Origin of the sequence: Acidovorax sp. SUPP2539 (assembly GCF_030158975.1) — a bacterium.
GTDB lineage: Bacteria > Pseudomonadota > Gammaproteobacteria > Burkholderiales > Burkholderiaceae_C > Paracidovorax.
Genome location: NZ_BQXJ01000001.1, coordinates 1,183,188 through 1,239,737 on the forward strand (window position 1 = coordinate 1,183,188; position 56,550 = coordinate 1,239,737).

The window sequence follows — 56,550 nt, forward strand, 5'->3', positions numbered from 1 at the left end:
CCTCCACGGGCGCAAAGTACGGTAAGAAAGCCGCTGACGCTGCAGTTGAGGCAGTAGGCAAGAAAACTGCCCGCGAGGCGGAAGAGGCCTTGGCCAAGCGGGAGGCCAAGGAGGCGGAAGAAGCTGCTGCGAAGAAGGCGGAGGGCAATGCAGGCGGTAAGGACACGGGAAAGCCCAAGAGGCACAAGGATTGCGGCAAGAAGGTGCCTTATAACGACAGAAAGTCACTGAAGGGCAGTGGCCTGGAAAAGGACCACACGCCTTCGGGTGCCGCGCTAGAGCATGCTGCGGAGCTAAAAATCCTGGAGTTGCGCGAGAGCGGAATGAGAATAAATGAAATTCAGGCGAAGAAAATTCTAAACGCAGTTAGAAATCAGGCTCCGACCATCGCCATTCCGCCTGATATACATTCTGACGGAGACACTTGGAGGCACAAAAATACTCCTGAGAAGATCAAGAAAGACGCATCAGACTTGAAGGGCGCGGTGAAAAGAAATACTGAGAAAATATCAAAAGCTATGGAGGGTAAAGATCACGGGTGCAAAGATGCTTATGACAAAGCGGCTGAAGAGTTGAGGAATATGGATTGGGATAAATACATTCAGGATGCGATTGATAGCGCAATAAAGGCTAAATAATGAATGCGATTGAAATGATCGGTTTTTTAGGGCACGGCAGTATCTATAAGCCTTTCGATGCTTACCTGACGGCGTCAGGGGTCAAAAAACGGCCAAAAATAGGAAAGTCGCTTGATACCATTATTCCGATAAAAGGTACTGGGCTTACCATGTCTTTCCAAATCAGCGTGGAAAGCTTGGGCATTACGCCCAAAAGTGAAGGTACTTTTGTATTTTATCAATTAGAGATCATGCTGCTGGATGAGGGGCAGGATCACGGAATTTATACTGGCCCTTTGCCTTATAGCCTTAATGCCACAGATTCGCGTAGCGAAATTGAGAGCAAACTTAAAAATCTGAAAAGGCGCCTACCAGACAATGACAGTTACTTCCTTGATGGACTCGTGTGGACAGTGGCCTTCGAAGGGGAAAAGCTGCAGTTCTTCCAGATTGGCGTGCCAACTAATGGAAAGCGTAAATACGGACTTTGTGATTGAAGGCAAGGCGCAGAGATTTAGGGGTTGTGATGGCTGATTTTATCGGTGACGTCTTGGCTTTGATCGAATTATTAGGTTGCTCTTCCGAAGCCCATCGCTTGGAGGCATATCTCGTCCAGAAATATATTCACGACCGCCCTATGACTCCCGACCAAGTAGAGAGTGAAGGTTTAGTCGAAGACAATGGCGATACGGATGTGGAATACGAGCTGATGCGTCGGTCCAAGGAGTCTATGGTCGTACAGTCTGAGCGGGACGGCTTCTGCCTGATCTTCCAGCCCCGCGAAGACTATGATCTGGTGCATCGATCCCCGTGTGGTGTTGAAGCAGCGTTCGTTTTAGAACAGATTGCGTTTTTCGCTAAAGGTGTTCAGATCTACCAGGGATTCGAAGGTCCGGTTTTCCGGGACGTGCGCATGACAACCCGACGATCAGATGCCGCATATGCGGCGTTAGGTGCGCCACTGGCCCGCCGAACCGTTTACGAAACCTCCACGGACCTCTTTGTCGTCGACGACTTCGTTCTGAACTTTGGCTTTCAGAATGATGGGCAGGACTCTCCTCTGGCTCACGTTCATATCCGGCGCAAGAACGTTTTCGACGACGTCATGCTAGACCCGCAGTTACTGGATATTCCTCTCAACGCCCCTTACACCATGCCGGGCTTGGCTCAACTCGGGCATTCCTCGGATTCGCTGGAGGTGCAGGATTTCCTTGCGAGCCTGGGACTGAGCAACGAAATCGATGAGGACATCGGTTGCCCCGAGGAAATGAGTGGCCGAGCCCGATCACATGGCATTGTCATTTACTTCAAGGAAATCACTGGGGCAGCAAACCGTCCTCACGAGCTGCCTGACAAGATCGTATCGGCCATTACCTACAAGCGACGGGGCGACCTCGGTTCCTCGGGATATCTCGGTGACCTGCCTTTCGGTATGCACTTTGGTGACCGCCCTGACGTGGCGATTGCCAAGGCAGAACATCCACCCGTAAAAGTAGCTGAGAGCGAACAACTGCTGTCTTATTATTGGCACGTAAGCTCAGGAATAGTTGTGCAAGCCGTATTCAGCCTCATCGATTGGCAGTTAGCCAGAGTCACACTTCACGCTCCAGTACGCGCTGCTTCTGTTTTGAAAGAGCCACTTCGTACAGTGATTTAAAATAATTTTAGAAAACATTTGTGAAATGGTTTATCAGGCGAGCCTAAGTGGTCGTTAGGTTGGAAAGTGTGAAGTCGGTCGGCTAGGTTGACTGACGGCAGCATCGGGAGGATTATCGCTTTTCCATTGACAAGGATGACATGATGAGCATTCACAGCATAACCTTGAAAATTACGAACTCCTCTAATCATTCTTTAACCTTGACCAATTACGGGCACAATGGCGCTGGAGCGCATTGGGATAACCGTCCTACTGACCTGCCGCAAACTTCAAGTTGCAGTTGCCACGTTTATAGTAATGATGTCGATATATTAATGATTTGGTTTGAATACACGTCAGACGATGGCTCTGCTCTTTATTTTACAGCAACAGTCAACATTCCGGGGGGTTTTGAATTTGATGTATCGGGGGTGAATTCGCCGTATTGGACGGAATCAAACTATTCGTACGTCAATGCGGATGTCAACCACATTCAGGCCGAGCTTACGTTAGAGACACAACCTTAGTTCCTATAGGTATGCACCTCCTCTAGTCATATTCATCCTATATATGACGATGCTCACTTACCGCGACGGTCGGAATGCTAATCCTAAAAACTTAGATAAGTAAATGGCGACGGCGCGCTCAATTACCTGGCGTCGCAGCAGAAGCATTGCTGCGGGTCAGTTTTAAAGCCGCATCTCCCCTCGCAGGCCTGCGCCCGGCAGGTATTTTTTCATCCGATTTACTAGGCATAACAGTATGGTATTTGGCATCATCAGCGCCCCTTTGCACAACAGAGATGTTGAACAGCGGATTGGTGAAGGCGCCAAAGATCATCCTTTTGTACAACTTAACGCTTGGCTGGGGTTGACCGCCCAGACAAAACGTTATGGAATTAGCATGCGCACTGTCAACTCAGTCCCGTCCGCTTGGCGTGTAAGCATTCGCCGTCGTGGAAGCGTCATTGGGCGTCAATTCAGCGCGAAGGCATTTGGCAGCATGGAAGAAGCGTTAAAAGCTGCACTGGCTTTTAGGGCTGAGGTCAATGAACGTTTCCCGCCGTTGACAAAGCAAGAGGCACACGCCATTCGCCGATCAACGAATACCAGCGGTGTGCCTGGTGTGTTTCGCACGAAAATGGGCGAATGGAAAGCCTCTATCCACTTTGAAGACGGCACATGCAAGACGCGGCAGTTCGCAGTGCGCGTATATGGCGAGGAAAAAGCAAGACAACTGGCAATTGGGGCACGCGTTGAATTGCTCAAGCAGGTTCATGGGCACGTCATTTACCACGACGAAAAGCTCGACCTCCGGTCGTCGCGCGGCAATGATGAGCCTGCTGTTTGCATCATTCCCAACAAGGAGGAGCCCGCGCCCAATCCGTATCGCCTGCAGACCGATAGAGTTCCAGGTGTAGGTACTGTCAATGTCAAAACGGTTCTGCGCAACGGACAGGTGCGGAGGGTGACGTATCGAGTGGCTCAGTTCACCAAACCAGAGGGATTACCCAAGCGAAGGTACTTCTCTGTGCTTCGTTATGGTGAAAAAGAAGCCGAGCGCTTGGCCATCGCGCAACGCCAAGCCTGGGAGCGCGAGGCGCACGATGCCCTAGGGCGCTAGCAAGGTTGCTAATGCTGTGGCAAGCAACGGACTGCGTAGGTGAAGGCCGACTCGGCTTGGCCGCACATGGCGGCAAAGTTTCTATTCGGATAAAAGAGTCTTGCGCCGAAGAAGGTCAGCAGCCCGCCGGTCAACCGGTCGATGATCTGTTTGGTGGTGGCGTAGCGCTTGCGAGCCGCGTCGGCGGAAATCGCATTGGCGATCAGGGTGTTCAAGGTGAGCGAGATCGCCGCGACAACCAGTGCCGCGGCTGCCTTGGCCCAGAAGGCCAAGTCTGGGGTTGAAGAGTGTCGCGAAGGCGCTGCTGGAAAACACCAGTGCCTTGGGGTTCGTCAGATTGGCTGCCAAACCGTCGCGGTAGGCCTGCCATGGACCTCCCATTGCGGGCGCCTGATCACTCTGGGTGAGCGGCGGGCTTGGCTGGCAAGCCCGCTAGGCACAGCAGAACTCGGTTTACTAGAAGCAGTAGGTGCGTTTTCGGTAGGGAAAATCACAGGCTGCAACCCCATCCTGCTGAAGCGCAGTTACTTGCGTACCATAAGCTCAAGGGGGTGGACGTTGATACGGTCGTGCGGGCAGACCTCAGCGGAAAAATACCCATCGATTTCTCAAAGATCGGTCCAGGAAAAACATCGCAAGGAGGCCCGCTGCGATAGCGGGTTAAGACAATGAACGCAGTCGCCATCACTTTCAGCCGTTGCACCGCCATCGAAAGCGACTATTACATGATCGCATCGAAACCTGATGCCCTCGACACCAGCGAAGAGTTCACTCGGCTTTTCTATTTTGATGCTCAGGCCCCCAACACCTGGCGTCACACCGACATGCCGTATTTCACTGCCGTTGACATGTGCGTCGTGCACCGGGCGCTCGGCAGCCAGCGCCGCTATGCCGTGCTCTCCAGGCAGGGGCAAGTCCTCTATTACTGGCCCGGTGACCAGCTGGCCGAAAAGATAGAAGGCGCGGGATTGGCAGAGCCGGAGGGACCTGTTTACGGATACCTCAACGCGCTCAAGGAAATCGACGGTTCGTTGTATGTTTGTGGAGGTGGTGGTCAGATCTACCGGCGGAACGGCCGGGGCTGGAGCGACATGGCAGGCACATTGCGCAAGCCAGCACCGCTTTTGAAGGCAGACCTCGCGCTGCATTCCCCTATTGTGGGGGACGATCTGTCGGACATCGATGGCTACCGCGCCGACGACCTGTATGTTGCCGGCGGGCAGGGGATCTACCACTACGGCGGCCACGACTGGATAGCTTGTGAAACCTCTACCGATGAAACCCTCATGGCGGTGATGTGCATGCCGGGCGGTGTAGTGTGGGCCTGTGGATTCAATGGAGCGGTAATGCGTGGTAACGCCGCTGAAGGCTTTCGAGACGTCAGTCATTACGATGACAACATGCTCCTGACAAACATGGCCTTCTTCGGCAGGCATTTGTATTTTTCATCCAACCAGGGCTTGTTCCGCTTGGATCCGCAGGCGCCGAAGAGTCGGTTGGAAAAGATCAACATGGTGCCTGAGTGCGAGGACGTGTCGGTGGTGGGCGATGTTCTGCTTTGCGTCGGTCCGAAGAGCATCCATATCTTGCAGTCGGGCGATTGGAGAGAACTGGTTCACCCGGACAATTAGCCAATCCGAGAAACAAGGGCATGATCGGCCAGATCGATGCGTTCATCATCTATACCGTCGACTATTGCAAGATGGTCTACGGCATCGCCTAACACGCAGCAGGTCAGGCCGAAGCCACTAAAAAAGAAGACTTGAGCACGTGGTTGGCCCGTTGCCTGAGGAAAGGCAACTACTGGCGATGTACGTCGATTCGGTGGCGGAGATGGTCGTGGTTCGGGGGCTTTCCCAAGCGTGAGAAGAAGTCATCCAAAAACTCGGTAGCGGAGTTGATGGCCCAGGCCGCACAATCGATGCAGGCACTCCACGGATGTCCTTGCGTGGTCGGCCGTCGTTTTCGGAAAGCTCGTTGGCGGTAGCGTCGATGAAGGCGCCTGCGCAAATCACGGCGCCGGAGACGTGAGCGCTCATTGCACTTGCGTTTTCTTCAGAGCCATCGAGCTCAAGCGTCGCGGCTGTTCTGGCATGGTATGCCGCCATCTGTGCATGGTGCAGGGAGAAGTAGGTCCGCAGAAGCATGCCGGTCAACATGTATCAAGTCCGTTTCATTGAGAGAGTATTGCGTTGGAGCGGATGCAGGCGGAACATCATGGCGTAAGCCAGGACGATCTGGCAGCGAACATGGCTGCAGGGTTCCTATTTGGGTAGAAGAAGTCTTGCGCCGAAGAAGATCAGTAGCCCGCCGGTCAATCGGTCGATGATCGGTTTGGCGGTCGCGTAACGCTTGCGGGCCGCGTCGGCAGAAAACGCATTGGCGATCACGGTGTTCAAGGTGAGCGAGATCGCCGCGACCACCAGTACCGCGGCTGCCTTGGCCCATAAGGCCAGGTTCGGGGTGAAGAGTGTCGCGAAGGCACTGCTGAAAAACACCAGTGTCTTGGGGTTCGTCAGATTGGTTGCCAGGCCGTAGCGATATGCCTGCCATGAGCCTTGCATTGCGGGAGCTTGATCGCGCTGCGTGATCGGTCGATCCGCTCCATGGAACATCCTGATGCCGATGTAGACGAGATAGACACCGCCGATCGCGCGCAGGAGTTGTTGGGCCCAGTGGTACTGCCCAAGCACCACGCCCAGGCCCACCGCAGCGAGACTGGCCCACACCACACTGGCCGTGGAAACACCCAGCCCCACACACAATGCCTGGCGCCGGGACTGGCTGATGGCCGTTGCCGTGATCACCAGGAAATTGGGGCCTGGACTGATTGCCAGCATCAAGTAAAGGCTGGCGATGCTGCTCAGAAAGAGCATTTCATTGGCTGCCATCGAAGATCCATTTTCTCGAAGCAAGTGAAAGATTGCATAAAAGTGGGTGACAACGCTGGCGTCGACGTAGACATCAAGGTCACCGTACACACGACGTCACCTTGCCGAACTCAGCGCAACAAGCACCATCCCAACAATGATCAAGCTGGCAGAGAGCGTCCGTTCCCACGGCGAGCGGGTTCTAACGCCAAGGACCGCCTGCACCAGTGCCACGAGCGCAAACACAACTCCGGCTACGACGACGTGGTTGCCGGAGCCATGCTCGATGGCATGCGGGGGGATGGACGGGTCCATCTCGTAGATCAGGTCATCTTTCCGCCCGGTGAGTGCGATGACCATCAGGCCGAGAAGGGACGCAGCATGGAGAACGATGCGAATCAGCTTTTTCATGGCGAACAGGTTGCGTTGGATCAGGGGCGGATCGAAGATCATGGAGATACCAAGAAGTCGAGTCCTGTCAGATCGTCGTTGATCTGAGCCACAGCCTGTCCGCGGCCCGGATAGGCGCTGAATGCAATGGTCAACTTCCCATCCCTGACCGTGTAGGGACTCAGATCGTTGCCGCTACTGGCTGCCAGTTCAATGTTGTCCAGGCAGCTGGACACCGGAACATGTCCTTCGACCTTCGGCACGGGGCGCAGGTTCACCGCGGTCACGCTGATCTCGGCACCCGCGCCACAGTAGCCATGCCCATCGCCTGGTGATGAACGGCGTGCGGAGAAATAGAGCAGCTTGCCGTGTGCGAGATAAGGCTGCAGCTTCATTGGTAGCCAGCGGATGAGGTTCTCCGCGCCAACCCGTGCGGGGTCGTAAGGGTGGGGGATGGTCTCCAGCACGGTCTTTCGTGCAGTGGGCGCCTGCAGCACGATGCGGCCAGACGCGCGCTCATACGTGAGCTTCAGCAAGCCATGCTGCGCAGTGCACAACGCCGTGTCCCCTGTGAGGGCCGGTGCCTTGACGCACTCCGGTGACCGGTCATGGGTGACGGCGTATGCGGCGCCTACGCTGCACATCGCGGCACCGGCCAGCACGGTAAGCAGCACGTTCAGGGCGGGCAGCATGGGGCAGTCTGCATCGATTCGAAGGCGCCAGTGTGCCAGCGGCACGAGCGATGGTCGAATATGCGGCACGTCAGAAGGCGGGGTAGGGTACGGTCCTTCTCGCTCGTCTCCTTATCGAAGAAGAACTGTGCGGCGATTCGGGTTAATTTTTCCAAAGATTTCTAGATACCGTATGACAGCCGCAAGTTTGCCTGCCCATGTTTGTCAGGAAGAGATGACGTATGGGACTACTTACTACAGAGGCGAAGGCCGGGTGACTATGTTCTGGCCGAGCGCACGCATGACCCCATTCGCCGAGGACCACTGCTGATGTTCGCTGCACTGTTCGACATGCTATTCAACCGCAAACCCGGCCCTGACACTTTTGCCAAGCGATTCCTCGCCGCGTTGCGCGCGCAGGGCGCTGGAGAAGACATGGACTACGATCCGGACACGTTCCAACTGGTCGGTCGCAATGGTCGCACCATCAATCTCCACAACCTGTATCAAACCTACAGCAATTCCGACCACCGCCACCGGGACGAAGCGATCCGCAGCTATGTCGCCGCCTTCATGGAAGGGAACAACGGAGAAAGCCAGGCCATGACGTTCGAAAAGGTGCGGCCTACACTGATGCCGGTGCTGCGCCATCGCGCCATGCTAGAGGAAATGCGGCTGGTTCACCGCCGTGAGCACGGTCCCGACGCCGCGTTCACTGTCGTCTTCCGCGACATCGCCGACGACTGCGTCGAGTTGCTGGCCGTCGACCGCACTGAGTCCGTCTCCCCCCTGTTGCAGGGGCCGAATCAAGAATGGGGCATCACCCTGGAACAAGGTCTGGCCATCGCTCATGACAACCTGCGCGACGCCACCTCAGACCGCTTCGTAGAGGTGGCCCCGGGCGTATTCCGGGGCGCCTGGCAGGACGCCTACGATACCAGTCGCGTGCTGTTGCCCGACGTGATCGAGCGCGTAGCGGTCAGGGGACGCCCTGTGTTCATGCTGCCCACCCGCGACTGCCTGCTGGTCGTCGGCGACCGCGACGAAGCGCCGATGGCGGCCATGTTGGAACTGAGCATCGAAGCCGCCAGTCAAGGGCGCTGCATTTCCGCGCTAGCCTACACATACGAAGAGCGCCGCATCGTGCCCTTCGCGCTGTCGCAGCCCCAGCACCTGCGTCGCCAAGACGACTTGCGGCGCATGATGGACGCCTCCAGTTATGCCATGCAGAACGAGTTGCTGCAGGCGGTGCACAAGACCGAACAGCTGGACATCTTTGTCGCGTCCTACCGCTTGTACAAGGAAAACGACGGGAGCGGCCATCAATTCTCGCTCGCCACTTGGACCGAAGATGTAGACATCCTGCTGCCTAAGGCCGACCGCATCGCCTTCGTCACCTCTAACGAGGAAGGCGATGCCGACGTGGTGGTGGTGCGGTGGAACCAGGCGGTCGGCGTTGTCGGTGCATTGATGGAGCTGCAGCCAGATTTCTACCCGCCGCGCTATCGCGTGCGCAGCTTTCCCAGTTCAGTGCAATTGCAGCAATTGGTGCAGGCCGAGCTATGAGGGGTCACTTGATTGGAGTAGGAGTTCATCCGAATCGGTTTTGAGAGACTGATCTCGGACAGCCAGTCATGCTGATCGCTCCAGCAGCGTGTACAGGCCGTTTTATTTAATCTGCTGAGGGCCCATGCGATAGCCGAAAAAGACGGGGTAGGGCGTGGTCCTTCTCGCTCGTCTTCTTGAAGAAATGCATGTGCTTGCACGACACTGGTTTGGCTCGTGCGCAGCCGCTACCTGGTGCAAACCGTCATCGAAGGTCAACATGGATCCGACTGGTATTTTTGCTGCAATTTCGCTGTCCCCACTGTCATTCGAGCGTTTCTGCGACGACCACGGTAAAGCGCTGGTGCAGGATATCAACTACATCCTCGCTAACCGCGCGATTGATCGGGAGTATCAAGAGGCGCTGGCCGAGGCTCGAAGCCAGTCGGCGACGCTGACGTCGTTCTTGAATTTTCAGAAAAGCCATCCCTCTCCGGATTCACGCTACCGCAGAACGCTGGAGAACTATCTGCATCCGGGGTCGGACGAACTGATCATTCAGTACGATCTGGCCAGTCAGACAATGTTCTATTTCTACATTCTTGATCGCCGCAATCCCGATGAAATCGAGGACGTGCCATCCCTCAGGGTGCTGCGCGAGGTCGTCAAGTACAAGGACGAAGACGGCACGGACTACGTGGCCTTGTCCTCCAGCGCCACGAACTTCAATACCGATCCGATCTGGAGATCGTTCACCATCCAGAAGACCGGTTGGAGCCGGCAGCCCGACGGCACCCCGATTCCCCAGCATGTGATCTCCCGGCTGGATGGCTTGTCGCAAAAGTATTATTTCGATGCGATTGACCGTGATCTCGGTTTGGCATCGGCGGGCACGGAGGAAGAGGCACCCTGGATTTATCCGAAGGACCACCTGCATCCCTGCTTGCTCAGGCATGTCACCGAACAGCCGATGAACCTGGATTGATCCCTTTGCTGCTTGCGCGAGCGCTGCGAATGAAACGGGCGATAGCCCTTGCCGCTGCGGTGATGGTGACCGGTGCTTTGCATGCTGCCAACACCAGTGCTGCTGCCGACAACGCTGCTGGTGTGGTGCATGTCATCAACCCGGAACTGCTCTCGGCGCTGCAAAACCTCAAAGCAACCCTGCCGGCCGGGCGCACGCCGCTCGCGTTCGACAACGGCGCTTCGGCCAAGAACTGCCTGGAGTATTCGGATCTGTTGTCGACAAGCAAGCCAGCCGAATCGACTCGCAACTTCGAGATTCGAAGCGAGTACCGGTTGTGCGACAGCATTCGCATCATTGCGGGTAAGCCCTTCGTCGCGCAGAAGGCCGCAGCCTCCGGCGAACAGGGCAAAACCCTGTACGAAAAGCTGGACCTGCGCTCATTCCCTTCCTCGCTGCGTAATCGCACTGATGCCAGCAAGCGCACGCTCATTGCGTTGCTTCCCGGAGACGTTCGATCCGAAGGCAGCACCGTGCAAGTGGAAACACCGGGGCAGTTCTTCCGGTTGGAGGTGGTGGGCATCATCGACCATGGAACGGGCCAAGCACCCGAATGGATCGTCTGGGTGACCGACCAGCTCAAGACCGGCAGCTACCGCGGGTACAGCACCCTCGTCGTGCACCCGCCTCGTGTCGCATCGGATCTCTACACCGCAAGCCCTTCTCCCCGATGAGCGAAAGCCTGCCGATTTTCTGCTCGTGGGGTTGCCGTTGGTCGACGGATGCACCGCGCATCGCCTCGCGTATCGCATCCACTCGACGGCGGATGGGAGGACACGATGGTCTGCTTGATGGGGTCGGATGGCTCAAGCCAGGCAACTTCTCAGGCGCAAGGAGCTAGGTGGTGCAGGACTGCGTACGTCGATGGATTCGGCATAGGTTGTCTCCAGGCCAGTATGTTGGCAGGGCGATCGTGCCTGCGATGATGATGGGTGTGTTACCAGTGGTGGAGATGCTGGGATCCGTCGATGCGTGCGCTCCCGATGATCCGAGCCGCCAGGTGCTGGAGTCGCTTCCCGCGGACATCGGCGCGGATGGCGGACGCCGTTCGACCTACGAGCTCGCTCTTGTCCCATGCGACGACGCCGCATGTCCCTTTGAGGTGCGCTTGGTCGCGAGGACATCGCAAGCAGAGTCTGCAGAAGGCCACGCGAAGATGGGCGTTAACACGCATGGACCGGTCAGGTTGACGTGGTACGCGTCGGGCGCGCCGGCATGGGGAGCCGCTGCGCAGACGCACACCGCTGAACCCATCGCATTCTTCGGAGCGGCTTTGCCACGCGTCTGGACGACGGGCTTGGAGGAGGATCAGGTCGCCGTCTCCGCCGGCGCGGTGCCGCTTGAGCCGGGCAAGCAAACGGGTGCGTATGCACTGCTCGTGACGCAGACTGCGGGGTTCGAGCATCCGAAACGTCAGCACGCCCTGTTGACCGCGGTATCGGGTGATCTGAAAGTGGCGTGGTCCAAGGTCGAGCCGCAGGGCCCTCACGTATCCTGGGTCGCGATCCCCAAGCGCCATGCCCCGGTCTACGTCTCGCTGTTCTTCTCGCCTGACGATGATGCTGCAGATGACGTGCTTGCTCGTCAGCTGAAGTGGGATACCGAACAGCAGGTGTTTTCCGAGGAACCTCCGCCGCCGCAGGTGCAGGCCGTCGTCGCAGGTTCTTACCGCACCCTGAGCGCGGCAAGGGTAGCCAGGTCCGCCTCGGACTGCCTGACTGGATACAGCGCGATCGATACCGGTCCGAATCAATGGGCGGTGCCGCATCGGTACGCGTTGATCCGGGTGACCTGGGAGCCAGCCCAGGTCACCACGGAGACCGAGCGACTTCGCCAGTGCCGTCCAGGCGGCCCGGCGCACTCGCTTCCGCTCACGCATCTATTGTCGTCCTCGCCCTCCAACCCATAAGCCCAACGCATCAGGAGTCATCGCGTGTCATCCAAACGTTTTTCAACCGCTGCGATCGCGGCAATGTCGTTGGCTGGGGTGCTGCTATGCGGTGCAGCGTTTGCCAAGGACACGTTGAAGTGTCCAACGACACTGGCTGTTTCAGAGACGGTCCTGCAAACCCAGGATGTACCGGAAGGAACCCAGGCCATCCTCAAGGGAGACGGGTCTTTGCCATTCTTTTCCATGGGTGTCTTTTCAGGGCACCCTCGCGATTTGGCCTCGCTGATCCCTGACGGTGGCGATGAGCAGGAATCATCGGGGGTCTCAGAGGGCGTCTGGAAATTTGAGAGCAGAAATCCCTATGGAATCTACCTGGTGTGCGAATACGGCGCCCTTGGCGCGGTGCAGATCTACAAGCGCGTCGGCGACGACGTCAGGTCTTGCACGGCGACGACGCGCAAGGGCCGCGACCAGCATCTGATCGACATTGATTTCGAGTGCGAATGAGCGCTAGGCCCTTCGCTTTGATTTGTGTGACTGCAATCAGGCGTGCGTGCGATCCACCCTACAAAGCAGTCAGTGACTTCTTACAAGCCGGTCAGGGGTGACCCGATGGAGGCGCTCGATGGTCCGCGGCAATCTATGGATGTCGGATGGGCCGTTACAGCCCGCAGCTCGGTGACGAGGTCCGAGCACGCCGACAACAAAGACCAGCAACGTTCGGGCCGATGGCTATCCACCGGGCGGGCCAGGTAGGGATACCTCGGCTGCTGGTCCCTTTTATAGCCGGACCGGCGCAAGGGCGCTATCACGCATCCTGACTGTGCGCGCTGCCATCCAATGGCTACTTGTGGAAAGCGTCAGCCCTGGACGGCTGCTTCGCCCTTATCAGCCTCCGATTCTGGCGCCGGCTCCTTCAAGACGAGATACGGATTGCCAGGAAGGGATTGCGGCAGGACCATCAAGGGGTCAATGAGCAGATAGCCATGCAGCCTGCGCGTTTTGCGAGGACCGGCGACCTCGCATGTCCAGATGTTCAGTCCGTCGCGCTGCTTGCGATGCACGCGCAGTTTTTCAAACTGCTTTTGCACCCACTGCCACTCGGGCAGTTTTTCTTGCCTGGCTAAAGCGACGACCTCTGGATGCTCCTGCGCATAGCGCTGAAAGACACCCGGGCTGACCAGGTAGGCGGTGTCCGCCACCGTGTGCACCAACGCCTTGGCATCGTTGATGACAAGCCGGCGGCTCACGATGCTGTGCCGCAACCAGCTCAGGAAATGCCTGCCCGATGGTGTGGCTTGCCCATCGGCGGGAAGGCCAGCGCAGTCGGTGGTGGATGCCGTGCCTCCACCATGCGGAGTGATGGCCGGCGCGACAGTTTCGAAGGGCGTTTGCGGCGCGTCCTCGTGCGTTTTCGCGTCCGGCTGCATCAGCGCCAGCAGCGCATCGATTCCATCGTGCGGCGGTGGGGCCGATGGGAAGGGGAGGGCCGCGGCGGTGGGTGGGCGGCCAGCGGCTTCGCTTTCAGGCGCCTGCGGCGGAGATGCTGAGGGGCTTGGATGATCCGCCGCTGCCACCGGCGCCAGATCGTCCTTCATATCCGTCTCCACCACCGTCACCTGGCCATGGAAGGCTTTCGGCCGCTCGGAGGCATCCCAGACCAGGGCAGGGGAGAGGCGCAGAAACGTGAACGTTTTGGACCAGCCGCCGTCGCTTCGGACCGTGGCCCGCCAGATCGCTTTGCCATCGGGTGTCGGCAACGCAATGCCATGCTCCTGCAAGACATTGAACACCGCCAGGTTGCTGGTGGGGATGCCCTCCATGCCTTGCGACAGCAAGTGCGCGCGCAACTTGTCCGAGACGGTCTTGCTGACCAGCCAGAGGGCGTCCTGCGTCAGCCAGCCATCGGAGGCTTCGGGCTGGTTGAGCTTCAGTTGGTCGCGCAGCAGGTAGCGCAGTCCGTCGAGGAGCTTGCGCTGCAGGGCGTGGCGAGGGGCGGCCAGGGCTTTGGCGGGATCGCCGCCCAGCGATTGCGCGACCGAGGCCTGATCGGCTTGCACGACCAGTTCGCCCAGCACGCCGGCATGTTCGTGCTGACCTGCCAGGACGTAGAGCAGCGGACCCCACAGGTCCGGAAAACCGCTGAGCCAGTCCAGGATGTCCCGGTCCAGCACGCGCACGTAGAGCAACCCGGTAGCCGCGCCATGCAGGCGATATTCGCGCCCGGCGCGATAGCGGAATCGATACGGGCGCAGCAGCGGGCCGTGCCATGGATGCCATGCGCTCCCATCACCGTACTCGACCTCCAGGTCGACCGCGATCTTGCCCAGATCGTGCACCAGCGCAGCGTAGGCCACGCCAGCGGTCCAGGCCTCCGCCTGGGCGGCCTGGGCCTCGGGCGTGGCGCCAGCGGGCAGCAGATGCGACTGCCGCAGCTTCAGCGCATAGGCCACAATTTCCAGGCCATGGTCCAGCATGCCGCCCGGGTACGCGTGGTGGTGACTCTCGGAAGCGGGAAACTGTTGCACCAACTCGGCGTAGCGCTGCAGCGGCGCCCGGTAGAGATGGTCGAATTGCGCACGCGAGAGCGAGGTGCGCTGCCAGATGTGCTCGATGAGGCGCTGGCGACGGGCTGTGGAGAGTAGGGCCTGCGCCGATTGCGGCGACACGAGGCTGGAGGGGGCCGCGGAGGGCGGCGTGGCCACGAGAGCCGATGCGTTTGGGCGTTTCGCCCGCGAGCGTTGGAAAAGATTGAACATGCAGGCCCGTCGGCAGGATGGGGCTGCACCGAGATGGCGAACCCAGCCGCAGGGTGGCGCAGGTCCTTCCTTGCTGTCCGGCACCAATCGGGCACCGCGCGATGCCGATAGAGTGCGATGCACGAACGTCTCATTGCTTGGCAATGGACTGGGTTGTTCTCCCTGTCCATCCGCACAGCAGGCCAGCGATGACAGTGCTGGCTGACAATGCCCACCATGCCGGGCGATACCCGTCGTCCTGATCGACGCTCCATCCGAACGCTAGCGGAAGCAGGGAGATCGACACCTGGTTCATGGCCATGGCTGCGCCGAGTGCTCGGCCGGTCTGGTCTGCTCGCGCGGATTCCGTCAGCCAGACCACCCAGGGCCCATACCAGCCAAAGCCGAAGAAGCCCGCCGCGCAGCTCAGGCTGACCAGCCATGTCAGCGGCACCGAGGCGGGGAGCAGTGCGGCGCAGGCCATGACGGCCGCACATCCCCATGCGCATCCACCAACGCTCATCCATCGCTGGCCGGGATGCCGATCGCTGGCGCGTGCCAGGACGATGCGGCCCACGGCTCCGGCCAGTTGCGCCTGGAATAGCAGCGCTGTCGCGGTTGTCAGCGGCAGCGCGAAGACATGGGTCATGAACAGTCCCCAGTACACGCTGATGGCCGTCTGTCCCAGGACCAGCAGGGCGCCGACTACCATGGGCAACGACGTGGCGTGCCCCGCCGGGCCGGCACGCGGGGCAGCATGCGGTGCGGCGATCGGTGCCGGGCGATGAACCCAGGCGAATGCCCCACCCGCCAGGCCCATCAGGAGCGCTGCGCTGCCCATCGCATCCATCCAGCCCCGTGCGCCGATGAGCGCAGGAAAGAGCAGCGCTGCCAGTGCCCCTCCGAGGGGCAACGCTGCTTGGCGGATGCCCATCGCCAGTCCGCGTTGCGCCGGCGGGAACCAGCCGTGGACGACCCGGCTGCTGCCCGGCTGGATGGGGCTGTAGCCCAGGCCCAGCAGCACCATCGCGGCCAGGCAGGCGGGGTAGCTGTCGGCCAGTCCCAGCAAGGCCATGGCAGCGGCCACGATGCACACGCCAGCGGCGACCGGCCATCGCTCTCCGTGACGGTCCAGGGCGCAGCCGGCCAGCCACAACCCGGGGATGGTGATGGCGCCGCAGAGCGTGGCCAGCAGGCCGAGCTGGGCATGGGTGAGCCCGAAACGCTGCTGCGCGAACACACCCCATGCACCGATGCTCTGTGTCCCGAGCGCCGCGCACAGCTGCACGCCCGTGGACACGGCGAGAATCTTCCAGCGGGTGTGCATGCGGGCGCTCCTCGGATGCAAGGATTTTGCGAGAACATGCCGCACATCGGGCGCTGGTGGCTGCGCCTGGATCAGGCCACCGCTTCCAGTTCGGATCGGGTGTGTGCCGCTTGCATGTATTGCATCAGCAGCCCGTAGTGGGTCGCCATGTTCTCGATCAGCTGCCGGCTCGCTTGGTATAGCAACTGCCAGTCAGGCTCCCGTTGTGCTGCGGCGAAGTAGTCCTCCATGCCGCGCACCAGAGCAGCGAAGTGTCCGCTTTCCGTGGTGCCCAGGTGATCGTGGAGGAACTGCAAATCCTCCTTGACTCCTTCCTGGCCTCGGCCTAGCCGATCACGGCGCCAAGCCACGAAACAGGGCGTGGCATAGGCAAATTCACCGTGGTTGTAGAGCTCTTCCGGCAGCGAACGGATGATGGCCACCCCGAGATCTTCTCCGTTTTCCCGGTAGCGCCGCGAGGCATTGAGATATGCCTTGGCGCCGGACATGCGGTACCGATCCAGCTTCCATTGGTCATCGCCGGTCAGGCCGGTGGCGAAGCGGTCGTACAGCAGTTGGTGGTTGGTCGTGCCGATGCCCACGTCTTCGCGCGACACCTCGGACACACGGGCCGCCGTTCGCAACAAGAGCACTTGGCGATGCTGTGGTGCGTGCTCGGCTTGTTCGAGCACGCGGAAGGCCAGGGCGCAGAAACTGGCCGATCCGATCCCCGGACTGCGCCAGTTGTGAAAGAAGATGCGCCGGGCGTCAGGATGCCAGGCCATCGTGCTGAAGGCGTCGAAAAATTCTTCGATACGTCGCAGGCTTTCGGTGCAATCACGATAGGCGTTGCGCAGCGCCTGCTGCGCTTGCGGTGCATGGATCAAGGCGATTTCCGGTTCCACGATATCGTTGATGCGTTTCATGGGCGCTGTCCTCTGCGGTCGCGCGGAAGGTGACCACGTGGCAGCGCTCTCGGCGCCGCGGTGGCTTCCGAGCAGGGGCGCGATGGCAAACAACGGTGCGTCGGACTGCTCGCAGCCCCGACGTTATGCGTCGGCGGCTGCCGCTTGAATCAGGCTTCCCTGAAACGCTTGTGCGTTATTTCGTACGCGGTGCGCAGGCGCTGCGCTCTGTATGCGCACGCAACTCCGAAGCGGACATCCCGAAGGATTTCCTCATGATCCGTGCCAGGTAGGAGCCGGACTCCCAGCCCACCTGCTGCGCAATGCACAGCACCGATTCGTCTGTATTTTCCAGCAGGTACTTGGCGCGCAGCAGACGCTTGCTTTGTTGGAACTCCAGGGGCGAGTGGCCGTACTGCAGGCGGAAGTAGCGCTCGACCTGGCGGCGCGACAGCCGCTGAGTGCGTGCGAACGCATCCAGCGCGAGTGGTTGATCCAGGTCGGTTTCAATGTGGTCGGCAAGCAGGCTGGCGATGTGCCGCGAAGGGTGCGGTTCGGTGTTCCGAACCGGGTGCGAACACAGTCGCGCGGCTTCCATCACCACCGCACCACACCAAGCGGTGGTATCGATCTCGCGACCGTGTACTGCAATGTCGAGCAGGCGACGCGAGAGCGCGCCCAGTGCTGCACTTCCCGTTCGCAGGCCCTGCGAGGGTCGGACGATGGCCTGTGCTTCCAAGACAGCAGACCAAAGTTCCGGGTCGACATAGATCGCGAGGTGCGTCTGCCGAAACGTCTGGGCAGATGTGGCATGGGCCGCATCTGCAGCAAGCCACAAAAAGTCGCCAGGCGACGACTGCAGGCTGCGCTCCCATGCATCCACGATCTCGAACCGTCCCTGCATCGGCACGAACAGCATGTCGCAATCGTGCGTGTGAGGTGACGCTGCATAGCCCTGCCGGTGATTCGCCACCAGCGTAGAGCCATGGCGCAACTGCTCCCGAAAGGGAGACACCCGCAATCCCTGCGGTCCCAATTCTTGTTGCATATCCATCCCTTGTCGCGATTGTGCTGAGTGATGTCGCAATCGGATGTGCGCTCCACTCAGTGTTCGCGAAGAATTAATTGCAGCGTTTCATCCACTGCGTTTTTTTGAAAGAACTGCTATGACTCTTCGATCTCAGCGCTTTTGGCGCCTCGGCATATTGTCGGCATGCCTCGCTTTGGCATCTGCTACTTCCCGCATCGCGAACGCGCAGGATTTCCCTAGCAAACCCATCACCATTGTCGTCCCGTTTCCTGCCGGCGGGGGCACAGATGTGGTTTTTCGGTCGATCTCCCCGAAACTCCAGGCCGCCCTGGGACCTGCTGCACGCATCGTCATCGACAACCGCGCCGGTGCTGGCGGAACCGTTGGCACGGCCTCCGCCGCCAAGGCCACGCCAGACGGTTACACGTTGATTGCTGCCACGACAACGACCATTGCTTCTGCCCAGGCGGTGTATCCGAAACTCGGTTACGACCCCAACGCCCTGGTGCCCATCGGCCTGCTGGGTACCACTCCCTTCGTGCTGGTCACTGCGCCAGGGTTCCCTGGGCGAACCCCGGCAGAATTCATCGCCCATGCGAAGGCCCACCCGGGCACGATCAACTACGCCAGCATCGGAAACGGCAGTGCGAGTCACCTGGTCGCGGAACTGTTCAAGCAGCGAGCAGGGGTGGAGATGACGCATGTGCCTTACCGGGGCGCCGGACCGGCGCAGACCGATCTCATGGCCGGGCAGGTGCAGGTGCTGTTCGACAACCCGACGGCGCTCGTGCAGCAGGTGCGCGCCGGGCGCATGCAGGCCCTGGCGATCACCGAGCCTTCGGCCGTGTTCCAGGACCTTCCCACCTTCGCGGCGGCGGGCATGCAGGGTTTCCGTCCCGAGCTTTGGTATGGCCTCATGGCACCGGCGGCGACACCGGAGCCGGTGATCCAGCGGCTGCACGCGGCGCTGAGCCGGGTGCTGGAGGACCGGGAAGTCCGGGCCGATCTGCTCGCCCGCGGCGTGGCCCCGGTGGCCGGAACGCCCCAGGCGTTCGCGCAGCGAATCCGTGCCGACATCGCCCTGTGGGGCGGCATCGCCCGCGCGGTCGGTGCCAAGGTGGAGTGAGCACGATGCACTCCCAGCATAGGGTTTCCCCAAGTCCAAGCCATGCATCGCCCCGGGCACCGTTGGTGCGGGTCTTCACCATCGATGGCGATCCACGCGGCGGCAATCCCGCGCCGGTCTGGCTGGACGCCGAGGCCATGACCGGTGCCGAGATGCAATCGCATGCGCGTGCCAGCGGCCACGAGTCCGTCTTCGTGACCGCGTGCAGCGACGGTGTGCATCGCTGGGAAATGCGCTACTTCGTACCGATGCACGAGATGGAAATGTGTGGCCATGCCACCATCGCCGCGCTGTGGCTGCTGCATGCGCAGGACCGTTGGGACGGAGAGCCGGTCGCGATCCGCACGGCCAGCGGGACGGTGCATGGGCGCAGGGTGGACGGTCGCATCGAAATCAGCCAGCCACCGGCTTGCATGCGGTTGCTGGGCGAGGGGCACATCCGTTCGATTGTGCAGTGCCTGGGGCTCAGAACGTCGCAGGTCGTCGATGGCGTATTGAATGCTTCCACCAGTCGGGCCAAGACGCTCATCCGGCTGGACAGCATGCAAACCCTGCACGCCCTGCGCGTCAATGCGGAGCAGGTACCCATCGTCTGTGAGCGCATTGGTTCAACCGGGTTGTATCCCTATGCCGTCTCCCGCGTCGAACCGCGGGAGGTGCATTGCAGTGCGCGACAGTTTCCCAGGGCGTCCGGCTATCTGGAGGATCCGGCGACAGGCATCGCTGCCGCTGCCCTGGCCTGGGGATTGCGCCGCATGGCGCTGGTGGGGCCGAGGTCCGCGGTGGTCACCGTCCGGCAGGGCGAGGCGATGGGATCTCCCTCTCAGATCACAGTGCGCATGCCCGCGGTGACCCAAGAGGCCGAGGGCTGCTGGGTGGGTGGCCAAGCGCTGTTGGAAACAGATTGGGGAGGGCAGTGGATATGAACCACGTTGTTTGCGCAGCCGACCGAAGGCTCGATGCACTGGTGGCGGGCGAGCCTGAGCTGAAGCCATCGGGCCGCTACAGCAGCTTCTTCCAGATTGGCGATTGCTGGGTGTCCAGCGGCGTGGTGGGGCGGCGGGGTGGTGCCATCATCGCCGGTCCACTGCGGAGTGAAGAGGACGTACCTATCGGCGAACGGGCGGCTGCCGCCGCAGTGCTGCTGCTCCTGCGCGCGGCGCAAAAGGCGCTGGGCACCCTGGACCGGGTCGATCGGGTCGTCACGCTGCAGGGCTTCATCAGCAGTACCGCAGACTTCCGAGACCACGTGCGGGTGATGGATGCGGCGTCGGCCTGCCTGCAGGACGTGCTGCCGCAATCACCGTTGCCTGCTCGCACGGCGGTGGGCGTGGCGTCGTTGCCCGGTGGCGGCGCGGTCGAGGTGATCATGGTGCTCGCGACCCGCGATATCCCGGATTGAAGGAGCCAAGAATGGTCGATCCGAAATGGGGCGCCTACACGGCCGATGCCCTCATGCACTATCCGAGCGGCCTGGGCCGGATTCCATGCAGCCTGATCCACGCTTTCGGGCTGCAAAAGCAGGCGAGCGCGCGGGCCAATGCGCACCTGCAGGAACTGCCGGTGCCCATTGCCGACGCCATTGCACTTGCTGCGCAGGAAGTGGCGGCGGGGGCGTGGGACGCGCATTTCCCACTCGGAATGTGGCAGGCAGGCGATGGCAACCAGACCCACATCAACGTCAACGAAGTGATCGCGTGCCGGGCGGCCGAGCTCATGGCCGAGACCAAGGCCGGTTCACCCGACATCGAGTCGGTTGCCGAAATTCATCCGCTCGACCACGTCAACCGTAACCAGTCGTCCAACGACAGCTGGCCGACCGTGGTGCATGTCGCACTGGCCCGCGAACTACAGGCTTCGTTTTCTTCATCGCTGGAGACCTTGGTGACGGCGCTGGACCTCTTCGCAGCAAGGCATCATGAGACAGCCAAGGTCGGTCGCACCTTTCTGCGCGACGCGCATTGCACGACGGTAGGCATGGAGTTCCGTGGATTCGCCGCCTTGCTGCGAGGATCTCAATCCCATCTGGCGACCGCCTGCGAAACGCTGCGAGTGCTCCCTCAAGGGGGCGGTGCAGTGGGCAATGGCGCAGGAGTCCATCCGGGCTTCGGGACACGCTTTGCGGAGGAGCTGCGTACGCTGACGGGCATGCCGTTTCAGTCTGCGCCGCAGCCATGCGCGGCCCAAGTGGTGGATACGGCGTTGCTGACGGTGTGGAGCGGGTTGGTCTTGATCTCGGTGGTGTGTTTGAAGCTCTGCCGCGACATCGAGCTACTGGGATCGGGGCCCGCATGCGGATTAGGTGAGCTGTTACTGCCCGCGGTGGGGCCGGGTTCCTCCAGCATGGCCGGCAAGGTCAATCCGACCCACGCCTCCATGCTGGAGATGATGTGCATGAAGGTGCTATCCGACCACGCGATGGTCTGTGCCTCGCTGTCGAGCGCGCGTCTGCAACTCAATACGACCTATCTGCTGGCCGCTTGCGTGACCGTGGATGCGGTTGAGACGCTAGGGCAGGGCCTGGAGTGCTTTGCCAGCTCGTGTATCGATCGGCTGGAGGTCGATCATTCGCAGTTGGACGTACACCTGGCAAAAGGACCGGGTGCGCGGTACCTGCAGTCGCGAGAGCTGGGATATGACGCTGTGGCGAGGCAAGATGTGGGGTGAGCGCAGCGCGTAGCGAATCGGAGTGACGGGTACGTGGACGAGGTGTTTTGGGTGGTGGTGATCGGTGCCGTGGTGGCAGGCTTCGTGCAGGGCTTGTCGGGTTTTGCGTTCAGTCTGGTCGCGATGTCGTTTTGGGCCTGGGCGTTGGAGCCGCGCGTTGCCGCGGCGCTCGCCGTATTCGGTGCATTGACAGGGCAACTGTTGGCCGTGGCATCGGTGCGACGTGGTTTTGACTGGCGCGTGTTGTTGCCTTTCGTGTTGGGCGGATTCGCGGGTATTCCGCTGGGCGTGGCCTTGCTGCCGCGGATCGATATGGCCATGTTCAAGGCGATCCTGGGCACGTTGCTGGTGCTGTGGTGCCCCGCGATGCTGATGGCCAAGCAGCTACCCCGCATTCGCAAAGGCGGACGTGTGGCCGACGGGGTCGTGGGACTGGCCGGTGGCGTCATGGGCGGCCTTGGCGGCTTCACCGGCGCGCTGCCCACGCTGTGGTGCACGCTGCGCGGCTACGAGAAGGACCAGCAGCGCGCCGTGATCCAGAACTTCAACTTGTCGATGCTGCTGGTCACAATGGCGACCTACCTAGGCACCGGGGCGGTCACGCGGGACATGCTGCCGCTGTTCGCCATCGTGGCCCCTGCGATGCTCGTACCGACCTTGCTTGGTGCTCGACTGTACGTCGGCCTGAGCGAGGCGACCTTTCGGCAGGTTGTGCTGGGGCTACTCACCGCGTCGGGCGTGGCGATGTTGCTCTCGTCCGTGCCAGACCTGCTGCGGAGATGATCTCGACGTGCATTGGGCCTGCACCGGTCGGGGGCGAGCTCTACAGACATAGTTGATCCATTCGCCTTCCGTCTCCGTCTGCTGTAGCTGCAGGGACTGATTGGGTAGATCCCTGTTCGTTGCCTGCTTCTTCCCGGCCTTCAAGGCGGTGCCACTCTGGCTCGCTATGGTTTGCGGCTTATGCCGGGTGGGGGAATGTTCCGCGTCGTTCGTCTTATCTTTAGGCCCTTCTAAACGTCAAACAGCCTTTTGAACGCCAAGATGAAGTGTTGGAACGGGTCAACCAATCCATGAGGCAAGAGGTCTGTATGCACGACGACGTAAGCCAGGACCACCATCCGTCCCAAGCCGAATTACTCGAGATGGCAGCTCGGGGGCGTGAGACGCTCACCATCTATGAAGGAGGTGGTTTTTCGAGCGCGCTGCTCTGGATATTGGCGCTACTGTGTGTACTTCCCGGCGTGGCGATGCTTCGGAGCAACATCGTCTTTGCCTTGGCGTTTATAGCCATGGCGGCCGCAGTGGGGATGCTCGCCCGCGGGCTTGGGCGACGCAGAAAACTTCCCTTGTTGACGCTCAGCGCCCAGGGGCTTCAGTACTCAGCCGTCACACAGCCGATCCCGTGGACGGCGATCGAAAATTACCGGGTCGGCGCTGGCAGTCACCGTGGTGAAAATCTGATTCTCTTCGTGGATCTGTCCAGTGACTATGACGTCCCACTCAAGGACGCCCGTTCGGTCAGCGCTTGGCATAGCGTCGGGCGCTCCTGGTACAACGCCAAACAAGACTGGATCATCTTCAAGGTTCCACGCGTCCAGGGAATGACCAACCCTCAACTGATCGAACTTTTCTCGACGTATTGGCAAGCAGGGCTCGCACGTGCGCAGCTCGGGAACCTGGACGAGTCGTTGGTGGGGTGAGCATCAAGGCATCGCCAGCGACTTGGATAGCATCCCTGGCTGCACTTTGATTCGTGCAGGGGCATGTAGCTGCTAACAAGCTTGGCTCTTCGGCGGGTGCCACTGTCTTGGCGGCAAAAAAGCAGCGCAAAGCCTTTTTTCCTTTTCAGGATAGAGCCTTTCCCCTTGCTGCCCCTTCCATTCCATTTACCCTTTGACGTGCCTGGCCGGGCGTAACTGCCGCAATGAAGCCGAGGTTGCGAAGACGCTCAGGAGTTGTAGGATATACGTCAATTATGTATATCCTTGAAGGGCGCTAACATGCAAGTAGCAAAGTGGGGCAATAGTCTGGCAGTGCGTCTGCCTGCAAGCCTGGTGGAGGCCCTGGAGCTGCGCGAGGGCGACGACATCGAGATTGTCGTTGACGAGCCGCGCCTTTTCGCGGTGCGCAAGAAGCCAGGTTCGGAAGCTCTGTTGGAGCGGCTTCGCGCGTTCCGCGGCAAGCTGCCGGCAGATTTCAGGTTCAACCGGGAAGAGGCCAATGGTCGGGGGTAGAGCCAAGATATTCCTGGACAGCAATGTGGTGCTTTACCTATTGTCCGAGGACTCCGCGAAGGCGGATGATGCTGAAGAGCTCCTTCAGCGGCGGCCGATCATCAGCGTGCAGGTGCTCAACGAAGTCACTCACGTGTGTGTGCGCAAGCTCAGGATGGGGTGGGGCGAGGTGGGGCAATTCCTTGCGCTGGTGCGGGAATTCTGCAAAGTTCTGCCTCTCACGGTCGACGTGCACGACCGGGCTCGGCAGTTGGCCGAACGGCACCAGCTCTCGTTCTACGATGCCTGCATCATTGCAGCGGCAGCCATCGAGGGCTGTCAGACCCTGTACACAGAAGACATGCACCACGGCCTCATCATCGAAGAAAGCCTTTCGATCCGGAATCCATTCAACACCTGATCCAACGATTGCAGGAGGACACCATGATGGCTACCTCTTACTCCAAGCCAACACTGAGCCGCAGGGCTGGACGTGCTGCGGCGCGGGTATGGCGCTGGCTGGTACAGCGCGACAGCCAGTTTAATGAATGGGTGGCCGCTTTCGTCCCATCTCGGGGAACTGCACTACTCGTGAGTTGCTGCGTCAAGTTCGTCATTCTCGGCCTTGCTATGTACGTGGCTTTTGGGGTTGCCTTGTTGATTGCTACTTCCCTTGCACTGATTTGGGTTGTAAGCAGATCTGAACTAGAGACTCCATCAAAACCAGAGTGGCGGGACGGCCATTCTGGATATGGCTTCTATGACAAAAATGAGTGGCGTCACGATATGGGAGACACTGGCGAAGATTCGTAAATTTTCATTTGAAGACTGATTTCGTGCCTCCTATCACGCTTCTTCCGCCACTTCCTCCCGCTGATTTCGCGTCTCCTGTTGCCGCTGTTAGCGCTCCTACGAGATTGCCGGCTCTTACCCCAGCCCAAGCCAATGCCATAACCCAGAAGCTCGGAAGAACGATGAACATCGATGCCATCACGAAGTTCAGGAGCATGTCTCCGAAGGCATTGTTGAGGCCTAGAAACAGGTTGAGGTTGCTGTGCGGTGAATTCCACCCGTAGAGCGCATCAAGGATGGTGCTATCAAGCCAGCGCGCCAACTGGAACCAGAAATCCACGAAGAACAGCGCGAACTGCACGCAGCTCATCGTCACCACCGCCTTGAGGTCGTAAGTGCCAAATAGCAGGACGAGAGGGATGCAGATGACCATCGCCATCTTGAGAAACGACAGAACCATCGGCAGCGCCTGCCGCACCACATCCATCGCCGGAAAGAATCCGATCGAGCCAGCTGCCAGACCGACGTCAGCTGCGCCGCGCGTCACGATGTTGGGTAGCGTCATGTCCACTTGGCCGCCGTAGTCGGCGTAGGCCTGTCCTTGGTTCATTGTCTGCTGCCGAGGCGCGGCGATCGCGCGGATGATTGCATCGTCCGCTTGCTGACGGGATACGAAACCCGCCCATCGCCCGATACGCGACAGCAGATCGGGATCCACCTGGGCGAGCAAGCGGCTGCGCAAACCTTGGTCGCCGTCCGACCACCATTGCCGGCAGGTTGGATAGCCGCCTCCGTTTTCCACCTGGGCTAGGCCTGCATCGCGCGTTGCGTTATATGGCCAGGCGGAGCGCGGTGTCTGCGAGTGGTAGGTGTCGTAAAACCCGTCCGTGCCCAGGAAGTAGGCCGATCCGATCCAGGTCACATCGTTCATCTGTGCTTCGGAGAGCGCCGGGCGGCCCATGAATAGCTTTGCGCGCGCGAGGCCGTAGCAGTCGTGTGTGAAGTCGGCGACTTCCTGGGCCAGCACGGGGTCATTGATGCGTATGCTGTCGATCTCCATGCGCATCTGCCGCAGATCGGTACCGCACGGGATGGCGGCGACGGCCGCGCCCGTGACGGCCTTCGAAACCGCATGCATGAAGAACCACCAGACCGGTACCTGCGCACTCTGATTGTTGAGCGTGGTGAAGGCATTGGACCATCGTGTGTCCTGCGGTGTTGCCAAATCTACCTTGCATTGCGTGGAGCGCGAGGCATCGAACTGGATCGTCGAGAGATTGACGTTGATGAAGGGGATGCCGGCGAACAGGATGACCACGATGGCGACCCATACTCGGTTCTCGATGCGGACCGCCGACAGCACTCCCTTGTTCCCCTCGTCGGCACCCTCGGTGCGCGCCCGGAGCCATTCTTGGATGACGATGGACACGAAGGGCAGGGCGAACATGCCGCTGGCGACCAAGATGTTCCATATCCCGTTGTGCACGATCCAGCCGACCAGCGTGAGGTAGTACTCCAAGTAGTCTGTGGTGTAGAGGGTCATGAAATCTCCGCGCCTAGCGTGGAGCTTGATGTTGGGGGGCCGCGCGTCCGTATAGGCAGACAATCCGAATTGCGCCCGCCCTGATTCTTATGGATTGGCTTTCAGGGACGAGGGCAACCAAGAATTGAAGGCCTACCGGCTACCGGTTATGGTGCCGGGGAGCCTTGGTTGCCGCGTATCTGATGACCGTTGATGTCAGTCCTAGGTCTTGGAAGCCATATCGAATCGTCTATTGAGTGTCGCAGGAGTCCGGAGTAGCACACGTGAGTTTCTATTCCAGCTAAGTTGACGAGCAAGCCCACTAACATGAACACCACTAGGTGATCGCCCTAAGCCCGACTGGTATCGGCCAGAAGCTGCTGTTGGATAGGCCTCGTCCGAGATCCTCTTCAGGCTGATTGCGGTCTTCCTGTCTTAACGTCCCAATGACTGCTCCTGCCGTTGGCGGTCATTCGCACCCAGAGGTATGGACGCCAGCACGAAGGCGCTCAGGTGGCACGTGGCCAATCTTCGGGTACCAACTTGAGTCCGTCACGCCAGCGCTCGCGTAGCGCGTCCTGGAATCGGGTGTCATCGCTAAAGTCCGGGTGATCCGTGATGATCACCTGGAACTTGCCCTGCAGGCTGGCGACCACATCAAAGATAAGGCCGAAGAGGCGCTTCACGGCCTTGCGATCGGTGTCGATCTTCTCTTGAGTCACTCCCTCTCCCGGCACCGTGTCCGGAGAGAAGTGCGCCTGCGAGAGCTGATCCAGTAACAGGAAAGATGGCACTGGCCGCCCGCGGCTCGCGAACCAAGTGTGCAGGGCCAGGTGCGCCACGATGTGATAGCCCACATGGTTCTCGCCGCTGCCGATCTCGCGCATCTGCACAGGCCGCTCCAGCGTGTCCGCCACGATGGTCAGGTTGCGAGGGTCCAGGCGCAGGGGTGTATCGGAATACTCCAGGTCGATCTGCTTGGCGTAATTCCATAGATGCTGGTTGACGTTGGACAAGCAGGACTCCATCTTGGCCTGGATGGTGTCGGCACTGACCGCCTCGTCGAGCAGGCCCTCCTGCAGCCGCAGTTCCTTCAGTCGCTCCTGCTGCGCGCTGAGATCCGGCATTTGCGGGATGTTTTCCATGTACAGGCTGATCCGGCCGAGCACCATGGCGCGCCGCGCTTCCATGTCCGATGCCAGTTGCAGACGCTGGTTGCCCCGCTTGACTGCCGTCAGCAGGACGCGGTTGTCTTCCATGCGGCGGCGTACATCCGATAGCTTGGTCTCGACATCCTGGATGGCGGTCTCGATGCGTGGGGTCGCTGCATCCATCGCGCCACTGCGTTCGCCGATATAGTCCTGGGCGGCCCGGAGGTCGCCGATGGACGGAACCTTCGAGGTTTCGGGCAGCCCTTGCAGACACAACGGGCAGGCATGTCCTGGCTGGTCATGCTCGAAGACGCTCACAGCTTGCAGGCGCGCTGTGTGTTCTCGCGCTTCCGTCGAATACCCCTTGGAACTGCCTTCGAAGCTGCGTGCACGCTCAAGCGTGGACCGCAAGGTGCGCTGCTCCTGCAGGAGTTCGCTGCGCACCGAGGAGAGCCTGTGGAACTCAGCGTCGCCGTCGACCTCTGCCGCTGCCGAAGGCACCGGCCTGTTCTGAATCTCGCGCAGTGTGTCGAGCTTTTCCTGCCAGGATGCGCTGTCAGGGAGCTCGCTCATTCCGACCGATTTGGCTTCGGCCAGCAGCGTGTCCGCGCGGCCAACGCCATTGCCTCGGATTGCGGCGGCTTCCGCAAGCCGGCGGTCGATCTGGCGTATCTCGGCACGAACGCGTTTGAGTTCCTGCTGATTGGCGACGTAGCCGTCGGTGACCGCGCCCAGGAAGTAGGGCAGGGTGTCCTTGATCGCCTGCGCTACAAATCGGTCACTGGAGCCATGGAACAGGTGCTTGCGCTGCGCGATCTCGTTCTGCGATTGCAAGCAGAAGGTGAGCGCATGGCTGATGGTGGCGGCCAGCGCATCGCGCGTTTGCCCAGGTGGCGGTTCATGCAGATAGTCCGACAGGCCTGTCCAGGAAGCCAATAGCGAACGCAGCCCCTCTCGGTTGGTGGTCTGGCGCAGCACCGAGGCTGGGGGAATGTCGATCTCAGTGTCGGTCTGCACATAAACCACCTCGTTGGACTTGCCGTCTCCTATCGGCAGTTGCCGCGCCACAAAGGCCTGACCACGCGTTGTCTGCAGCAGCAATGCAAACCAGGCAACATTTCGGCGGACCTTGCCTTCGGGCACGTCGATCTCTTTAGCCCCGAAGCAGTAGTCGATGATGCCCAGGATCGCCGACTTGCCCGTGCGCGAGTCTCCAGAAATGATGTTGACGCGGCCTGGTTCGAAGGGCACCACGCGGTGGCGTCCGTCGTGGCTGTAGATCACTACGGCGCGAATCTGAATCATGCTTGAACTCCCAATAGCGCCAACACGGTTGGGGGCGCGCCCGCTTTGCACAGCCAACGACCGACGAACACGGCCTGGCGCATGCAGTCCCTCACCTCGGTGCTCGATGCGCCCAAGTAGGTCTTGATCTTTTTGGCTTGCGATTCGCCGGCGGCAATTCGGCGGCCATCCAGCGCGAGCAGTTGGTGCTGCGCGCCGAACAGCAAGGCCTCGCGGACCGTCTGCCGCAACACGACCACGCCCTTGGCGACGGCCGAACGCTCCAGCGGATGATCGTGCACCCAGGTGGCCAGTGAACTCGTGATCGTGCGAGGCAATTGCTCCCGCGTCTGGCCACGTAGCACCAGGCTCGCGCCCACGAAGGCCAGCTCAAACGGCAGCGCCGCCTGGCCTGTGCCGAGAGCCTTCGCCTCGGTGGTGTAGCCATGCGCGAGATGCCACACTGCGACGGCGCAGAAGGCTGGGTTGAGCAGATTGCGCTGCTCGATGGTGCGATCCTGCCAAGCCGTCATGCTGTCTTCCCCTGAGCGGCAGCGTCGAGGACGGCTTTCAGCCGGGTCTCGAACTGTGGATGCCAGCCCACGCGCATGTCCTCTGCGAGCATGTGCAGCGAACCGCGGCAGACCCAAGGGACATCCACACCCGAACGGATGAAGACATGGGCGTCTTCTGCCCACTTCAGGAGCGCGCGCCCCGCCTGTGCCATTGCCGCATCGGTGGCGTCCGCGCCGAGCTCGTCGCAGACTTGGCCGTACTGCAGCTCCCATTCGGCCTGCAGGCGCTTGTCGTACTTGTCCAGGTCGGCATCGAACAGCAGGTCGTGGCGGGTCCAGGCAGAGCGTTGCCGAAAAGCCTGCAGATAGCTGGTGATCGCGTTTCGGATGCGCAGTTGGCTACCGCTTACCAGTTCGACCTGTTTGTAGAAAGGGCGATCAGCGAATTCTGGCAGTTGTTCCAGCGCGATCATCAGCGCGTCGAGGTCCTCATCGATCGGCAGGGCGTCGGGTTTCAGCGATTCCTGGATGTCCGAGATCTGCGCGTCGATCTCGGCGCGAGGGATGCCGCCCTCGGGGTGGACCAGTTCCTTCAGCACCCGCTTGAACCACCAACCTTCGAGCATCTGCACCGACAGCGCCTGATGGTTCAGAGCGACATGGTAGAGCTCGGACTGCAACTGCTCTGTGATCTCGACGGCGTCGGGCTGCGACGGGATCACGTAGACCTGTGCCAGCAGGCCTTCGCGCTCATTATCCTCCAGTGCGAGGTAGGCCTCGAAAGCCGGCTTTAGCTCGCTGTTGGTGGAACTGATCGCTGCATGCTTGAGTCGCTTGGCCGCCTCAGCCACGTCGCGGTCGCGGCCTTCGATGCCCAGGGCGGCGCATGCGCTTCCAGGCGCGGCCGCCGCGGTGGTGATCAGAAAGCGCGCTGTGCCAAGCGGAATTTCACCGCTGGCCAGACCGACAAGCCAGACGCGCAGCGTCTTCCACAGTTCTGCGCTCAAATCTGTCAGGTTCGCAGCCGCCTTCAGAGAGTGCTTGGCCTGCAGCACTGCCAGCGGTTCTCCGCCGACTTCGAAACTCACGTCATCTAATGTTTCCAGGCTGACGACGAAGTCGCTGGTACGGCTGCGGCGAATTGCCCACAGCAGGGCAAGTCGGACCTGGTATAGGTAGCCCACCATTGACGGGGCGGCGCCGAAGGTGGAGATGCTGGGCGGGATCATTGTGGATGCCTCCTGTCCTGAATTCGATCTACGCCACGGCAACGCGCGTAACGCCGGCCTTGTCGAGCAATTCGTAGAGCGGCGCGACCGTCGCTCGCTGGCCGCGCTCGGGCGAGTAGGTAAAAATTACCCGCTGCTTGGCGCGGGTGAATGCGACGAAAAATCCGGCAGTTGCATCGACCGGGTCCTGGGCGTAGCTCCACCAGGAATCGTCATCGAGCCCGACGAAAACAACTGTGTGGTACTCCAGGCCTTTGCTCTTGTGCAGAGTCATCAGGGGGAGCGCGTTGACGCCCTCATAGGCGTCCAGTGCTGCACGCCAGTCCTGCGCTTGCGCGGCGCTGGCCAGCAGGTGCAGCACGACGCTACTCTCCACCTCGGCGAACCAGTTTCCCTGGCCATAGGGAACGTGCGCGGCGACTAAGGCATTGGGATCCAGGAATACCAGCACTGCCTGGACCATGGACCGAGCTTGCGCTTCGGTGGACGGTGGCTGTGGATGCAGTCGGACAAATCCACTGGCGAAGCCATCCAGATCGCGGGCCAGCGCGCGCCGGGCCCGATCATCGGCGGGGTCAATGCCGCGCAACTCGGCCAACGCATGCTGAGCCTCGCTCCAACTCGTTCCACCGCGTGCGGCGCAGGCCAGGCGCAGCATCACGAGCACCAACTCTGAAAGCGGCTCCGTCAGCAACTCCTGCAGCATTTGGCTGCCGACATAAGCGGCTTCGTTGCGGACAGGAATACCGGCTGCCGCGAAAGCGGGCGTCAGCACTTGGGCATAGTCCTCCGCCTTCTGCCGGACCAGCAGCACGAAATCGGTGGGCTGCAGGCCGTCTTCGCGCATTTTCGCCGCGACGTAAGCTGCCAACGTGCTGGCTTCTACGCGCGTACTGGAGAAGTCCCAGATGGAACAGCAGGCGTCGTAGATGGCTGCCTTCGCCTTGGATTCGGGGCGCGCTGCACTCGCGTCCAGGGCCTGCGCTAGCACGTGCTGAATGCGGACCAGCTCGGGCGATGACCGGTAGTTGCTGAGCAGCGGGATGCGCTTCGCTGCGAAGGACAGCTCAAAGGCACCGAATGGATCATCCATCGCGAGCGCGAAGCGCATGATCTGCTGCTTGTTGTCGCCCACGGCCGTCATGACCGTCGAGGTGCCGAGGAAAATGGTTTGAACGAGGTCGAGCTGGGCCTGGGTGGTGTCCTGGAACTCATCCATGAACACATGCGAATAGGTCAGGGCCAGGGCATGACGTACCGCTGTGTTGACGCGTACCAAGAGCTCGGCCAAGCGGCTGAGCATTGGGAAGGACAGGTAGCTGCGCTCGGCGCTGCGCAATTGTTGATCCCAAAAGCGCTGACCTGCCCACCGGCCGGCCGTGGTGGTGGGCCAGCCAGCTTCCGGCAGAGGGGCGTCTAGGACATGGAGTCGCTCGAACGAGGGGGCCGGAATGGTCTGTACTGCGGTAGCTCCGAACGGGTTGTCCTGGGCCTGCCCCGCACGTCGCAGGAAGTCCATCCAGTAGGCCTTCTTCGCAAACAGGATGCCGTAGTCGGCTGTCGGCCGCCAACGGTCCGGCAGCGCTTGTCCAAAGCGATCAACAAGGCTTTTGGCGAATGCGTCGAACGTGAGAGAGTCGAAGCGCTTTGCGTGATCCGCGTGGCAGCGCTGGCGTACGCGGCGGGCCAGATTGCGCGCCGCGTCGCGCTTGAAGCTGATCGCCAGGATGCGCTGCGGGGCGGGGGAGGCGCCCGTCTGCAAGAGAAATGCCGCCCGCTGTGCCAGCAACTCCGTTTTGCCTGCGCCCGGTCCAGCGAGCACCGAACAGTGCTCGCTAGAGCGCACCACAGTCAGTGCATTCGGCTCAAGGCTGTCGACGCCCACCGGCAGCCAGTCGGCCGCTGGGATACGCAGCGGCGGCAGGGCCACGCTCACAGCGGTGACACCTCGACGGCGATGCGCTGCAGCACACGCTTGAGTGCAGGTGGCATGCCGGCACGCAGCGCGGGCAGATCGATGTGCGTTAGGGCGCGCAGGTGGGTGGCGGGCTTGCTGTGAGTCAGGAAGTGATAGCGATAGGCGGCCATGTGAGCGCAAAAAGGCTGTGCATTGCCTGTGTAGCCGGTCAGGCCGGGCCCTGCCGTTCCCAGGACCACCTCGGCGGCGGCCTCGTTGGTCATGCGCGGCCCTGTTCCTTCGATGGTGGCTGCATAAGCGGCCGGGAAGGCGTGCAGCATGGCCAGATCGAGATCCAAGGGCCAACAGAAGAAGACCGACGACGAGCGCTCCAGATAGTCGAGCCAGCCTTCGAGGTTCGCACCGTCCCAGGTGTCCATCGTTGCGAGGTGCTCGTCGGTCAGGACCGTGTCGTTAGACAGGGTCATGATCTGCTCACGAGGGGTTCCCAATGCAAGTAGCTGCTGCAGCACGTTCTTGACGCGGCCAAAGCCACCGCCGTCTCGCCCCAAGTCGAGGTCGAGTAGCGTCGCATATGGAATGCCTAGTCCCTTTAGAAGTCGCCAGAAGTGATTCACGTGGCGACCACCGAGCGGCACGATGGCCACGAAGGACGGATCGACCAGGAGGTCTAGGGCCTCGGCCAGCCGCGGTAGCACGATGCGCTCGGAGTCGCCTTCGACTAGCAGAACGAATCGCGCGAAGTACAGCTCCGGAAAGGCCAGGAAGGCATTGCGGACGAATTTGATCGCCTCGACGCTGCCGGCGGGCATCGGAATGGGCTTGACGGTCGACGTTCCGCTAGCCGTATCGCGTTGGCAATAGCGCACATCCTCTGGGGGGATGCGCCCGAGCACCGAGGGTGCATGGCTGCTGACCAACGCCTGCCCGGCACCAGTCTCCACCAGACTGCGGATCTGCTTCAGGATCCGTGAGAGGTAGTATGGAGTGACGTGGTTCTCCGGCTCCTCGACCGCGAAGAGGGTCAGGGCAGGCACGCTGAGGTCCTCGGACCGGAACCCCCTGATCCGGCCTGCCACCGCAGCTCGCTCCACATCGAACACGGCCGCCGCCAGCGCAAAGTAAAAGAGGGACTGCTGCCCGTCGCTCAAGGCCTCCAGCCCACGGTCCTGGCCCGCCGGGCCGCGCTTGAACATCACGCCGATGCGCGCGACGACTTCCTCGAAGCGCCGGCTCGTCAAGCTGAGCTCCGGCGCGCAGTCGATGTCGCCCTCGTGCAGAGCGTCCCAACGCTGGGACAGCGACCGACTGATCGCCTGGATAGCCTTCTCGCTGCCAAACGCGGTCGTCAGCTGTTCCGTGGCTGCGTTAACCGCAGACTGCGTCCCTGCTGACCACTCGATGGCCCTGAGCAGCCGCGCGGCGAGAGCCCCTGTCGTGGCGCGAATCTGCGTTGCTGCATCACGGATGGCTGGTGTGTAGAACAACTGGATCAAGCCACGGTCAGCGGGCGCCACGGGGAAAGCCTGGTCATCGCGGACGGTCGGCTCGGCGGTCCCGATCCAACTCAGCTCCTGGCTGACGGTACCTTCGACCGTACCGTCATCATCCCAGCGAGCGCGCAGCCGCAACCGGCACAGCGGAGTACCACCGGGCCGCTCCACCCGTATATGACGGAATACGGGCGCCACGGTTGCCGCAGTGGCGCTACCGTCCGCCAACTCCGGCAAGCTCAGCCGCACATCGATGGTTAGCGTCCGCGATTTGGGGCGCTGGGCCTCAGTAGGTGGCACATGGAAGTCAGATAGGACGACCGTGCGCAGTGCCCGGGTCACCCCGAAGAGGCGCATGAGGGCTTGGAGTGCCGCTGTCTTGCCGGAAGCATTGGCCCCGACGAACCCGGTCAGGCCCGGGCTGAGATGGATGACTGTCGGGACGGGGCCGTAGCACCGGAATCCGGTGATGGTGACACTTTCGATATGCATTGGCACCGCTCCCTGGTGACCGCCTATTGTTTGTGCGCGCCAGATCTACCGTCGACATTGCAATGCACATACCGGCGCTACTCAATGGTAGCAAATCGATGCGCGCGTTCGCCTGGACGCAATCAGATCTGGCGTATCCAGCGATCGCAAAGCGGTGGATACGTGACATAGGCCCCACCGAGGTAAAGGACCGCAACCGCTGCGAAGTGGTTGTCCGCGACGGATGGGCAAATAACGGCTCTTGGTTGTTTGCTACCGGTCCAGCTGTCAAATTCAGCGATCACGGCGAAATGGACTGAGTGGCTGGCAGCGGATGAGCCAAGGCCTGGGTTGTTGGCGGGGAGGCATCCCATCATCGGAAGCCTCGTCCGCCTATTTTTAAGCTCCAGACTTTGCCAGGTCCTCAAAAGTAGTACATAATAGCGTTCTTCCAACGGAGGGTTGTCTGGCAAACCTCTTATGGATCAAGGAGTTAGGGCGGAAGTGAGCATCTCGTTTCCCGCTCCAATTTTGTAAGGGAAGCTTCGGCTTCCCTTTTTTATTGTGCGAATCGGTTGTTCTTTGGATTGGCCGATCCGCATTGGCAGCGTTGCGCACCTGCGTGGCCCGGGTTACGCTTGAATGCAAGGTGCGCGCCGTGCAGCCGGCGCCCCGATGGTGAAATTGGTAGACACTGCGGACTTAAAATCTGTTTTGTCAAGTCCTTTCTGCTTTCGCCACCAAGCCGGAAGGTCAATAGTGGCAAGGACTTGGGAGCATCCAAGGCGTAGCTTCGCGGCTCGGCTTGATGGTCAGGAGCCAACTAGGAGCCAGCAGGGAGAGGTGTAGGCTCCAGTGCATCATGTAATGCCCGAGTGGTGAAATCGGTAGACACAAGGGACTTGAACAATTTGAGCCCTCCGGGGGAAACCCCAGAGGTGAAGCCCGTCAAAGTCGGCGAACGCCCTGGATGCCCCGGCATCCGAGCCAACGCCGAGCCAAGCCCAGGCCAATGCCTGGGAAGGTGTAGAGAGCAGACGGCGGGCACCTACGGCTGCAAGGCTATGGTGAAGGCGTGCTCCAGACCACGAACAGCGCACGCGCTGGCGGCGAAAGCCGAAGTGGTAAGAAAATCCCTCGCCGAAAGGCGTGCCGGTTCGATTCCGGCCTCGGGCACCAATTCAGGGGCCGCTTCTATTGGCGCAGAAGCGGCCTTTTCATAGGGGGCAATGACACGGCTCATCCAAGCGCGTTCAGTCAAGGTTAACTCCGCTGCGCTAGATCGCGACAAGCCCAGGAGCAAGGTCCAGCGGCCTTCGCCGATTGACTGCCCGATGTGTTGAAACCTCAGCCCAGATGCTCCGCACCTCGGATTACGGCCTCGGGGAATAGATTCTGCGCCACGATCGCGGTGCGAGCCGCTGCGACATCGGGCACAAAGGCCACGACTGCCAGGTCCTTCGTTGCACGCGAGCAGCACACATAGAAGAGGCGGCGGGTTCGATCGAGTACGGACTCTTCACCTGCCGTCAGGTTGGCTTCGTCCTTGTCCGAGAGGGGGACGTACCCGAGATACTTCCCGTAAGAATACTGCCGGAAGCCCGCTTCCTCATCGTCGATGACGACCAATACGCGCTCAAATTGGGCACCCTTCACCCCATGATGCGTCGCGAATGGTGACTCCTCTGTAAAGTAGCGCCGGTAGGCCCAGAGTTCGTCGACACCGCACGCCAGATAGGCTTGAACGTTCTCGAAGCCGCTGCTGCCGTCATCCACAGGCTCTGCAACCAGATGCATGGCGAAGCGATCATCGAGGCGCAGCAACTCGTTATCTCGCACATGCGTCAAGACGTCCCGGATAGTCGCCTGCGATCCTGCTGCCAACAGACCGACAAGCCCGTCGAGCGCTTGCTGTAGCGCTGTAAGAACGGGGGCCGTCGCTTGCCCTCGAAGCCGCGCTGGTTCAAGCCTCGGGCATTCGCTGCGCAAGGTCGATATCACTGTGAACCGATCACCCGCTTGCGCCGCGACAACGAGCGGAAGTATGTGCTGGACAAGTGGACGGAGCGGCCAGGCTGTGCCATCGCTCAGCCCTTCACTCAGACTCATGGGGGCTCGGTCATTGAGCGTAGCATACAGATTAGGGAACCCGAGCCGGTTGGCCGCCATGCGGTGCACCAGTACAAGCAGGCGGACATCGCCTTCCCGCACGTCGCTTAGCCACAGACCGTCGCCGGTTTCGGCGGCCAGCCACTGCCTAATGGCCGCGAGGCGCGCACTCCGCTCCGCGTCCGCCGGCAGGATGAACAGATTGGAGGTACCGGCAACCGGCTGCTCGATGCCATCAACGGTTATCGTCCGACCACGCACCTGCTCAAGACCGTCGCCAGGGGCGCGGATTGCATTGATGACCCCGAGCACCGATGTCGGGCACCGGAAGTTCTCGGGCTTTGTGATCTCCGCCCAGCCGTCGTTCAGCGGGACAGTGCCTGCTCCGCTCATATAGATCTTCTGCATCGGGTCTCCGAAGAACCCGACACACAGGCCAGGATGTTCGCCCGCAATGTGCCGTAACACCTCGACGACGTCCGGATTGGTGTCTTGGCTCTCATCGACGAAGATGTAGGGAAAGCGCTTAGCGACGAGTTGTCTCAGCAGCGGATGCGCTGCGACGCAGGCTGGGGTGAGCTTGAGGATATCGTCATGGCCAAGGATGCCTTCAGCGTAGCTGCTGCCGGTGCCGTAGACGAACTTCTCTACTTCACTGATCGCAGCCAGATCGGCTTCGAGATCTGCGATCTCCTGTTCGAGGCGGGCCTTCGTTTTTGCCTGAGTCCGAGGCTTGTCGTAGTGTGCGCGTCGCTCCGCGATCTTCTCGTCGATGCGGGTGGCTACCCAAGCCGCGATATCCGAATGGAACGGCCGGATGACTGACCACAGGAAACTGTGGATGGTCGAGATGTGGAATAGCGGCGAGGCCCCGACATCGGCCGAAATCTCACCGACGGCGACTTCGGTATATGTGATGCAGGCGATTTGTTGCCCGGCGCGGCGCAGGGCAGGACCGCGGGTCTCGGCTAGGTGCGCGATAGCCTTGATCAGCGAGGTCGTTTTCCCCGACCCCGCACCGGCGACCATGACAAACGAGCGTGGCGGCATCCGATCGAGACACGCTCGAACATCTAGATCGGCTTGTGTGTCAGGACTGCCGATCCGGCTTGTCATGCCGCTACCTCGTCGCCGGCGGCGACTGGTGCCCCCTGGGGCGCGTCCTCATGCGGCTGTTCCTCATGCGGCTGGTCCTCGGCCGGTTCCGGCGGCGCAATCTCGGTCTCAAGCCAGCTCAGGCCCTCGGCGATATAGGTTGGGACAGACCAACTGCTCGGATCTTCGGCTAACAAGGCGAGCGCGAAGTCGGTCTTGCTGAAGCTCTTAGCCTGCACGCGCTTGTGGATGCGTTCCGCAAGCGTGGTCAGGTTCCTCTCGTCGGCCTTGGCGATGCGGAGCTGAAGCGGCTTACGGTTCTTGTCCTGACACCATTCAAGATTTTCGAGTGCGAATGCTTCCTCCAGCGTGCGCCCGGCTAGCGCCAGGGTTTCTCCGCCCCAAGTGACATCGGTCCGGCACTGATAGGCAACGCGTACCAAAGCGTCATTGTCGTCCGTCCTCGCCTGGATCTTCTGCTCAGCCGTCGCCTCCCACAGGGCGGCGACCGTGTCGCATTTCGGTAGCCATTGGAGCAAAGTCTGATTGGACGTCGCCGCGCCCGGATGACCGGCTATGCACGCCTTCCCGGGCTTCTCCGCAGCCACAGGCAAATCCTCCTCGTCATCGTCAATGTCCTCAGCGTCAGCGCCGGCAGCCTGCGCGTTCTCGGCGGCTGGTTCCGCGGCTTCCGGTTGACCAGCGGGTGCCGCACCCTCGCCATCCTGCCCCAGTGGACCGAACACGCTGTCGAGATCGGTGATGATGAGCGTTGTCAGTCCGAGAAACTCGATCAGCGTTTTGAATCGGTAGCCGAACGCTCCGCCGATCTCTAGGACGGTGAGATAGGTCGATTGCAGCCGCGGCGCGGCATTGGCGATCATCTGCGGCAATAGCAGCCGTTCGACATTGCCTTCGACCAGCACGGTGCCATCGGCGAAGAACAGATCGCAGTGCGCGAGTTTCAAATAGCGCTCGAGGAAGCTTCGGATGTCCGGATCGGTGCTGTCGTAGAAAACCGAGAGGTTGAGCACATCGGAGGTCGACACATTCTGTGCACGGCTTCGACGAAAATAGCGGATCGGCCGGAAGCCTCGTTCGTAAAGGATATGAGTCGAATGGGTCGTGACGACGACCTGGCTCGTATAGTGCGTGCGTTCCTCGCCCTTGAGCGCTAGGATGTCCATCACCTTGCGTATGAAGGCCTGTTGAAGCTGGGCATGGAGGTGCGCTTCGGGCTCCTCGATGAAGATCAGGTGGACCGGCGGACGGTTTTCCTCGATCGCCAGCCATTGAGCGTGAAGGTCGAGCAGCTCAACGACCATGAAGATGAGGTTTTTGAAGCCAAGACCGTTATACCGATCGGGCAAGGTAGGCGGGTCGGGCTTCCCGTCATCGGCTCCCAACGCATAGTGAACGATCGCGCCATCTCGACCGCTCATGATCTGGGCAGGGTCGAGGGCCGAGCGGATCATCATGCGCGGGTTTGAGAGGCCCGGATAGCCGAGCTTCGACAAGCTCTTGAGCGTCGGTTCGAACACTCGTTCGAGATGCTCATTAAGCGAGACTTCGGATGCTGCGAGGGCGCGCAACGCTTCGATATCTTCGCCTTTCTGTTCGAGGTTGCGCCCGTAGAAGCGACTGAGTACACGGGAGAGATCCTCGGCGCGAGAGCCACCTGGGCCGTCCGAGAGATGGCGCTGTGCGTTCAAGAAGTCAATGTGGAGAAGGCCGTTCAAGATCTCACGGCCGCTCCGGTCGCGTCCGGTGAGAGTGGCTGGGTCATAGCCAGCCTCTGCGACCATCTTCGCATCGAACCGCGCGGGATCGAGTACGAAATAGCGCAGCTCATATTCGTCATGTAGCCTGTCGCGAAGGAACTCCCGCAGGTTACGTGGCGAGGGATCGAAGGCGGGTGCTCCGTCTTCACCCTTAGCGACCGCATCGAGCACGCGCTGGCGCACTTCGACATAGCGTGCATGCGTCGCCGCAGGATTGGTGGGCGCGTAGGCAACACGCATCCCCACCAGCTTGCCTTCCCAAGCAAGGCTGGGAAGAAGATCGATGACGCGGTGAACATCGTCCGGACCGATTTCGAACCAAACGTCGATTTCCATCGTGGGAAGGCTCGCCTCGCCATCGCTCTCACCAAACGCAACGATGTCGGCCCAAAGTTCGGCACTAAAGTCGTGAATGTTGAAGCGGCCACTGCCAGTGAATAACTGGAGTGCGTGCCCGACTGATGTCTTGCCGCTGTTGTTGGCACCGACAAAAATAGAGATGTCGGAAGCAAGATCAATTACAACGTTTCGCAGTCGCCTGAAATTCCGGACGGCCAACTTCTTCAAATGCATCCTAACCTCCCCCGGTTATCGGACCATCTGGCTGGTCAAAAGGCCAGCATTTTTATGCAGATTACTATAACTATAGCGTTTCCCTTAGGGCGACGAACTTGGCGGCCACTGGTTGCTGCCGATCCACAAGGACACTTTCGACTGGTGCTGCATCGGTGGAACGGCCTATCGAACGCGTCGCGGCTTTAGCCGCCCCGATTCGTAAGCTCCGCGATCCCCTTGCCCTTTGGAGGAGAAGATGCATTTCACTGCAATGAGTAGAAACTTGGAGCGCATGCGTGCCGCTCTTACCGAATGGATGATTAAAGAGGAAATCCTGGGGGATGCGTTCTTCGTCGATATCGAGGCTTGGAAAGCTCGAAACGAGCCCTATGGGAACGACTCGCTCTTAGTCTTGGTGTTCGACAGCAGCACGCTTCATACCATGTTGAACTACGGTGGCGACACGATGGAGTTCGACGATCTGGTTGAGTCGTTCGGATTCTGGTACGAGCTTGGTCACTCTTGGAACATGGGCTTCTACCCTATTGAGGGGTATGACTACTCACGGCTTTCAGGCACCTATGCATCTAAGCTGCAAGATGAAAGGTGGCGTAAGAAGGCAGCAACCGTGAAGAAGCGGGCGGGACATCAATGTCAGGACTGCGGAGCCACGAAGCCTTTGGATGCCCACCATTGCTACTACGCAAATGTGCGAGAAGGCTTCGAGCCGTGGGAATACCCACTCAGTGCCCTGCGTGCTTTGTGTCGTGAGTGTCACATCCGGCGCGAGAGATCAGAGATCCGGCTACGTGCGTTTGCTGCGTCCCTGACGAGCGAAGAACTTGACGCGCTGCACCCCGCCATCAGTCACGCCATCTATTGGCACCAAACCGCAGCGGTGTTCTCGTCCCTTTCCGCCCTGGGGCCAGAAGAACGACACCTACAGGCAGCGCTGGAGATTCTCAGAAACGGCCGAAACGATCCCGACCGCTGAAGGGGCGTCTACCTTGCGTGGCGTCTAAATCCCCGGTCCCCCGCCATGAACGCCTCCAGCATATGCGGGATCAGCGTCATGGCGTCGACCGTCTCGCCATACGTCTGTGCGTGCAGCGCTGCGTAACGATCGAGGTCTGCCTTGAGGCTGCCCGAGCAAACAAAGGTCAGCTTGACGCTCTCGGTCTTGGGCAGCGGCCCGAGTCGCAGCTTGCGGGTCGTGCTCATCTCGAACTCCCCCGGTTGAAGAACAGCGGCTGATAGGGGCGGAGAACCAGGTCGCGGTTGACGATGAGCCGCACCGGCAAACCCGGCCGTTCGGTCAGCGTCGGCTGGATGTTGAGGTTGCGCCGGGTCATTTCCTGTCCGACCTGGTTCACGCTGTCCTGCAAGCTGTCGCGTCCGGCGATGATGACGCGGTTGCCGTCCTGGCGGTTCTCCGGCGCGGCCAGCTCGGCGCCCACGCCCAGCAGCGTCGTCAACACCGCACCGGCAAAGATGCGCTTCCAGTGCCAGTCCACGTCATCCTCCAGTCCGGCGTAGCCCGCCGGATCGGTGCCTACGAGGTTGTCCAGCGTCAGTGATGACGTGTCCGGCAGGATGATGCGATTCCACACCACCTGCACGCGGCTTTGCCCATAGCTGACCTGGCTGTTGTATTTGCCGAGGATGCGCGATCCCTGCGGGATCAGCAGGAACTTGCCCGTGGCCGTGTCATAGACGGGCTCCGTGACGGTGGCGATCACATCGCCCGGAAGATCGGACTTGATGCCTGTGACCAGCGCCCCGGCGATCACCGTACCGGCCATCACCTGATACGGCGACGCCGGCAGCGCCAGGTTGCCGGAATTGCGGGTTTCCGTAGAGCCGCCTTTCAGGAACGCCTCCTTCTGGTCTTGCCGGTTCTGCGTGGCGGTCGGGTCGGCGGGCTGGGCCGCCGTCGAGGCCGGCCCGGCGGCGAGCGGGTCGAAGGCTGCGAGCGCGCTTGCAGCACCCGGCGCACCCGGCGCCGCCTGCGCCACCGTTGCGGCCTGGCCTTGGCCCTGGCCGCCGGAGCGGAAGAACACCGACGAAGCCGCAGCGGCTTCCGCCTCTTTGCGCAAAGCGTCATTCGGATCGTGGCCGGGGGCCGCGTAAGCGGCTACGGCCGGCTGCTGCGAGTTCACGATGGCCGGGCCGAGGTCGCCCGGCAGCGGCGGCCCCAACTCGGGCACCTTCCGCAGCTTCGAGTAGTCGGAAGGCAGGCCATCCAGCCCCTCGGACTTCGATACGCGATCCACGTTGTAAAGCTCGGTCTGTTCGCCAGTGCCGCGCCGATGCGGCTGCAATGACCAGATCGTGGCCCCGAGCACGGCGACCGACAGGCCGCCGACGAGGACGGCCAGCGTGCGCCGGTTCAGGCGCGTGACCGGACGCGGCTGGGCGCGTAGCGCCACCGCCTCGGGCGCGACCTTGCCCGCCTGCGGCGTGGTGAGGTCGGGGGTGTCGTCCTGGCTCATGGTCAGTTCCCCCGCGTGCCGTCGGTGCGCTCGATCCGCACCACGTCGCCCTTGTCCCCGCCCAAGCGCAACTCGGCAGCGCCGAACAAGCGATCAACGATGAAATACGGCGAGCGGAAGCGGTAGTTCACCAATTGCCCGTCGCCCTGCGCACCGATCACGAACAGCGGCGGCAACTCGCCCTGGGCGATGCCGGCGGGAAACTGGATATAGACCTTCTCGCCGTCATCGAAGGCGCGCAGCGGCTTCCACGGCGGATTGCTGCCACTGATGGCATAGCGGAAACGGATCTTCTCCAGCGACAGCCCGGTCTCGACCGGCGCGGCGGCGCTGGCCGCCTGCGCCTGGCGCTGCAAGGCGAGCATCTTGTCCTTGGGGTACTCCCAGGATATCGACGCCATCCATGTCTTCTCTGTCGAGGTCAGTTCCAGCAGATAGGTGCGTCGGCTGGTGGTGACAACGAGATTCGTCTTGAGGCCCGAGCGGATGGGCTTGACCATCACGTTCACGCGCAGCGCATCCCCGCTGCCGCTCGATGTGTCGCCCACGATCCAGCGCACCGTGTCGCCAGCGGCCACCGTCACCAGTTCCTCACCGGGCTGGAGCGCGATCACGGTCACGCGGCCCACGGCCGCATAGACCTGATACAGCGCGCCGTCCGTGAAAGGCCACACCTGAATCGCGTTGACGTAGCCCTCGCGCGTGGGCGCGACGCGCGCCTCGGTATTGGCCCGTGAGACGCGCACCTTCTCGTCGACCGGCTCCGGCGCCGGCTTGGCTTCTTCGCCCTCGGGCGCTGGCTTCAACTGTGCCGGCATCGGCAGCACCTCGGGCACAGCGACCGCCTCCACAGGTGCAGGCGGCTCCGGCAGCGGCTGCGCCTGCACCGGCTCATCGAGCGAGATGGTCGGCGGCGGCTTGCCCTGGGTGGCGCAGCCCGCCAGGGCCGCGAGCGCCAGCACGGAAACGTAAGTACGGAAAGACGGGTTCATGGCTTGGCTCCTTCGGAAGAATCCAGTTCGCGGCTCCACGACAGGCCGTTGACGTAGATGCCCAACGGGTTCTTGCGCAGGCGCTGTTCGGTGCGCGGGGTCTGCTGCACGATGGAAATCACCGCGTTCCAGCGTTCGGTGCCAGCAGGAGCGCCGTTGACGAAGCGTTGTTCCGTCCAGCGCACGTTGAAAGAGGCGTCGCTGGCGCGGGTCACGCTGGTGATCTGCACCGTCACCGACTCCTTGCCGATGCGCGCGAACGGATCGTTCACGCGGGCGTACTCGTTGAGCACCACGGCGCCCTTGTCGGTGGTGTAGTCGTAGGCGTCCAGCCAGTTCTGCCGCACCACGATCGGGTCGATGGACAGCGAGCGCACCAGGCCGATGAAGCGGCCCAGGTGGTACGCGATCTGCGCATCGCTGGGCCGGTACGGCGTAGCGGCCTCGCCCACGGCGCGCACTTGGCCCGCGTTGTCCACCTCGATGACATAGGGTGTCACGATGGATTGCGCCGAGCGCCAGACCAGGCCCCCGGCCATCAGCACGGCCAGCGTGAGACAGCCGAAGGCCATGAAACGCCAGTTCTTCGCCTGCACGCGGGCCGAGCCGATGCGCTCGTCCCACACCTGTGCGGCGGATTGGTACGGAGTAGCAGGCTGCGGCGTGTCGGCATAGCGCACCTGCGGTCGTTTGAATCGCATGGGTGTTCTCCTTGAAGATCAGGAATCGGAATCGCGCAGACTCGGCCCCTGGCTGGAACTGCCGCCGTCGCCCCCGCGCAGCGTGTGGGCGGCGGTGGTTGCGGCATGGGTGAGTTGCTGGCGGCGATGCAGGCGTTTGGCCCAGGCGGGTTGCTCCTGCGGCGCGGTGGAGGGCGTATCACCACCAGACGCTGGGCCGCCCGATGCGGCGGCTGTACCGCCTCCCGCCGAAGTCGTGCCTTCCTGGCGGAAAGCTGCGGCGGCACGTTCCTTCATCGAACGCGCGCCATCGGCCACCTTCTGCCCGGCTGCCTGAGCGCCTGTCTTGGCGACATTGCCGAAGCCCGCAGCGGCACCCTTGAGGCCGCCGCCGGCCGAAGCGGAACCGGCCTGGAACGCCGACCGTGCACTGCTGGCAGCCCCAGCGGCAGCCCGCGCGCCGCTGCCGGCCAGCTTGGCGGCAGCGGGCGCCATGCGCGCTCCAGCAGCTACCGCGCCGCCGACGCCCGTGGCTGCGGCGCCGACGGCAACGGCAGCGCCCGCAGCGCCCAGCGCAGCACCGGCCATCGCACCCGCGCCAAGCTGCGGCCCGCCAGACACCAGCCCGGTTGCAATGCCTGGCCCGAAGATGCCCAAGGCCAGCAGGGTCAGCGAGGCCAGCATCACGACCACGGAGTGGTCGATGGATGGCTCGGCGGGATGTACCTGAAACTCGGCGAACAGCCCCGAGCCGATGCCCACAATGACGGCGAGCACCAGCACCTTGATGCCGGACGACACCACGTTGCCCAGCACCTTTTCGGCGAGGAACGCGGTCTTGTTCCACAGCGCGAACGGCACCAGCACGAAGCCGGCGAGCGTGGTCAGCTTGAACTCGATCAGCGTGATGAAAAGCTGGATCGCCAGCACGAAGAAGCACAGGATGACGATCAACCACGCGAGGAACATCACGACGATGGGCGTGATGTTCACGAACACCTCGGGGAAGCCCGCCATGTTGCCGATCTGCTCAAGGATCGGCGCACCGGCGTCGATGCCGACCTTGGCCAGCCGCCCAGGGTGTAGGAAGTTCTCCATGCTCAAGGTCGAGCCGCTGGCCGTTAGGCCCAGCCCGGCGAAGGAGCGGAACAGGATGCCGGCCAGCGTGTTGAAGTTGCCGATGATGTAGGCGAAGGCACCGACGTACAGCACCTTGCGGATCAGCTTGGCGATCACGTCCTCGCCCTGGCCGACGGCATGGCCCATCGCCCAGAACAGCCCGGCGATCGTCATGTCGATGACGATCAGCGTGGCGGTCAGAAACGCCACCTCGCCATGCAGCAGTCCAAAGCCCGAGTCGATGTAGCGCGAGAAGGTATCGAGGAAGCGGTCGATGATCGTTACGTCGTTCATGGTGAGTCCTCCTGCCCAGGCGCATCGGCATCGGCGGGTTCATCGAAGCTGGGCGGAATCGGCGGCAGGTCGGCTAGCGTCTGATACTCGCTCGGCCCGGTCTGGCCGGAGAGAAAGCGCCGCAGGTCGGCCTGGGCCACCTGCGCGCAAAACGCGCCGTCGTGCGCGCCCGTGCGGCACTGCGCGCGCAGCGTGTGCAACCGGGATGGATCGGCGGCCAGTGAAGCCACCGACAGCGGCTGATCGCAGCCGGACAGCAGGAACGCGAGAGCGAACACGACAGGCGCGTACTTCATGGCCGCACCTCGTCAGTGGTTGTAGAAATCGACGGCTTGCGGCGTGTACGGCGTGCCACTGCCCAGGAAGCGGCGCGTCATCTCACGTCCGCGCTCCGTGGCCGCCGCCTGCCGCGCCAGTTCCAGCGCGGCAGCGCGATCCTGCGTGATCTGGAGCCGCTGCGACTGGATCGACTGCTTGGCCTGCAAGGCCAGCAACTGGTTCATGGCCTGCATCGCCTGCAACGCACCTTCGGCTGACTGGCTCTTGCCCACGAGGTCGGCGAGCACGCTTTCGTCTTCGCCCAGGTTCTGCGAAACCTGGGCCTGCATCCGCATCGTGGTCTGCAAGCCGTTGAGCGTGTTCTTCCATCGCTCCTGCGTGTCGCGGTACATCTGGTCGCCGCTCACCGTGGCGGCGTACTGCTCGGGATACAGGCGCTGAAACTCCCGATCCAGATTCGTCACGTCGTAGGCCAGGCCGCGCGCCTGGTCGATCAGCCGCTGCGTGGTCGCCAGATTGGCGCGTAACTGGCCGACCACGCTGGATGGCAGGCTGGCGAGATTGCGCGCCTGGTTCATCAGCATCTGCGCTTCGTTCTGAAGCTGCTGGATCTGGTTGTTGATCTGCTCCAGCGTGCGGATCGCGGTCAGCGTGTTCTGCACGAGGTTGGTGGGATCGACCACGACCCATTGCGCATGGGCGGTGGCGGTGCAAAGCATGGCCGCGATTGCGGCGGCGACAAGACGCTTTTTCATGACAGGTTCTCCAGGGGTTGATCAGCGAGGGAACCCGGCGCAAGGCCGGGGAACGAGGGCAGCAGGTCGGCCGCCCAATCGAGGCCGCGATGGCGCAGCCAGGCGCCCGCGAAGCCGGGTACGCCGGCGTCCAGCAGCACGCGGTCTATGTCGCGCTGGTCTTGCGGCGTGGAAGCGCCCGCAAACGCCAGCGCGGCCGGCCCCAGGTCGAGGTCGAACAGGCGGTTGCCGAGGCGGGATTGGTAGTAGTAGTCGCGCTTGGGCTGCGCGGTGGCGACGATCTCGATCTGCCGGCTGTTGAGGCCGAAGCCTTCGTAGATCGTGCGAATCTGCGGCTCAGTCGCCTGCGGGTTCGGCAGGAAGATGCGGCTGGCGCAGCTTTCGATAATCGCGGGGGCGATGCTCGAATCCTTGATGTCCGCGAGCGACTGCGTGGCGAAGATCACCGACACGTTTTTCTTGCGTAGCGTCTTGAGCCACTGGCGGATACGCGCGGCAAACACCGGGTCATCGAGGAACAACCACGCTTCATCGAGGATCAGCAGCGTGGGCGATCCGTCGAAGCGTTCATCGAAGCGCGCAAAGAGGTAATGCAGCACGGCCATGACGGCGGCCTTGCTGTGCATCAGCTCCTCCATCTCGAAGCACTGCACGTCGGCCATGCCGAGCCGGTCGTGGTCAGCGTCCAGCAGCTTGCCGTGCGCACCACCGAGCACGTAGGGCGCGAGCGCCTGGCGCAGCGCGTTCGATTGCAGCAGCACCGACAGGCCGGTCATCGTGCGCTGCTCCACCGGCGCACCGGCGAGGCTTCCCAGCGCCGACCAGATAGCCGCCTTCTCGTCGGGGCCGACCGCCACGCCTTCGTGCAGCAAGCGGCCTTCGATCCATTCTGCGGCCCAGGTGCGGTAGCCCTCGCGGTCGATGCGTGCCAAGGGCTGGAAGGCGATTTCGCCATCCGTGCCCAGGTCGTAGTGTTCGCCGCCCAAGCCCAGGATCGTGGCCCGCATCGAGCGGCCCATGTCGAAGGCGAAGATGCGCGAACCGCGATAGCGACGGAACTGCATCGCCAGCGTGGCGAGCAAGACCGACTTGCCCATGCCAGTCGGCCCCGCGACCAGCGCATGGCCCACGTCGCCGATGTGCGTGACCAGCCGGAACGGCGTCGCGCCATCGGTGCGCGTGACGATCAGCGGCGGGCCGTCCAAGTGTTCGTTCTTCTCCGGCCCAGCCCATACCGCCGACACCGGCATCATGTGCGCCAGGTTCAGCGTCGAGACGATGGGCTGGCGCACGTTGGCGTAGGCGTTGCCCGGAATGGACGACAGCCACGCATCCACGGCGTTGAGCGTTTCCGGGATGGTGATGAAGCCGCGTCCTTGAATGACACGCTCCACCATGCGCAGCTTTTCGTCGGCAGCGGCGGCATCCGTGTCCATCACGGTGACGGTGGCCGTCAGGTAGCCGAAGGCGACTTGATCGCTCCCCAGCTCCTGCAAGGCCGCGTCGGCATCGCTGGCCTTGTTGCTGGCGTCGGTGTCCACCAGCGGGCTTTCCTGCTGGAAGATGGTTTCGCGCAGCAGCGCGACGACGTTCTTCCGTTTCGCAAACCACTGGCGGCGCAGGCGGCCGAGTTCCTTTTCCGCCTCGGCTTTGTCCATGCAGACAAAGCGCGTGCTCCAGCGGTAGCCAAAGCCCAGGCGGTTGAGGTCGTCCAGCAGGCCCGGCCAGGTCGAGGTCGGGAAACCGCGCACCGATACCACGCGCAGATGCTGGTCGCCCAGCATGGGCGCCAGCCCGCCGACCAGCGCGGAATCGGTCAGCAGCGCGTCGATGTGGAACGGCACTTCGGGCACGCCCACGCGGTAGCGCCGCGTCGAGATCGTGGCGTGCAGGAAGGTCAGCGTCTGGCTGTCATCGAGCCAGGCGATTTCCGGCATCACGCCATCGAGCAGGTCGAAGACGCGATCGGTTTCCGCGACGAATGCCGTCAGGCGCTCGTGCCAGTCCACGCCTTCGGTGGGCCGGTTCTCGTACAGCATCCCCGCCGCGCGGGCGCGCGATTCCTCGGGCGGCAGGTACACCAGCGTCAGGTGATAGCCGCTCTCGAAGTGGTTGCCCGAGTCCTCGAACGTAGCGCGGCGTTCCTCGTCCACCAGCCACGACAGCGGCTCGGGAAACTCCGAGTGCGGATAGTCGGCTGCGGGCCGGCGCTCGGCTTCGATGAACAAGGCCCAGCCCGAACCCAGGCGGCGCAGCGCGTTGTTCAAGCGCGCAGCCGTGGCGATCAACTCGCCTTGCGTCGCGCTGTCGAGGTCAGGCCCGCGAAACCGGGCCGTGCGCTGGAAACTGCCGTCCTTGTTCAAGACGACGCCCGGCGCGACCAGCCCGGCCCAAGGCAGCCAGTCGGCGAGCAAGGCCGGGCGCTGGCGGTATTCGGCGAGATTCAGCATCGCGGCGTCCTCCCCTCACACGTCCAGCAGCGGGCGGTGCTTGATGTGCCGGGCGAAGACCTGCATGAACTGCGGATCGACGCGCGCACCCCACACCGCCAGCGAATGGCCGACGATCCAGAGCACGACGCCCGGAATCCACAGTTGCAGGCCCAGGCCGACAGCGGCGGCCAGCGTGCCGTTAGCGATCGCTACGGTGCGCGGCGCACCGCCCAGCAGAATCGGCTCGGTCAGCGAGCGATGCAGCGGCACCTCGAAGCCGTCCGCGAAGGTGTCAGGGGCACTCATACGACCGCCCCGCCGGAGAAGCTGAAGAACGACAGGAAGAAGCTCGAAGCGGCGAACGCGATGGACAGACCGAATACGATCTGGATCAGCTTGCGGAACCCGCCGGACGTGTCGCCGAACGCGAGCGCGAGGCCCGTGGCGATGATGATGATGACCGCGACGATGCGCGCCACCGGCCCCTGGATGGATTCGAGGATGGATTGCAGCGGGCCTTCCCACGGCATCGAGGAACCGGCGGCCTGCGCGGCTCCGGCCAGGAACAACAGCAACGCGGCCAGCAGCAGCCCTTGCCCCGCAGGACGGGCCAGGCAGCGCAGCCGCGCAAGACGCAAAGCCGGATTTGCAGAAAAACGGAAAGCAGGAATGGTCATCTGCGTCATGGCAGTTCTCCAAGTGAGTCAAGGGATGAGGAAGTCGCCGCAGCGGGTACGGCATCGGGGTTTGGCGACAACTCGGGAAACGGCGTGTCCAGCGCGTCCGCCTCCCAATCCGCCAATCGGTAGCCCACGCCGTCAAAGCCGACGACGCGGGCGATGCTCTCGATGCGGCGCTTGCGCCCGCGCCCGGCGATATGGATCACCACGTTGACCGCCTCGGCGATCAGCGCACGCGGCGGGTTCACCGCCACTTCGAGAATCAGTTGCTCCAGGCGCAGCAGCGCGCCGAGCGCGGAGCCGGCGTGGATCGTGGCGATACCGCCCGGATGGCCGGTGCCCCACACCTTGATGAGATCCAGCGCCTCGGCGCCGCGCACCTCGCCGACGACGACGCGATCAGGCCGCAGGCGCATGGACGACCGCACCAGTTCGGTCATGGACACGACGCCGGCGCGCGTGCGCAGCGGCACATGGTCGCGGGCCGCGCATTGCAACTCGATGGTGTCTTCGAGCACCAGTACGCGGTCGCCCGTGGCGGCGATCTCGGCCAGCAGCGCATTGGCGAGCGTGGTCTTGCCGCTGCTCGTGGCTCCTGCGATCAGGACGTTCTGGCGCTCGCGCACGGCGCGAACGAGAAAGCCCGCCTGCTCGGCGGTCATCATTCCGTCCTCGATGTAGCGCGACAGAGGGATGACGCCGATGGCGCGCTTGCGCAGCGCGAAGGCCGGCCCCGGCGCAGCGGGCGGCAAGATGCCCTCGAAGCGTTCGCCGGTTTCGGGCAACTCGGCGGACAGCAGCGGTTGCCCGCGATGGACTTCTGCGCCAACGTGGGCCGCGACCAAGCGGATGATTCGCTCGCCGTCCGTCTCCGGCAACTCCGCGCCCATCGGCGCGCGCCCACTGGAAAGCCGATCCACCCAAAGGGTGCGATCGGGGTTCAGCATCACCTCCACCACGTCCGGGTCTTCGAGCGCGGCGGCGATCAGCGGCCCCATCGCCGTGCGCAGCATCTGGATGCGGCGGTCGAGCGAGGTGGTGAGGGATGAAGGCGCGGCGCTCATGAGGCACGCTCCTGCGCTTGCGCGGCTGCCGCCGCGTCCTCCATCCGCATCGGGTCGGGATGCAGTTCCTCCACCACGTCGCGCACCAGACTGCGCCCGCGCAGCAGGTGGCGGCCAAGCTGCTCGGTGAACTGCTCGAAGCGCGCCTTGCCCTGGGCGCGCGCCGCGTCTTGGTGCGCCTCGGGCACCGGCGTGCTCACCGTCAGGTAGTAGCGGATGAACAGCGCCAGCGTCTCGATGGCGATGTTCTGGTCGCGCTCCAGGCGCTCGGCTTGGCGCGACAGGCGATCGAGCCGCTTGGCGATGGCTGCCTCACGCTGGTCGGCAGCATCGGGCGACAGCCAGGACGCCAAGGCAGCAGCGACGATGCTGGACTTGGAAACTCCCTTCTTGGCGGCCAGCTCATCGAGCCGCTTGGCGTGCTCGGGCTGGATGAACAGGTTCAGGCGGTAGTGGCTCATAGTTCAATTCCGTCGTTGGGGTCGAGGGAAGCCAGCCGGGCCGTGCGCTGCATGGCTGGATCGAGCTGGCGCGGAAGGGGAAGCGGCAGGTCGTCGTCGTCATCAAGCAGCCCAAGGTCGGCCACGGGAGCGGCCAGCTCGGGGTCGTAGGCGACGGTTTCGGAGAGTTCGGGCTGACGGCGCGGGCCGCCGTCGTCGGCCGAACCGAAGTTCTCCAGGCCATCAGCGGATGCCTCGGCCGGTGCGATGGGCACGGCGGGAATCGCCAACCCGCTCCAGTCGTCGGGCCGCAATGGCGGCGCGTCGGCGTACTGCCCGTCCGCCAGCGCGGGCGGTGGCAGCACGCGACGCTTGAAATTGGCGTCCGCGTAGTAGCGCAGCTTCTTCGCCTTGATCGGCGCCACGCTGGACACCATCACCACGGCCTCGTCAGGCGGAAGCTGCATGACTTCGCCCGGCGTCAGCAGCGGGCGCGCGGTTTCCTGGCGCGACACCATCAGGTGGCCCAGCCACGGCGCGAGCCGATGGCCCGCGTAGTTGCGCTGCGCGCGCAGCTCGGTAGCGGTGCCGAGCGTTTCGGAAATGCGCTTGGCCGTGCGCTCGTCGTTCGTGGCGAACGTCACGCGCACATGGCAGTTGTCCAGAATCGAATGGTTCTGGCCATAGGCTTTGTCGATCTGGTTGAGCGACTGCGCGATGAGGAAGCTGCGGATGCCGTAGCCCGCCATGAAGGCCAGGGCCGTCTCGAAGAAGTCGAGCCGCCCCAGCGCCGGGAACTCATCGAGCATCAGCAGCAGCTTGTGGCGGCGCTGAATGCCGTCGGAGCCGTCGAGCGATTCGGTGAGGCGCCGGCCGATCTGGTTGAGGATCAGGCGAATGAGCGGCTTCGTCCGCGAAATGTCCGAAGGCGGCACCACGAGGTACAGCGATACCGGATGCTCGGCAGCGATCAGGTCAGCGATGCGCCAATCGCAACGCGAGGTGACTTCGGCCACCGTGGGATCGCGGTACAGGCCGAGGAACGACATGGCCGTGGACAGCACGCCCGAGCGTTCGTTATCGCTCTTGTTGAGGACTTCGCGCGCAGCGGATGCCACCACGGGATGTGGGCCACCACCTTCCTCGTTCACGAGGTGCGGCGTAGTCATCATCCGATGCAAGGTCAGCTCGAACGGACTGGCCGGGTCGGAGAGGAAGTTGGCGACGCCGCGCAGAGTCTTGTCTTCGCCTGCGTAGAGCACATGCAGGATGGCCCCAACCAGTAGCGCGTGCGAGGTCTTTTCCCAATGGTTGCGCTTCTCCAGTGCACCTTCGGGATCAACCAGAATGTCCGCGATGTTCTGCACGTCGCGCACCTCATGCGCGCCGCGCCGTACCTCCAGCAGCGGGTTGTAGGCCGCTGACTTCGCATCGGTCGGGTTGAACAGCAGGCAATGCGAGAAGCGCGAGCGCCAACCGGCGGTGATCTGCCAGTTCTCGCCCTTGATGTCGTGGATGACGGCCGAGGCTGGCCAGGAAAGCAGCGTCGGCACCACCAGGCCCACACCTTTGCCCGAGCGCGTGGGCGCGAAGGTCAGGACGTGTTCCGGGCCTTCATGCCGCAGGTACTGGCGGTCGTGCTGGCCGAGGAACACGCCGGCCGGCTGCGTGAGGCCAGCCTTGCGAATGTCATCCGCGTTCGCCCAGCGTGCCGAGCCGTAGGTCGTAACCAGCCGCGATTGGCGCGAGCGCCAGATCGACATACCGATGGCGACCACCACCGCCAGCAGGCCACTGCCGCCCGCGATGGCGCCGCCGGTATCGAACACGCGCGGCGCGTAGGCATCGAAGAAGAACCACCACTCGAACAGTTTCCACGGGTGGTAGATCGGTGTGCCGAGAAGATCGAACCAGGGCGAGCCAAGGCGTAGCTGGTAGCCAAGGGCTGCTGCTGTCCATTGCGTGGCGCTCCATACGCCAGCGATCACGATGCCGAATACCACGGCGATCTGACCGAACAGCACGTTCGTCCCTTGCATAACCTCGCCTCCGATCACGGCACACAGAGGTGCCGCAGCACTGAGGATCAAGGCGTTCGCGCAGGTCGGTCAAAGGCCGATGTGGCGGCAATTTAGGCCCAAAAAGTCAGATTTCCTTTAGTGGCGAAAGCAATAAAAACGCCGCAAGCGCGAGCGCATTGCGGCGTAGTGAGGTAACAGCGAGAACTTCGTCGCAGCGAAGCGACCGAGAGATAACCTACTTGGATTTTTGCTCGGGCCGATCACCGAAAAATCGCCGTTTGGCGGCTTCGGCAGCACGCAGACATAGTTCGTCGCCAACCTTCGCGCGGTCTTCCTTGCATTGACGTTGAATCTCTTTGATGCGTTCGGGATTGGCTACGAGCGCATCCACGGTTTCCGAAGGTTGAGAAGGACCGCATGCAGGCAGTGCAGTGACCAATATCAGCAATATCACTTTGTTCATAGCCTTATTCCTACTATCGGTCGCGTGGAAGGTCTTCGGGGATGCCGAGTTCATCAGCCGAATCAATAAAATCTACTCGTTCGATAAATCGAGCCAGCATTTCGGACGGCTCCGTATCGCGGCGCAGCAGATAGGTCATGAGCATAGTCGGCTTGCCCGCCAAGCGCCGGGCCACGACTCCCGGCTCGCGGCTGGAAGCAATGTGCGCCTCGCCCGCCAAGCCCAATGCTAAGCCGGCGGAGACTAAAGTCATCATCACGTCGAAGGTCGCCACGCGCTGCGCGATCAGCGGCTCTTGTCCGCATGTGCGTAGGAACCGATCGACCTGGCGCGCGTGGCCTTCGCACACTGCTGGGTCGCCCAGCGCCAGCGGATGGCGCAACACCTCCTTCAGCGGGATCTGTTTGAAGGCAAGCACCGGATGGCGGGCTGGTACCGCCACCATCAATTCGTCTTCCCATGCAGGAGTGACGATGATGCCATCACCTGCATCCTCTGCCATCGAGAAGCCCGCGTCATACAGGTCGCTATGAAGCCCCTTGATCTGCTGATCCAAAGGCACCTCGAACAATCGGATTTCCACCTCGGGGTCCTCTTCGCGGCTGCGCGCCAGCAATGCCGGCAGGCGCGAAGGCGTGACGCCATCGGACAAGGCAATACGCAACTGGCCGCAAAAGCCGTTGGCGGCGGACTTGACACTATCGCGGGCCTGCTCCAGCACTGTAAAGACTCGCTGAACGTGCTCCAGAAACAGCCGTCCAGCGCGGGTCAGTTGTGTGCTGCGAGTGGTGCGGACAAACAGGCGTGCGCCGAGTTCTTCCTCCAACTCCTTGATGGTGCGAGATAACGGAGATTGGTCGATGTGCAACCGCTCGGCAGCGCGGGCAAAGTGAAGCTCCTCTGCTACAGCGAGGAAACACCGTAGATGACGAAGCTCCACAAATCAATCTCCTATTAAGTGTTATTTGAACCTACACATTGAATCTTCTGTCCGGGGTAGTCACCGAAGGCCATGCGCCTATCCGAATCGGACAGGCGCTGGGACTTCTTTCTGACGCCATTGGGAGGCATCAGCAGATCGCGCGAATTACCCGCCGTGCTCCTGTTCAAGCAGCGAGCTGAGGCGAGCAACTTCATTGCTGGTAATGGCAATGTTCCGCCCGTCCTTCGTCGCCACTGAGGCGCCGATGGATTGATACACGGCGCGTCCGAAGCGACTTTCCTGTGCCATCTTTCCATCCTTGAAGACGTACAGCGTTCCCCCGTCAGCCAGCGGAACCATCTCCTTGGCTGCCTGGGCTGCTGCATGACCGGCGAAGGCAGGCACGGAGAGGGCGCTCAACAGGGCGGCAATGACAATTTGCGATTTCATGATCGACTCCTTTGTGAAAACGACGACAACTTGCGCCGCGCCGTTAAATGTAGAAGCGCGCGATCTACAGATCGCTTACCCGTGCATTACATTCAATTCATGTGCTGTCATTTGGTGCCAGTCAAGGATTAGGTGCCGTTGGGAGAAAGGATGCCAAGCCACGCAACGTTCGCCAAAACCAGAACGGCTAATGTCGCCTCCGTGAACAGACTCTGCCGTAGCTTGACGACCGCGTGTGCGTGGTTGCCTGTTCTCAATGCCGCCTCCAGACTTGGGCTCAGTCGAAACCGATTGGCTGCCGCCAGCGCGAGCATTCCTCCGAACAACAGGAGTTTTCCTACGAGCAGGCGGCCATAGAGCGTTGAGAAGAGCGGATCAAGCGATGGCCCAGCGATCAACAGGTAATTCAGGGCTCCGGTCACGACGAGTGCCGCCACGATCACAGTACCTATCCGAGCGAAACCATTGGATGTTCGGCTCAGGATCTCTACTGAGCCTTGCCCGGTATTTGGTTTGTTCGCCGCAAGCACCAAGAACGCGATCAATGCGCCTACCCAGGCACCGGCCGCCCAGAGGTGCGTGATGTCCGAAGCGAGATGAATGTATCCGCGCACGCCGTCATCCATGGCGCCATGTCCCGCCCATGCAAGGGTCGCCAACGCCACACCACTGGAAGCGGCCATCGCTGCAAAACGCAGTGTTGAATTCATGCGCAACACGGCGATGAGCACACACGTCACTAACGCCAGGATGCGAATGCACCAGGCGATGCCCATGTGCGTGCCCGTAATGAGCATGTCGAAAACGTGCGTTGACAGCTCCGCGTAGCTTTGGGCGCCGGACATGGCCTTGGCCATGACCGTCATGCCCCACATCGACAGGACAATGCCGATGGCGGCGGATGCGCCAATGAGTACGCGATAGCGGCGCGAGATCGTCGAGGATCGCTCGTCGTTGCCCAAAGCATAGAGTCCGAACATGGCGACGCCAAACGCCGCCGCCAGGTCCAGATAAAGCGCCAGGCGCAGGACGATGGTCAACCAATCCCCGGCCATGGGCTTACTTCACCTTGAAGGTGACGTTACCCGTGATCGGATGCGTGTCCGAGGAGACGGCACGCCATTCGACGCGATAGTCGCCCGGCTGGAGCGCTTGTGCCGGCGTGATGACCATGGTCTTGCCGTCGCCGGCACCCGCGACGCTGGCGTTGATCTTCATCGGGCCATGGCTCGCCATTCCCGGCATGCCCGTCATGACAAGGCTTGCGGCGGAGAACTGCGGCACCAGCGTTTCGGAG

Annotated in this window: 55 protein-coding genes (2 of these 55 running past the window's edge); 21 read left to right on the plus strand and 34 right to left on the minus strand. The window is 61.9% G+C overall.

Annotated features, from left to right (window positions below):
- The 5 genes from AVTE2539_RS05360 to AVTE2539_RS05380 form a co-directional block, all read left to right on the plus strand.
- Positions 1–638, plus strand: partial view of a hypothetical protein gene (locus AVTE2539_RS05360; protein WP_284408693.1) — the 3' portion only. 352 nt of this gene lie to the left of the window's left edge; only the last 638 of its 990 coding nucleotides appear in the window; the start codon falls outside the window, past its left edge; it ends in the stop codon at positions 636–638.
- A complete protein-coding gene (locus tag AVTE2539_RS05365; protein ID WP_228316161.1) occupies positions 638–1,114 on the plus strand; it encodes a hypothetical protein in 477 nt (158 codons plus the stop codon). Before AVTE2539_RS05360 ends, AVTE2539_RS05365 begins: the two co-directional genes overlap by 1 nt.
- A 29-nt stretch (positions 1,115–1,143) precedes the next feature.
- Positions 1,144–2,274 carry a hypothetical protein gene (locus AVTE2539_RS05370; RefSeq protein WP_284408694.1) on the plus strand — a complete coding sequence of 377 codons (1,131 nt, stop codon included), beginning with the start codon at positions 1,144–1,146 and terminating at the stop codon, positions 2,272–2,274.
- A 143-nt stretch (positions 2,275–2,417) separates the two neighbouring features.
- A complete protein-coding gene (locus AVTE2539_RS05375; RefSeq protein ID WP_284408695.1) occupies positions 2,418–2,780 on the plus strand; it encodes a hypothetical protein in 363 nt (120 codons plus the stop codon).
- Between the two features lie 235 nt (positions 2,781–3,015).
- The gene (locus AVTE2539_RS05380; protein ID WP_228316164.1) at positions 3,016–3,876 is read left to right on the plus strand and encodes an AP2/ERF family transcription factor; all 861 of its coding nucleotides are present in this window, start codon (positions 3,016–3,018) and stop codon (positions 3,874–3,876) included.
- 8 nt (positions 3,877–3,884) lie between these two features.
- Here AVTE2539_RS05380 and AVTE2539_RS05385 read toward each other — a convergent pair whose 3' ends face one another.
- Entirely contained in the window at positions 3,885–4,148 is a 264-nt protein-coding gene (locus tag AVTE2539_RS05385; RefSeq protein ID WP_228316165.1) for a hypothetical protein, read from the minus strand.
- 396 nt (positions 4,149–4,544) lie between these two features.
- Between AVTE2539_RS05385 and AVTE2539_RS05390 the strand changes: the two genes are divergently transcribed.
- Entirely contained in the window at positions 4,545–5,507 is a 963-nt protein-coding gene (locus AVTE2539_RS05390) for a beta propeller repeat protein (RefSeq protein ID WP_284408699.1), read from the plus strand.
- 633 nt (positions 5,508–6,140) lie between these two features.
- Here AVTE2539_RS05390 and AVTE2539_RS05395 read toward each other — a convergent pair.
- Genes AVTE2539_RS05395 through AVTE2539_RS05405 form a run of 3 tightly spaced genes read right to left on the minus strand, consistent with a single transcriptional unit; the run spans position 6,141 to position 7,828 of the window.
- Positions 6,141–6,857 (minus strand): LysE family translocator, encoded by a 717-nt coding sequence (locus tag AVTE2539_RS05395; RefSeq protein ID WP_284408701.1) that lies wholly within the window; start codon positions 6,855–6,857, stop codon positions 6,141–6,143.
- Positions 6,858–6,863: 6 nt separating this feature from the next.
- Entirely contained in the window at positions 6,864–7,199 is a 336-nt protein-coding gene (locus AVTE2539_RS05400) for a hypothetical protein (protein WP_228316168.1), read from the minus strand.
- Positions 7,196–7,828 carry a hypothetical protein gene (locus AVTE2539_RS05405; protein ID WP_284408704.1) on the minus strand — a complete coding sequence of 211 codons (633 nt, stop codon included), beginning with the start codon at positions 7,826–7,828 and terminating at the stop codon, positions 7,196–7,198. The genes AVTE2539_RS05400 and AVTE2539_RS05405 overlap by 4 nt, the downstream gene beginning before the upstream one ends.
- A 309-nt stretch (positions 7,829–8,137) precedes the next feature.
- Between AVTE2539_RS05405 and AVTE2539_RS05410 the strand changes: the two genes are divergently transcribed.
- The 5 genes from AVTE2539_RS05410 (at position 8,138) to AVTE2539_RS05430 (ending at position 12,774) form a co-directional block, all read left to right on the plus strand.
- Positions 8,138–9,373, plus strand: a complete 1,236-nt coding sequence (locus AVTE2539_RS05410; RefSeq protein ID WP_284408706.1) for a DUF1444 family protein — start codon at positions 8,138–8,140, stop codon at positions 9,371–9,373.
- Between the two features lie 259 nt (positions 9,374–9,632).
- Positions 9,633–10,337: a hypothetical protein gene (locus AVTE2539_RS05415; protein ID WP_228316171.1), complete on the plus strand. Its 705-nt coding sequence runs from the start codon at positions 9,633–9,635 to the stop codon at positions 10,335–10,337.
- Positions 10,334–11,050, plus strand: coding sequence for a hypothetical protein (locus AVTE2539_RS05420; protein ID WP_284408708.1), 717 nt, complete (start codon positions 10,334–10,336; stop codon positions 11,048–11,050). The genes AVTE2539_RS05415 and AVTE2539_RS05420 overlap by 4 nt, the downstream gene beginning before the upstream one ends.
- A 248-nt stretch (positions 11,051–11,298) precedes the next feature.
- Positions 11,299–12,285, plus strand: a complete 987-nt coding sequence (locus tag AVTE2539_RS05425; protein WP_284408710.1) for a hypothetical protein — start codon at positions 11,299–11,301, stop codon at positions 12,283–12,285.
- Positions 12,286–12,309: 24 nt separating this feature from the next.
- Positions 12,310–12,774 (plus strand): STY0301 family protein, encoded by a 465-nt coding sequence (locus tag AVTE2539_RS05430; RefSeq protein WP_284408712.1) that lies wholly within the window; start codon positions 12,310–12,312, stop codon positions 12,772–12,774.
- 353 nt (positions 12,775–13,127) lie between these two features.
- On the opposite strand, the gene mobH is transcribed toward AVTE2539_RS05430, so the two are convergent.
- From mobH to AVTE2539_RS05450, 4 genes are all read right to left on the minus strand, one after another.
- Positions 13,128–15,026 carry a MobH family relaxase gene (gene mobH / locus AVTE2539_RS05435; RefSeq protein ID WP_284408714.1) on the minus strand — a complete coding sequence of 633 codons (1,899 nt, stop codon included), beginning with the start codon at positions 15,024–15,026 and terminating at the stop codon, positions 13,128–13,130.
- A gap of 130 nt (positions 15,027–15,156) precedes the next feature.
- Entirely contained in the window at positions 15,157–16,332 is a 1,176-nt protein-coding gene (locus tag AVTE2539_RS05440; RefSeq protein WP_284408716.1) for an MFS transporter, read from the minus strand.
- Between the two features lie 71 nt (positions 16,333–16,403).
- Positions 16,404–17,237 (minus strand): hypothetical protein, encoded by an 834-nt coding sequence (locus AVTE2539_RS05445; protein ID WP_284408718.1) that lies wholly within the window; start codon positions 17,235–17,237, stop codon positions 16,404–16,406.
- A gap of 175 nt (positions 17,238–17,412) precedes the next feature.
- Entirely contained in the window at positions 17,413–18,264 is an 852-nt protein-coding gene (locus AVTE2539_RS05450; protein WP_284408720.1) for a helix-turn-helix domain-containing protein, read from the minus strand.
- Positions 18,265–18,382: 118 nt separating this feature from the next.
- Between AVTE2539_RS05450 and AVTE2539_RS05455 the strand changes: the two genes are divergently transcribed.
- The 9 genes from AVTE2539_RS05455 (at position 18,383) to AVTE2539_RS05495 (ending at position 25,068) form a co-directional block, all read left to right on the plus strand.
- Entirely contained in the window at positions 18,383–19,372 is a 990-nt protein-coding gene (locus tag AVTE2539_RS05455) for a Bug family tripartite tricarboxylate transporter substrate binding protein (protein ID WP_284409440.1), read from the plus strand.
- 65 nt (positions 19,373–19,437) lie between these two features.
- A complete protein-coding gene (locus AVTE2539_RS05460; protein ID WP_284408722.1) occupies positions 19,438–20,298 on the plus strand; it encodes a PhzF family phenazine biosynthesis protein in 861 nt (286 codons plus the stop codon).
- Positions 20,295–20,774: a RidA family protein gene (locus AVTE2539_RS05465; protein ID WP_274342124.1), complete on the plus strand. Its 480-nt coding sequence runs from the start codon at positions 20,295–20,297 to the stop codon at positions 20,772–20,774. The genes AVTE2539_RS05460 and AVTE2539_RS05465 overlap by 4 nt, the downstream gene beginning before the upstream one ends.
- An 11-nt stretch (positions 20,775–20,785) precedes the next feature.
- Positions 20,786–22,039: a lyase family protein gene (locus AVTE2539_RS05470; protein ID WP_284408725.1), complete on the plus strand. Its 1,254-nt coding sequence runs from the start codon at positions 20,786–20,788 to the stop codon at positions 22,037–22,039.
- A gap of 33 nt (positions 22,040–22,072) precedes the next feature.
- Complete coding sequence (locus AVTE2539_RS05475; protein WP_284408727.1) at positions 22,073–22,822, plus strand: sulfite exporter TauE/SafE family protein; 750 nt, start codon at positions 22,073–22,075, stop codon at positions 22,820–22,822.
- Between the two features lie 308 nt (positions 22,823–23,130).
- Positions 23,131–23,742, plus strand: coding sequence for a hypothetical protein (locus AVTE2539_RS05480; RefSeq protein ID WP_284408729.1), 612 nt, complete (start codon positions 23,131–23,133; stop codon positions 23,740–23,742).
- Between the two features lie 300 nt (positions 23,743–24,042).
- A complete protein-coding gene (locus tag AVTE2539_RS05485; protein ID WP_128421519.1) occupies positions 24,043–24,276 on the plus strand; it encodes an AbrB/MazE/SpoVT family DNA-binding domain-containing protein in 234 nt (77 codons plus the stop codon).
- On the plus strand, positions 24,263–24,676 hold the full coding sequence (locus tag AVTE2539_RS05490; RefSeq protein WP_284408734.1) for a PIN domain-containing protein: 414 nt from the start codon (positions 24,263–24,265) through the stop codon (positions 24,674–24,676). Before AVTE2539_RS05485 ends, AVTE2539_RS05490 begins: the two co-directional genes overlap by 14 nt.
- 23 nt (positions 24,677–24,699) lie before the next feature.
- Positions 24,700–25,068, plus strand: a complete 369-nt coding sequence (locus tag AVTE2539_RS05495; protein ID WP_284408736.1) for a DUF3742 family protein — start codon at positions 24,700–24,702, stop codon at positions 25,066–25,068.
- Between the two features lie 4 nt (positions 25,069–25,072).
- Here the strand turns inward: AVTE2539_RS05495 and AVTE2539_RS05500 are convergent, their stop codons facing one another.
- The 8 genes from AVTE2539_RS05500 to AVTE2539_RS05535 all read right to left on the minus strand — a co-directional run bounded on the left by AVTE2539_RS05500 (position 25,073) and on the right by AVTE2539_RS05535 (position 40,188).
- On the minus strand, positions 25,073–26,590 hold the full coding sequence (locus AVTE2539_RS05500; RefSeq protein ID WP_284408738.1) for a conjugal transfer protein TraG N-terminal domain-containing protein: 1,518 nt from the start codon (positions 26,588–26,590) through the stop codon (positions 25,073–25,075).
- 488 nt (positions 26,591–27,078) lie between these two features.
- The gene (locus AVTE2539_RS05505; protein ID WP_228316188.1) at positions 27,079–29,025 is read right to left on the minus strand and encodes a DUF3732 domain-containing protein; all 1,947 of its coding nucleotides are present in this window, start codon (positions 29,023–29,025) and stop codon (positions 27,079–27,081) included.
- Positions 29,022–29,537, minus strand: coding sequence for a three component ABC system middle component (locus tag AVTE2539_RS05510; protein ID WP_228316189.1), 516 nt, complete (start codon positions 29,535–29,537; stop codon positions 29,022–29,024). Before AVTE2539_RS05510 ends, AVTE2539_RS05505 begins: the two co-directional genes overlap by 4 nt.
- Entirely contained in the window at positions 29,534–30,748 is a 1,215-nt protein-coding gene (locus AVTE2539_RS05515) for an ABC-three component system protein (RefSeq protein WP_228316190.1), read from the minus strand. The genes AVTE2539_RS05510 and AVTE2539_RS05515 overlap by 4 nt, the downstream gene beginning before the upstream one ends.
- 28 nt (positions 30,749–30,776) lie before the next feature.
- Positions 30,777–32,684: a UvrD-helicase domain-containing protein gene (locus AVTE2539_RS05520; RefSeq protein WP_284408741.1), complete on the minus strand. Its 1,908-nt coding sequence runs from the start codon at positions 32,682–32,684 to the stop codon at positions 30,777–30,779.
- Positions 32,681–34,651: an ATP-dependent nuclease gene (locus tag AVTE2539_RS05525; protein ID WP_284408743.1), complete on the minus strand. Its 1,971-nt coding sequence runs from the start codon at positions 34,649–34,651 to the stop codon at positions 32,681–32,683. Before AVTE2539_RS05525 ends, AVTE2539_RS05520 begins: the two co-directional genes overlap by 4 nt.
- A 1,326-nt stretch (positions 34,652–35,977) precedes the next feature.
- Positions 35,978–37,855 carry a UvrD-helicase domain-containing protein gene (locus AVTE2539_RS05530; RefSeq protein WP_284408745.1) on the minus strand — a complete coding sequence of 626 codons (1,878 nt, stop codon included), beginning with the start codon at positions 37,853–37,855 and terminating at the stop codon, positions 35,978–35,980.
- Complete coding sequence (locus AVTE2539_RS05535; RefSeq protein ID WP_284408747.1) at positions 37,852–40,188, minus strand: ATP-dependent nuclease; 2,337 nt, start codon at positions 40,186–40,188, stop codon at positions 37,852–37,854. Before AVTE2539_RS05535 ends, AVTE2539_RS05530 begins: the two co-directional genes overlap by 4 nt.
- A 274-nt stretch (positions 40,189–40,462) precedes the next feature.
- On the opposite strand from AVTE2539_RS05535, the gene AVTE2539_RS05540 reads away from it, so the two are divergent.
- Positions 40,463–41,164, plus strand: a complete 702-nt coding sequence (locus AVTE2539_RS05540) for an HNH endonuclease (RefSeq protein WP_284408749.1) — start codon at positions 40,463–40,465, stop codon at positions 41,162–41,164.
- Positions 41,165–41,172: 8 nt separating this feature from the next.
- Here the strand turns inward: AVTE2539_RS05540 and AVTE2539_RS05545 are convergent, their stop codons facing one another.
- From AVTE2539_RS05545 to copC, 18 genes are all read right to left on the minus strand, one after another.
- Positions 41,173–41,391 (minus strand): DUF2274 domain-containing protein, encoded by a 219-nt coding sequence (locus AVTE2539_RS05545; protein WP_013721742.1) that lies wholly within the window; start codon positions 41,389–41,391, stop codon positions 41,173–41,175.
- Positions 41,388–42,662 (minus strand): TraB/TrbI/VirB10 family type IV secretion system protein, encoded by a 1,275-nt coding sequence (locus AVTE2539_RS05550; protein WP_284408752.1) that lies wholly within the window; start codon positions 42,660–42,662, stop codon positions 41,388–41,390. Before AVTE2539_RS05550 ends, AVTE2539_RS05545 begins: the two co-directional genes overlap by 4 nt.
- Before the next feature lie 2 nt (positions 42,663–42,664).
- Positions 42,665–43,654, minus strand: coding sequence for a P-type conjugative transfer protein TrbG (gene trbG, locus AVTE2539_RS05555; protein WP_012202367.1), 990 nt, complete (start codon positions 43,652–43,654; stop codon positions 42,665–42,667).
- Entirely contained in the window at positions 43,651–44,355 is a 705-nt protein-coding gene (gene trbF / locus AVTE2539_RS05560) for a conjugal transfer protein TrbF (protein ID WP_012202368.1), read from the minus strand. The genes trbG and trbF overlap by 4 nt, the downstream gene beginning before the upstream one ends.
- An 18-nt stretch (positions 44,356–44,373) precedes the next feature.
- Entirely contained in the window at positions 44,374–45,747 is a 1,374-nt protein-coding gene (gene trbL, locus AVTE2539_RS05565) for a P-type conjugative transfer protein TrbL (protein ID WP_012202369.1), read from the minus strand.
- Positions 45,744–46,043: an EexN family lipoprotein gene (locus tag AVTE2539_RS05570; protein WP_012202370.1), complete on the minus strand. Its 300-nt coding sequence runs from the start codon at positions 46,041–46,043 to the stop codon at positions 45,744–45,746. Before AVTE2539_RS05570 ends, trbL begins: the two co-directional genes overlap by 4 nt.
- Positions 46,044–46,055: 12 nt before the next feature.
- Entirely contained in the window at positions 46,056–46,781 is a 726-nt protein-coding gene (gene trbJ, locus AVTE2539_RS05575) for a P-type conjugative transfer protein TrbJ (RefSeq protein WP_012202371.1), read from the minus strand.
- Complete coding sequence (gene trbE, locus AVTE2539_RS05580; RefSeq protein ID WP_284408759.1) at positions 46,778–49,231, minus strand: conjugal transfer protein TrbE; 2,454 nt, start codon at positions 49,229–49,231, stop codon at positions 46,778–46,780. The genes trbJ and trbE overlap by 4 nt, the downstream gene beginning before the upstream one ends.
- A 15-nt stretch (positions 49,232–49,246) precedes the next feature.
- Complete coding sequence (locus AVTE2539_RS05585; protein ID WP_003103993.1) at positions 49,247–49,519, minus strand: VirB3 family type IV secretion system protein; 273 nt, start codon at positions 49,517–49,519, stop codon at positions 49,247–49,249.
- Positions 49,516–49,899, minus strand: coding sequence for a TrbC/VirB2 family type IV secretion system protein (locus AVTE2539_RS05590; RefSeq protein WP_012202373.1), 384 nt, complete (start codon positions 49,897–49,899; stop codon positions 49,516–49,518). Before AVTE2539_RS05590 ends, AVTE2539_RS05585 begins: the two co-directional genes overlap by 4 nt.
- Positions 49,896–50,957 carry a P-type conjugative transfer ATPase TrbB gene (gene trbB, locus AVTE2539_RS05595; RefSeq protein ID WP_012202374.1) on the minus strand — a complete coding sequence of 354 codons (1,062 nt, stop codon included), beginning with the start codon at positions 50,955–50,957 and terminating at the stop codon, positions 49,896–49,898. Before trbB ends, AVTE2539_RS05590 begins: the two co-directional genes overlap by 4 nt.
- The gene (locus AVTE2539_RS05600; protein ID WP_284408765.1) at positions 50,954–51,418 is read right to left on the minus strand and encodes a CopG family transcriptional regulator; all 465 of its coding nucleotides are present in this window, start codon (positions 51,416–51,418) and stop codon (positions 50,954–50,956) included. The genes trbB and AVTE2539_RS05600 overlap by 4 nt, the downstream gene beginning before the upstream one ends.
- On the minus strand, positions 51,415–53,436 hold the full coding sequence (locus tag AVTE2539_RS05605) for a conjugal transfer protein TraG (protein WP_284409442.1): 2,022 nt from the start codon (positions 53,434–53,436) through the stop codon (positions 51,415–51,417). The genes AVTE2539_RS05600 and AVTE2539_RS05605 overlap by 4 nt, the downstream gene beginning before the upstream one ends.
- Positions 53,437–53,653: 217 nt before the next feature.
- Positions 53,654–53,881 carry an EexN family lipoprotein gene (locus AVTE2539_RS05610; protein ID WP_016451559.1) on the minus strand — a complete coding sequence of 76 codons (228 nt, stop codon included), beginning with the start codon at positions 53,879–53,881 and terminating at the stop codon, positions 53,654–53,656.
- A gap of 13 nt (positions 53,882–53,894) precedes the next feature.
- The gene (locus tag AVTE2539_RS05615) at positions 53,895–54,821 is read right to left on the minus strand and encodes a LysR family transcriptional regulator (protein ID WP_012202378.1); all 927 of its coding nucleotides are present in this window, start codon (positions 54,819–54,821) and stop codon (positions 53,895–53,897) included.
- A gap of 147 nt (positions 54,822–54,968) precedes the next feature.
- Positions 54,969–55,253 (minus strand): CopK family periplasmic copper-binding protein, encoded by a 285-nt coding sequence (locus AVTE2539_RS05620; protein ID WP_016451563.1) that lies wholly within the window; start codon positions 55,251–55,253, stop codon positions 54,969–54,971.
- Positions 55,254–55,381: 128 nt separating this feature from the next.
- Positions 55,382–56,308, minus strand: coding sequence for a copper homeostasis membrane protein CopD (gene copD / locus AVTE2539_RS05625; protein WP_058007487.1), 927 nt, complete (start codon positions 56,306–56,308; stop codon positions 55,382–55,384).
- A 4-nt stretch (positions 56,309–56,312) separates the two neighbouring features.
- A protein-coding gene (copC, locus tag AVTE2539_RS05630) for a copper homeostasis periplasmic binding protein CopC (protein ID WP_008063308.1) crosses the window boundary here: on the minus strand, positions 56,313–56,550 show its 3' portion. It continues 149 nt past the right edge of the window; only the last 238 of its 387 coding nucleotides appear in the window; the start codon falls outside the window, past its right edge; the stop codon is at positions 56,313–56,315.

Bases quoted from the DNA above. Each gene is read 5' to 3' on its own strand.
- AVTE2539_RS05365 (WP_228316161.1), top strand. From the start codon at position 638: ATGAATGCGATTGAAATGATCGGTTTTTTAGGGCACGGCAGTATCTAT.
- AVTE2539_RS05370 (WP_284408694.1), top strand. From the start codon at position 1,144: ATGGCTGATTTTATCGGTGACGTCTTGGCTTTGATCGAATTATTAGGT.
- AVTE2539_RS05375 (WP_284408695.1), top strand. From the start codon at position 2,418: ATGAGCATTCACAGCATAACCTTGAAAATTACGAACTCCTCTAATCAT.
- AVTE2539_RS05380 (WP_228316164.1), top strand. From the start codon at position 3,016: ATGGTATTTGGCATCATCAGCGCCCCTTTGCACAACAGAGATGTTGAA.
- AVTE2539_RS05390 (WP_284408699.1), top strand. From the start codon at position 4,545: ATGAACGCAGTCGCCATCACTTTCAGCCGTTGCACCGCCATCGAAAGC.
- AVTE2539_RS05400 (WP_228316168.1), bottom strand. From the start codon at position 7,199: ATGATCTTCGATCCGCCCCTGATCCAACGCAACCTGTTCGCCATGAAA.
- AVTE2539_RS05405 (WP_284408704.1), bottom strand. From the start codon at position 7,828: ATGCTGCCCGCCCTGAACGTGCTGCTTACCGTGCTGGCCGGTGCCGCG.
- AVTE2539_RS05410 (WP_284408706.1), top strand. From the start codon at position 8,138: ATGTTCGCTGCACTGTTCGACATGCTATTCAACCGCAAACCCGGCCCT.
- AVTE2539_RS05415 (WP_228316171.1), top strand. From the start codon at position 9,633: ATGGATCCGACTGGTATTTTTGCTGCAATTTCGCTGTCCCCACTGTCA.
- AVTE2539_RS05425 (WP_284408710.1), top strand. From the start codon at position 11,299: ATGATGATGGGTGTGTTACCAGTGGTGGAGATGCTGGGATCCGTCGAT.
- mobH (WP_284408714.1), bottom strand. From the start codon at position 15,026: ATGTTCAATCTTTTCCAACGCTCGCGGGCGAAACGCCCAAACGCATCG.
- AVTE2539_RS05440 (WP_284408716.1), bottom strand. From the start codon at position 16,332: ATGCACACCCGCTGGAAGATTCTCGCCGTGTCCACGGGCGTGCAGCTG.
- AVTE2539_RS05445 (WP_284408718.1), bottom strand. From the start codon at position 17,237: ATGAAACGCATCAACGATATCGTGGAACCGGAAATCGCCTTGATCCAT.
- AVTE2539_RS05450 (WP_284408720.1), bottom strand. From the start codon at position 18,264: ATGCAACAAGAATTGGGACCGCAGGGATTGCGGGTGTCTCCCTTTCGG.
- AVTE2539_RS05455 (WP_284409440.1), top strand. From the start codon at position 18,383: ATGACTCTTCGATCTCAGCGCTTTTGGCGCCTCGGCATATTGTCGGCA.
- AVTE2539_RS05465 (WP_274342124.1), top strand. From the start codon at position 20,295: ATGAACCACGTTGTTTGCGCAGCCGACCGAAGGCTCGATGCACTGGTG.
- AVTE2539_RS05470 (WP_284408725.1), top strand. From the start codon at position 20,786: ATGGTCGATCCGAAATGGGGCGCCTACACGGCCGATGCCCTCATGCAC.
- AVTE2539_RS05480 (WP_284408729.1), top strand. From the start codon at position 23,131: ATGCACGACGACGTAAGCCAGGACCACCATCCGTCCCAAGCCGAATTA.
- AVTE2539_RS05485 (WP_128421519.1), top strand. From the start codon at position 24,043: ATGCAAGTAGCAAAGTGGGGCAATAGTCTGGCAGTGCGTCTGCCTGCA.
- AVTE2539_RS05490 (WP_284408734.1), top strand. From the start codon at position 24,263: ATGGTCGGGGGTAGAGCCAAGATATTCCTGGACAGCAATGTGGTGCTT.
- AVTE2539_RS05495 (WP_284408736.1), top strand. From the start codon at position 24,700: ATGATGGCTACCTCTTACTCCAAGCCAACACTGAGCCGCAGGGCTGGA.
- AVTE2539_RS05500 (WP_284408738.1), bottom strand. From the start codon at position 26,590: ATGACCCTCTACACCACAGACTACTTGGAGTACTACCTCACGCTGGTC.
- AVTE2539_RS05505 (WP_228316188.1), bottom strand. From the start codon at position 29,025: ATGATTCAGATTCGCGCCGTAGTGATCTACAGCCACGACGGACGCCAC.
- AVTE2539_RS05510 (WP_228316189.1), bottom strand. From the start codon at position 29,537: ATGACGGCTTGGCAGGATCGCACCATCGAGCAGCGCAATCTGCTCAAC.
- AVTE2539_RS05515 (WP_228316190.1), bottom strand. From the start codon at position 30,748: ATGATCCCGCCCAGCATCTCCACCTTCGGCGCCGCCCCGTCAATGGTG.
- AVTE2539_RS05525 (WP_284408743.1), bottom strand. From the start codon at position 34,651: ATGCATATCGAAAGTGTCACCATCACCGGATTCCGGTGCTACGGCCCC.
- AVTE2539_RS05530 (WP_284408745.1), bottom strand. From the start codon at position 37,855: ATGACAAGCCGGATCGGCAGTCCTGACACACAAGCCGATCTAGATGTT.
- AVTE2539_RS05535 (WP_284408747.1), bottom strand. From the start codon at position 40,188: ATGCATTTGAAGAAGTTGGCCGTCCGGAATTTCAGGCGACTGCGAAAC.
- AVTE2539_RS05540 (WP_284408749.1), top strand. From the start codon at position 40,463: ATGCGTGCCGCTCTTACCGAATGGATGATTAAAGAGGAAATCCTGGGG.
- AVTE2539_RS05545 (WP_013721742.1), bottom strand. From the start codon at position 41,391: ATGAGCACGACCCGCAAGCTGCGACTCGGGCCGCTGCCCAAGACCGAG.
- AVTE2539_RS05550 (WP_284408752.1), bottom strand. From the start codon at position 42,662: ATGAGCCAGGACGACACCCCCGACCTCACCACGCCGCAGGCGGGCAAG.
- trbG (WP_012202367.1), bottom strand. From the start codon at position 43,654: ATGAACCCGTCTTTCCGTACTTACGTTTCCGTGCTGGCGCTCGCGGCC.
- trbF (WP_012202368.1), bottom strand. From the start codon at position 44,355: ATGCGATTCAAACGACCGCAGGTGCGCTATGCCGACACGCCGCAGCCT.
- trbL (WP_012202369.1), bottom strand. From the start codon at position 45,747: ATGAACGACGTAACGATCATCGACCGCTTCCTCGATACCTTCTCGCGC.
- AVTE2539_RS05570 (WP_012202370.1), bottom strand. From the start codon at position 46,043: ATGAAGTACGCGCCTGTCGTGTTCGCTCTCGCGTTCCTGCTGTCCGGC.
- trbJ (WP_012202371.1), bottom strand. From the start codon at position 46,781: ATGAAAAAGCGTCTTGTCGCCGCCGCAATCGCGGCCATGCTTTGCACC.
- trbE (WP_284408759.1), bottom strand. From the start codon at position 49,231: ATGCTGAATCTCGCCGAATACCGCCAGCGCCCGGCCTTGCTCGCCGAC.
- AVTE2539_RS05585 (WP_003103993.1), bottom strand. From the start codon at position 49,519: ATGAGTGCCCCTGACACCTTCGCGGACGGCTTCGAGGTGCCGCTGCAT.
- AVTE2539_RS05590 (WP_012202373.1), bottom strand. From the start codon at position 49,899: ATGACGCAGATGACCATTCCTGCTTTCCGTTTTTCTGCAAATCCGGCT.
- trbB (WP_012202374.1), bottom strand. From the start codon at position 50,957: ATGAGCGCCGCGCCTTCATCCCTCACCACCTCGCTCGACCGCCGCATC.
- AVTE2539_RS05600 (WP_284408765.1), bottom strand. From the start codon at position 51,418: ATGAGCCACTACCGCCTGAACCTGTTCATCCAGCCCGAGCACGCCAAG.
- AVTE2539_RS05605 (WP_284409442.1), bottom strand. From the start codon at position 53,436: ATGCAAGGGACGAACGTGCTGTTCGGTCAGATCGCCGTGGTATTCGGC.
- AVTE2539_RS05610 (WP_016451559.1), bottom strand. From the start codon at position 53,881: ATGAACAAAGTGATATTGCTGATATTGGTCACTGCACTGCCTGCATGC.
- AVTE2539_RS05620 (WP_016451563.1), bottom strand. From the start codon at position 55,253: ATGAAATCGCAAATTGTCATTGCCGCCCTGTTGAGCGCCCTCTCCGTG.
- copD (WP_058007487.1), bottom strand. From the start codon at position 56,308: ATGGCCGGGGATTGGTTGACCATCGTCCTGCGCCTGGCGCTTTATCTG.